Annotated in this window: 32 protein-coding genes, 1 tRNA gene and 1 riboswitch (1 of these 34 cut by a window edge); of the genes, 21 read left to right on the top strand and 12 right to left on the bottom strand. The window is 53.6% G+C overall.

Going from position 1 to position 57,671, the window contains the following annotated elements:
- The 6 genes from L215_RS0107290 to sov form a co-directional block, all read left to right on the top strand.
- Nucleotides 1-1,364 carry the end of a TonB-dependent receptor gene (locus tag L215_RS0107290; protein ID WP_027451565.1) on the top strand. The gene continues 1,456 nt to the left of window position 1, outside the view, so only the last 1,364 of its 2,820 coding nucleotides appear in the window; its start codon lies beyond the left edge, outside the window; the stop codon is at nucleotides 1,362-1,364.
- A 6-nt stretch (nucleotides 1,365-1,370) separates the two neighbouring features.
- Entirely contained in the window at nucleotides 1,371-3,047 is a 1,677-nt protein-coding gene (locus tag L215_RS0107285) for a DUF6850 family outer membrane beta-barrel protein (protein WP_025883642.1), read from the top strand.
- A gap of 8 nt (nucleotides 3,048-3,055) precedes the next feature.
- The gene (locus L215_RS0107280) at nucleotides 3,056-5,986 is read left to right on the top strand and encodes a leucine-rich repeat domain-containing protein (protein ID WP_025883643.1); all 2,931 of its coding nucleotides are present in this window, start codon (nucleotides 3,056-3,058) and stop codon (nucleotides 5,984-5,986) included.
- Nucleotides 5,987-6,035: 49 nt separating this feature from the next.
- Nucleotides 6,036-9,425: an InlB B-repeat-containing protein gene (locus L215_RS0107275; RefSeq protein WP_027451564.1), complete on the top strand. Its 3,390-nt coding sequence runs from the start codon at nucleotides 6,036-6,038 to the stop codon at nucleotides 9,423-9,425.
- A gap of 476 nt (nucleotides 9,426-9,901) precedes the next feature.
- Nucleotides 9,902-10,510, top strand: a complete 609-nt coding sequence (ruvA, locus tag L215_RS0107265; RefSeq protein ID WP_027451563.1) for a Holliday junction branch migration protein RuvA — start codon at nucleotides 9,902-9,904, stop codon at nucleotides 10,508-10,510.
- A gap of 190 nt (nucleotides 10,511-10,700) precedes the next feature.
- Complete coding sequence (gene sov, locus L215_RS0107260) at nucleotides 10,701-18,176, top strand: T9SS outer membrane translocon Sov/SprA (RefSeq protein WP_244869679.1); 7,476 nt, start codon at nucleotides 10,701-10,703, stop codon at nucleotides 18,174-18,176.
- A 269-nt stretch (nucleotides 18,177-18,445) separates the two neighbouring features.
- Here sov and L215_RS0107255 read toward each other — a convergent pair whose 3' ends face one another.
- Nucleotides 18,446-18,886 (bottom strand): DUF6078 family protein, encoded by a 441-nt coding sequence (locus tag L215_RS0107255; RefSeq protein ID WP_025884067.1) that lies wholly within the window; start codon nucleotides 18,884-18,886, stop codon nucleotides 18,446-18,448.
- Between the two features lie 538 nt (nucleotides 18,887-19,424).
- On the opposite strand from L215_RS0107255, the gene L215_RS0107250 reads away from it, so the two are divergent.
- The 6 genes from L215_RS0107250 to L215_RS0107220 all read left to right on the top strand — a co-directional run bounded on the left by L215_RS0107250 (nucleotide 19,425) and on the right by L215_RS0107220 (nucleotide 27,487).
- Entirely contained in the window at nucleotides 19,425-19,991 is a 567-nt protein-coding gene (locus tag L215_RS0107250; RefSeq protein ID WP_025884066.1) for a hypothetical protein, read from the top strand.
- A 597-nt stretch (nucleotides 19,992-20,588) separates the two neighbouring features.
- Nucleotides 20,589-23,003: an outer membrane beta-barrel family protein gene (locus L215_RS0107240; RefSeq protein WP_025884064.1), complete on the top strand. Its 2,415-nt coding sequence runs from the start codon at nucleotides 20,589-20,591 to the stop codon at nucleotides 23,001-23,003.
- Nucleotides 23,004-23,074: 71 nt separating this feature from the next.
- Nucleotides 23,075-25,576 carry a TonB-dependent receptor domain-containing protein gene (locus L215_RS0107235; RefSeq protein WP_027451560.1) on the top strand — a complete coding sequence of 834 codons (2,502 nt, stop codon included), beginning with the start codon at nucleotides 23,075-23,077 and terminating at the stop codon, nucleotides 25,574-25,576.
- A gap of 131 nt (nucleotides 25,577-25,707) precedes the next feature.
- Nucleotides 25,708-26,382, top strand: coding sequence for a phosphatidylserine decarboxylase family protein (locus L215_RS0107230; RefSeq protein ID WP_025884062.1), 675 nt, complete (start codon nucleotides 25,708-25,710; stop codon nucleotides 26,380-26,382).
- Between the two features lie 39 nt (nucleotides 26,383-26,421).
- A complete protein-coding gene (locus L215_RS0107225; RefSeq protein WP_027451559.1) occupies nucleotides 26,422-27,183 on the top strand; it encodes a CDP-alcohol phosphatidyltransferase family protein in 762 nt (253 codons plus the stop codon).
- Nucleotides 27,184-27,205: 22 nt separating this feature from the next.
- Entirely contained in the window at nucleotides 27,206-27,487 is a 282-nt protein-coding gene (locus L215_RS0107220) for a DUF4834 family protein (RefSeq protein ID WP_081780328.1), read from the top strand.
- A gap of 91 nt (nucleotides 27,488-27,578) precedes the next feature.
- Here L215_RS0107220 and dprA read toward each other — a convergent pair whose 3' ends face one another.
- The 4 genes from dprA to gcvT all read right to left on the bottom strand — a co-directional run bounded on the left by dprA (nucleotide 27,579) and on the right by gcvT (nucleotide 34,451).
- A complete protein-coding gene (gene dprA / locus L215_RS0107215; protein ID WP_027451558.1) occupies nucleotides 27,579-28,733 on the bottom strand; it encodes a DNA-processing protein DprA in 1,155 nt (384 codons plus the stop codon).
- 18 nt (nucleotides 28,734-28,751) lie between these two features.
- The gene (purL, locus tag L215_RS0107210; protein WP_027451557.1) at nucleotides 28,752-32,453 is read right to left on the bottom strand and encodes a phosphoribosylformylglycinamidine synthase; all 3,702 of its coding nucleotides are present in this window, start codon (nucleotides 32,451-32,453) and stop codon (nucleotides 28,752-28,754) included.
- A 73-nt stretch (nucleotides 32,454-32,526) separates the two neighbouring features.
- Complete coding sequence (locus tag L215_RS0107205) at nucleotides 32,527-33,249, bottom strand: 2-phosphosulfolactate phosphatase (protein WP_025884058.1); 723 nt, start codon at nucleotides 33,247-33,249, stop codon at nucleotides 32,527-32,529.
- Between the two features lie 110 nt (nucleotides 33,250-33,359).
- Entirely contained in the window at nucleotides 33,360-34,451 is a 1,092-nt protein-coding gene (gene gcvT / locus L215_RS0107200) for a glycine cleavage system aminomethyltransferase GcvT (protein ID WP_025884057.1), read from the bottom strand.
- A 257-nt stretch (nucleotides 34,452-34,708) separates the two neighbouring features.
- Here gcvT and L215_RS0107195 point away from each other — a divergent pair, with 257 nt between their 5' ends.
- The 9 genes from L215_RS0107195 (at nucleotide 34,709) to L215_RS0107150 (ending at nucleotide 44,549) form a co-directional block, all read left to right on the top strand.
- Nucleotides 34,709-37,129: a TonB-dependent receptor gene (locus L215_RS0107195; protein ID WP_027451556.1), complete on the top strand. Its 2,421-nt coding sequence runs from the start codon at nucleotides 34,709-34,711 to the stop codon at nucleotides 37,127-37,129.
- Nucleotides 37,130-37,632: 503 nt separating this feature from the next.
- Nucleotides 37,633-37,706, top strand: a tRNA-Ala gene (locus tag L215_RS0107190).
- An 806-nt stretch (nucleotides 37,707-38,512) separates the two neighbouring features.
- Nucleotides 38,513-38,683 carry a hypothetical protein gene (locus L215_RS10275; protein ID WP_211247123.1) on the top strand — a complete coding sequence of 57 codons (171 nt, stop codon included), beginning with the start codon at nucleotides 38,513-38,515 and terminating at the stop codon, nucleotides 38,681-38,683.
- Nucleotides 38,684-39,182: 499 nt separating this feature from the next.
- A riboswitch (cobalamin riboswitch) is annotated at nucleotides 39,183-39,375 on the bottom strand.
- A gap of 224 nt (nucleotides 39,376-39,599) precedes the next feature.
- Nucleotides 39,600-40,616, top strand: a complete 1,017-nt coding sequence (locus L215_RS0107175; protein ID WP_025882765.1) for an aspartate-semialdehyde dehydrogenase — start codon at nucleotides 39,600-39,602, stop codon at nucleotides 40,614-40,616.
- Nucleotides 40,617-40,639: 23 nt separating this feature from the next.
- The gene (locus tag L215_RS0107170; RefSeq protein ID WP_025882763.1) at nucleotides 40,640-41,203 is read left to right on the top strand and encodes a DUF5063 domain-containing protein; all 564 of its coding nucleotides are present in this window, start codon (nucleotides 40,640-40,642) and stop codon (nucleotides 41,201-41,203) included.
- 13 nt (nucleotides 41,204-41,216) lie between these two features.
- Nucleotides 41,217-41,837 (top strand): 3'-5' exonuclease, encoded by a 621-nt coding sequence (locus tag L215_RS0107165; protein ID WP_025882762.1) that lies wholly within the window; start codon nucleotides 41,217-41,219, stop codon nucleotides 41,835-41,837.
- A gap of 39 nt (nucleotides 41,838-41,876) precedes the next feature.
- Nucleotides 41,877-43,097 (top strand): class I SAM-dependent rRNA methyltransferase, encoded by a 1,221-nt coding sequence (locus tag L215_RS0107160; protein WP_025882760.1) that lies wholly within the window; start codon nucleotides 41,877-41,879, stop codon nucleotides 43,095-43,097.
- A gap of 3 nt (nucleotides 43,098-43,100) precedes the next feature.
- The gene (locus L215_RS0107155; protein ID WP_025882759.1) at nucleotides 43,101-44,111 is read left to right on the top strand and encodes a tetratricopeptide repeat protein; all 1,011 of its coding nucleotides are present in this window, start codon (nucleotides 43,101-43,103) and stop codon (nucleotides 44,109-44,111) included.
- Between the two features lie 39 nt (nucleotides 44,112-44,150).
- Nucleotides 44,151-44,549, top strand: coding sequence for an OsmC family protein (locus L215_RS0107150; RefSeq protein ID WP_025882758.1), 399 nt, complete (start codon nucleotides 44,151-44,153; stop codon nucleotides 44,547-44,549).
- Nucleotides 44,550-44,658: 109 nt separating this feature from the next.
- Here L215_RS0107150 and L215_RS0107145 read toward each other — a convergent pair whose 3' ends face one another.
- From L215_RS0107145 to L215_RS0107115, 7 genes are all read right to left on the bottom strand, one after another.
- Nucleotides 44,659-47,232, bottom strand: a complete 2,574-nt coding sequence (locus L215_RS0107145; RefSeq protein WP_025882756.1) for an adenosylcobalamin-dependent ribonucleoside-diphosphate reductase — start codon at nucleotides 47,230-47,232, stop codon at nucleotides 44,659-44,661.
- Between the two features lie 550 nt (nucleotides 47,233-47,782).
- The gene (locus tag L215_RS0107140) at nucleotides 47,783-50,419 is read right to left on the bottom strand and encodes a DUF5686 family protein (RefSeq protein WP_027451555.1); all 2,637 of its coding nucleotides are present in this window, start codon (nucleotides 50,417-50,419) and stop codon (nucleotides 47,783-47,785) included.
- A gap of 7 nt (nucleotides 50,420-50,426) precedes the next feature.
- Nucleotides 50,427-51,905, bottom strand: coding sequence for an RNA polymerase factor sigma-54 (gene rpoN / locus L215_RS0107135; RefSeq protein WP_027451554.1), 1,479 nt, complete (start codon nucleotides 51,903-51,905; stop codon nucleotides 50,427-50,429).
- Complete coding sequence (locus tag L215_RS0107130) at nucleotides 51,899-53,269, bottom strand: UDP-N-acetylmuramoyl-tripeptide--D-alanyl-D-alanine ligase (RefSeq protein ID WP_025882755.1); 1,371 nt, start codon at nucleotides 53,267-53,269, stop codon at nucleotides 51,899-51,901. The genes rpoN and L215_RS0107130 overlap by 7 nt, the downstream gene beginning before the upstream one ends.
- A gap of 24 nt (nucleotides 53,270-53,293) precedes the next feature.
- Nucleotides 53,294-53,758, bottom strand: a complete 465-nt coding sequence (gene coaD / locus L215_RS0107125; protein ID WP_027451553.1) for a pantetheine-phosphate adenylyltransferase — start codon at nucleotides 53,756-53,758, stop codon at nucleotides 53,294-53,296.
- Between the two features lie 28 nt (nucleotides 53,759-53,786).
- Nucleotides 53,787-55,808, bottom strand: a complete 2,022-nt coding sequence (locus tag L215_RS0107120) for a toprim domain-containing protein (protein ID WP_036871656.1) — start codon at nucleotides 55,806-55,808, stop codon at nucleotides 53,787-53,789.
- 27 nt (nucleotides 55,809-55,835) lie between these two features.
- Nucleotides 55,836-56,963, bottom strand: a complete 1,128-nt coding sequence (locus L215_RS0107115) for a protein-tyrosine phosphatase family protein (RefSeq protein WP_025882750.1) — start codon at nucleotides 56,961-56,963, stop codon at nucleotides 55,836-55,838.
- Between the last annotated feature and the right edge of the window lie 708 nt (nucleotides 56,964-57,671).

Raw genomic sequence — 57,671 nt, 5'->3', positions numbered from 1 at the left:
CCATTGCTAAAAACTGGGGACGAGGTGCCGTCATAGATCCTTCCCGCCCTCCTTATCCTGGTGACAATACGTTTATATGGGTTCGCCCTAACTATGCCATCCCAGCGCTCTCGAGTATAGCAGCCTTCCTAGAGGATCGGCTCTTCGTCTCATTAGGTAGTCACCGCATAGATGGCAACGTGGGACTACGTGCCACGCAGATGCTCAATCTACCGCACAACTATCGTCTAGCGCACGAGATACTACTCGACCCACGCATCAAGCTCTCGTGGACCTATACGGCACCCTCGGGCTTTGCCACGGCTGTGCGCCTAGGATATGGTGTGGCTCATAAGCTACCCACGCTAGACTATCTATATCCAGACAACGTCTACCGATACTTCTCCGCTCTTAACGCCTACTACAGCGACCCTAAGAGAGACCACTTGATGACTTACGCGATCAAGCACGACCCCTCCAACCCTAATCTAAGGGCTATGAGTAATGAGAAGAAGGAGATCGGCATAGATCTCTCTTATCAGCGCTATACGCTCGCTGTGACGCTCTTTCAGGAGGATATGAATAGCGGATACGCCTACGCTCCAGCCTATTATCCGATCACTTATCCTACCTACCGCCGTCCTATCGGAGGCTCGCTCCCTGCGGGTAAGAGACCTGTCAAGGAGGACTTCTATGAGGACCTTTACCAAGACTTTACCTCGCTCTCAACGGTGCAAAACTCTGAGCGAACGGTGAAGCGTGGCATCGAGTACCGTCTGCGGACTCCTTACTTTAAGGCTATCCGCACGCAGTTTGAGCTCAATGGAGCTTACTACCACACGCTATACGCCTCTGCCATACCCGTTATGTACCGTCCAGAGATTATTGAGTTCGACGTTAAGTACCCTTACGTAGGTATCTACGGCAAGGGGGATCATCGTCACTACCACCGTGTCAATACCAATCTATGGGCTACAACGCACATTCCCGAGTGGGGGGTGATACTAACCAACTTCTTTCAGGTGATATGGTTTAGCAAGTCTTATTATGGGCGTGAGCAGAGCCCTTATCCCTATGAACTGATGGATCTGAATGGTCGCAAGCTACCTGTCGGTGAGAAGGAGATCGCACAGATGAATGACCTCTCCTCTCCGATGCGCTACCTCAATAGATCTCTCGATGAACTCTACTATCGGGCGAATATAAAGCCGATATCTGTGCGTATGAGCTTCAAGGGTACGAAGCAACTAGGCGAGCACATCCGGCTCTCATTCTTTATCGACAACATTATAGACATTTCTCCGAAGTATCTGCAGAAAGATAAGACGACGGCTCGTGAGTGGGTCGTACCTTACTTTGGACTAGAGACCTCCGTAAAGTTTTAGCACACTATGTATCTACACGCCTTGACCCACGCCTCTCTATCTATCCGTAGCTTCGCCCTTTGCTTACTACTGCTCGGCTATGTAGCGGTAGCAAAGGCGCAGACGCTCGCTTCCCCCTTTATCATAGGGCAGGGAGAGGTCTATAGCTCTGCGCTCCAGAGGTACTATGAGGAGATCACACCACGAGTTGAGGATAAGCTTGCTAAGGTACGCTACACAATCCCAATGGAGATACCGCAAGACACGACCTATGCTCTCGTGGGACTACGGAGTAACTACCTCTCTCAGGACGGGGTCAGAGCTCCTTACGAGGGAGCTACGGAGACGGCTGGAGAGCTACTGGCGATGGGTGTGGCAAACTTTAAGCATCGAGGTCGTCTCAGTGGCTATGTCTCCGTAGGCTTAGGCTATCAGGGCGCGATAGGTTACTCAGCCATACGACAGCCTGAGTACTACCTACCATACCTTGTCGCTGACACTTCTGGCGGTGCCTATCGCTACGAGCATTATATCGCAGGCGCTCTCTATGCGCTCAGACGAGGTGCCTCAGAGCTGGGCGCTGGGCTACACTTCGCTGGGGAGATAGCCTATAAGTACGAAGACCCTCGTGTCTACAATACGACTGGTACTCTACAAGCGACCCTAGGTTACAAGCATCACTTTAGCTCGCTAGATCTATCGGCTACGCTACATGCGCTCTATCATCGTAAGTATATGAACTTATGGCTCTGGAGACCCTCACAGCAGGACAAGTTCCCGCTAACGTACGGCTTTGGAATGGTGGATGTGCAGAATACTAAAATCTTCTTTGGCACCTCTCGTATGCACTATATGGGTGGTGTGGCAGTAGACTTACTATTAAGGAGTAGACAGCGAGAGCTCGGAGCTCCTCACTATACGCTCTTACTCTCTGACCAACTCTACAAGATGCGGACGGAAGAGTCGTCCGCTGCTGGGCTCTTCGGACTCCTTAACAATAATGTGAGACTGCTCAGTAGTGCAGGGTGGGGGAGATGTACTTTGGCTCTAGAGAGTAGCATACTACATCGTCTAGGTACCGAGTATATCTATGCGACCCATCAGCCAGACCAAGAGCATCTCACCATCACAGATCTACGCCAGATCGGTCAGCGACAGACCTATCGGCAGGCAGACTACGACGCTCAGCTCAGAGGACGTTACCAGATCCCTCTCTCCTCTAGGCATCAGCTAGCTCTCTCCCTCGGCGGGGGCTATCACTATCATCAGGAGCTTTACAAGGGAAGTTCTAATCACATAGACTATAGTGTCGTGAGACCCTGGGCGGGTTGTGACTATCGGTACAGCGATCGTCTCTACACGGCTCTCTCCGTGGCGTATCGTTTACCGCTCTCATCGACCTATGTCGTGGAGCGTGGCTACAAGGATCAGCTCGACTACCAGCTGGCTTACCTGCCTCTACTGAGTAAGCTCAAGTCTGGTCTAGAGCTTAGATGGCACAGTCAGCTATCCATCTCACTGCCACGTAGCCAAGCGATGACCATAAGCGTGGATGCCTTCTACGCTCCTAGTCGACTAAGCACAAGACGACCTCTCTACGAGGGTAGGCCGACTACTACCTCGGGTATATTTAGCCATCCAGAGCTAATCGGGGAGCAGGCACGCTCCTACGGACTCTTCCTCTCCTTGACTTACCATATCTAATTCCTCTTATGAATATTCTCAAGCATTTATTCTTCCTTGCCTCTCTTGGCATAGCAACCTGCGCCACAGCTCAGAGCACTGCGGAGTCCATAACTATAACTCCCACGGGACAGTATAGCGAGCTCACTGGCTATATCTCTGGTGAACAACTGTGGATTGACTTAAATGGCAATAGAACTCTTGACTCTGGCGAAGCTGTCCAGTCAGGTAAGAAGATGGTCAAAGCATTGCAAAACAACCATCTCCCCTTGACAATCTATGGCAAGACGATAACAGAGTTGATACTACAAAACAGTGAGACTCCAGATCAAATCGAAGCCATAGATCTGACCGCAGCGCACTCACTCATTAAGCTAAACCTGAGAGGAAACCCCATCGTTGGTGAGCTTAGTCTCCAGTCTTGTCCAAGCATTGCTGAGGTCAATCTGAGAGAGACGATGCTAGAAGTTATCAATGCGACAGCTTGCTATTCGCTCACCCATCTATACGCCTCGGATAGTCCTAAGCTTCACAGTCTCCTCCTCTCAGATTGCAATAGATTATCGTGGCTCGAAGCTGATCGATGCGCTCTCCAGAACCCGATACTCAAGGGAGCCATATCGCTTTCCTCCATTCATCTAGATGACAATGAGCTGACGGAGCTAAATATCCCGATGGCTTGTACCAATCTCAAGGTCGTTAGTGTATCCAACAATCCGAATCTAAAGGAGCTGTCAATCCGTGCACTCGCTACCGTGACGGGGCTCTACGCCTCTCGTTGTGGGCTTACTGCTATAGATCTCTCTCGAGGTGCTCTGCTAGAGAGCGTAGATCTCTCTTGTAATGAGCTTCGCGAGCTTACCCTACATGTCAATCCGACACGCCTCAAGGAGCTTCGGATCTACCAAAACAAATTCTCGCTAGAGCGCATGAAGCAACTCGTGTCTACGCTTCCTGCAGATGATAAGTCTAGAGAGGAGAAGCGTCTCATAGCTATCAATACGCAGGGTATAACGCCTCGAGAAGCAAATGTCTGCTCTAAGAGTGTTGTCTCCCTGGCGAATAGTCTAGGATGGGATGTCTATGACTATCACGGTGGTGTAGAGCAACTCTACGCAGGCTCTAGTGACCCAACGATTGACCCGACCAAGGAAGGATTTATTATTACGACTCAGCAGCAACCTGGGGGAGAGCTCTCTCTTGACTTGAAGGGGAGCAATCTCTTTATAGATCTCAATGGTAACAATCTCTGTGACCCTGGTGAGAGTCTCCAGGTGGGACATAATCGCATCACTCTCTCGGAGCGAAACATCGTAACCATCTACGGATCTGACATAACAGAGGTGCGTATCCCCAATGGTCAGCTAAAGGGTGTCGATCTTGCTCAGGCTCCTCATATAGAGTCTTTAGATCTTAGTCATAACCTGCTGGAGTTTGTTGACCTATCTGCACAGCAACAGCTCAAAGAGCTAGACCTAAGTCACAACTACCTGAGAAGCCTCCTGCTACCATCGCGAGCCCCAATGAACAAGCTTACACTAGCTTTCAATCAAATCTCTTCGATAGAGCTACCCGCCTATCACGATCTGCGGGAGCTTTGGCTTAGCAACAATAGTTTTACCTCCTTTAACCCGCTAGCCCTTAAGTCGCTTCAAGAGCTACATGTCGAAGTCAATAAGATAGATCTCATAGCAATGCGAGAGCTAGTCTCACAGCTACCTACCAAGGCGACCTCAGAGACTAAGTGTAAGTTGTACGCAGTCGATACTACTGCTCCCGATGAGGCTAATCACATCTCCAAGAGTATGGTCACCACTGCACGCTCCAAAGGCTGGTCCGTCTACAATGGTCAGACAGCTAACTATGAGGGGGAGCCTGACCAAAAGCTCGGAGAGCATGCAGAGCGCATTGCCATAACTGTCAGCTCCGAGGATCCCACGCTACTCTCATTCTTCCCTAAAGGCGAGGATTGCTGGGTTGATCTCAATGGCAACGATAGCTATGACCCAGGTGAAGAGATTGACGCAAGCACAGGACGTAAGCATCAGATTAGGGTCGTCAGTAAGCAGACCTTCACACTCTATGGTCGGCAGATTACAGAGCTGCGGATCAATGACCAAGCACATGTTTCTAAGGTAGATGCCTCCGAGGCTCACTCGATAGAGCTACTATGGGTTCGAGACAACGACCTATCGGAGATTATACTGCCTAAAGGCAAGACACTCAAAAATCTAGATCTCTCCAATAATAAGCTCTCTGGAGATATAGACCTGCGTCCCTACACGGCTCTGGAGAAGCTATTTCTAGTCACCAATGCTTATCAGAGCGTTGCTGTGTCAGGGCTGCAACAACTAAAGGTCCTATCTCTGAGCGAGAACAAGCTCTCTACGATAGACCTTACAGGTTGTGACAATCTGCAGGAACTATACCTAGCGTCTAATCAGCTCACAAGCGTGGACTGTAGTCACCTCCACAAGCTGGAGACGCTTTCGGTCTTTAGAAATCAGATCAAGCGTCAAGCTATGCAGCAACTCATCGATGGACTAAACGACATCGCTCCATCGTTCAAGATACGAGGCAAAATCTTCAACGTCCTCTATGTCACCAGAGATGGTCAGCCATCTCTAGAGGAGCACAACGAGCTGACGCCAGAGCAGATCAAGCAGGCCGAGCAGAAGCAGTGGACCGTCAATGGCTGGAAGGAGGGTGGTGGCGTCACTGTCATCACAGCTCTTCAAGAGTGTGCCACTCCATCAGTGGATGCCTTGACTTGGTACCCGATAGAGAGTGGATGGGTCATTGCTCCACAGCATCTAGATGGTACGGCTATCCTCTCCGTCTTCTCACTTGAGGGGGCACTGATATATAGAGGTCTTGCTGATCAAATGCTTGAGATACACACGCCACTCCATAAGGCATTACTAGTCTATGGCAATCAGCGATATCTACTGATACGATGAGAGACTATAGACAGCTATATCATAACTTACATTTCAACAAATACAATCTATGACAAAACGAATACTTTACCCGATTGTCTTTGCCCTGCTGCTCCTCATGGGAGGATGGGGCAATAAGGCAAGCGGTCAGTCTAGCGGAGCGACTTATGCCGTCCGCTACACCCTACCCAAGGGTGTCTCTGACCTAAGATGTGTTACCTACTTCCCCCCAGAGGGCAAGGTGGTAGTGACCTCAGGACGCAAGATTCCTGCGGGCGTACAGCTCACCTTTACGGCAACTGTCGAGGCTGGCTATGAGATCGACCACTGGATGGTCAATGGTGAGCTCACCCAGCATGAGCCCGAGGCCTATGGAGGTGCCAAGATAATGGAGATGGAGATGCCCGGAGAGGACATCGATGTCGTCATCGTGATGAAGGAGCCTGAGACAGCTACAGATGAATGCACCGTTAGACTCACACCCTCTACGTCTGATGGAGGCATGCTCAGTGCATACTATCTTGAGCGTAATCCATTCACAGGAGATGAGGAGGAGACCTACATCAATGATGGCGATCGGGTTCCTAAACTCACAACACTCAAGGCTACAGCCGTGCCAAACTCGGGCTATACCATAGGGCAGTGGTACCAAGATGGTGTCGCAATAGAAGGCTCTAAGGGAAGGGAGAGTGTGTCCGTAATAGTTCGTGGCAATACTGAGATCAAGGTAGACTTTGAGTCTTCAGGACAGAGCTTTGAGGGGGTCGTCTTTACATTCCAAGAGGACACTCCCGAGGGCACCATTACTGCCTATTACGAGGATGACAACTTCAATCACAAAGCCTTCCACTCGGGAGATAAAGTCCCCATGGGTAAGATGGCTTACTTCACTGCTACCCCAAAAGCGGGTTACGAATTTGACTATTGGACCCTCAATGGAGAGAAAGGAAGTCCCTATCTGATGGTTGTCGACGAGCACACCTGTAAGCTTACTGCAGAAGAAGACGACAACATCGGTGCCGTCTTCAAGCAGACCACTCCAGCAGGGCACAAGATTACGCTTACAGCTGGCGAGGGGGGTACGCTCCAGTGCTTCCTGTCTACTGGTCCAGAGGTGCAGTCTGGTAGCACTGTCGATGACGGTGTCGCTCTACGGTTCAACGCTAAGCCTATGAACGGCTACAAGACAGATCAGTGGAAGATCAATGGTGAGCTATATACAAGGGGCAAGGGTAAGAACACCATCACCCAAAAAGCTGACAAGCCACTCAATGTCGAGGTCTCCTTCCTCAAGGACATAGAGCTTTACACGGTCGAGTATGTCGCAGAGGAGGGTGGTACTATCAAGAGTGCCACATACTATGATCGTACTACTTACAACTACGTAGACTTTCAGAGTGGCGAGAAGCTACCCAAGGACTCCGAGGTTGACATTGAGGTCGAGCCAAAGGCGGGCTATGTCGTAGACCTTTGGTATCTCAATGATAATCCTATTGACGCCTCCAAGGGCAAAACTAGCCAAACCATCAAGATCAGTGATAATAGCAAGATCCGCATCACCTTTGCTACTAAGCCCAAGCAGACCGTAACGTATACTGCTAGCACTGGTGGTACCATCCAAGGTACTCTGCTAGGCACCGCCTTTGACTCTGGATCTAAGCTTGACGAGGGCTCGTACATTATATTTACCGCTACTCCCGATGAGGGGTATGAGGTTGATCAGTGGCGTATAGATGATGAGGTCGTCACGCGCTATGCTGGCAAGAAGGAGATACAGGAGCGTCTTGGCAATAAGCCTCTCAAGGTGGAGGTCTCCTTCAAGAAGCTTCCAGTAACCTTCCCTGTTGTCTTCACCGCTGGTGAGGGTGGTACTATCGTAGCTACTGTAGCTGAGGGGTCGGCTCAGAAGACCATTACGAGTGGTGATGCCATCGTTCAGTACAGCCGAGTCACATTCACCGCAAAGCCAGAGAGTGGCTACCTTGTTGATCAGTGGACTGTCAATGATCAGACTCAGCAATTCTTCGCTGGTAAGCCAGAACTCACTCGCTCTGTTCGTGAAGCTCTCAAGGTACATGTAACCTTTAAGGAGGACAAGCCTGCTAAGCTCTGCACGATCAACTATACCAATGAGAATGAGTGGGGTACGCTCGTCGCTTATTATGACACGCAAGCCTCTGGACGTACCAATGTCAAGCCTGGAGATAAGGTAGAGGAGGGATATATGATCACCTTCCTAGCTACTCCTAAGGAGGGCTACACCATTGATCACTGGACATACAACGGTACCAAGACTTCTACTGTCAAGCCCGAGATGCTGACCGTTACGGCAAAGGAAGATATGACTGTCGCCGTGGTATGCAACAAGGCAAAGCTATGTACCGTAACCTTTGATGCTGTCAGTGAGGGTGGCAAGATGACTGCCTCTTACCTCAAGGACGAAGGGTTCAACGGCTACAAGGATGTTTACATCAACTCTGGCGAGCAGGTGCCTGCAGGTACCGAAGTGACTTTTGTCGTGACACTCACTGAGGGCTACACGCTGGAGCATTGGCTCGTCAACAATACGAAAAAGGCCTGCGACAAATACAGTCCGCTCCGCCTACGCGAGCTTGTGATCAACGAAGATACAGAGGTTAAGGCCGTCTATAAGGCTCCTCAGAAGCCTCAGCATGCCGTCACCTTTACCGCTGGTGAGGGTGGTACTATCGCAGCAACGGTTGGTACCGAGGCTAAGGCTATCGAGAGCAAGGATCAGGTAGAGCAGGGTGCTGTTATTACCTTTACCGCTACGCCTAAGGAGGGCTATGAGCTAGACCACTGGATGGTCGATGGCAAGCCTGCCGTCGCTGGTGCCGATACGAAGATCGAGGGCAATAAGCTCATCGTCACTCTAGGCGACCAGGACCTCAAGGTCGAGGCTACCTTCAAGAAGCTCATCGTCAAGCATGCCGTTACCTTTACCGCTGGTGAGGGTGGTACTATCGCTGCAACGGTTGGTGCCGAGGCTAAGGCTATCCAGAGCAAGGATCAGGTAGAGCAGGGTGCAGTCATCACCTTTACCGCTACGCCTAAGGAGGACTATGAGCTAGACCACTGGATGGTCAATGGCAAGCCTGCCGTCGCTGGTGCCGATACGAAGATCGAGGGCAATAAGCTCATCGTCACATTGGGCGACCAGGACCTCAAGGTCGAGGCTACCTTCCGCAAGGTGAATGCTATCTCTCAGATCTCTGAGGCAGAGCTAGCTGTCTATCCTAACCCCTTTGCAGAGCGTATCGTCATCACGATACCAGCAGAGTGTATCGGTCAGACAGCCTACCTAACCTCTACGCAGGGAGAGGTCGTCCTGCAGATGACTCTAGAGCAGACTGAGACCGTCCTCTACACAGACGCGCTCAGCCATGGCACCTACCTGCTACGAGTAGGTAGTCACTCACAGCTACTGATCAAAGAGTAATGATGCCAGACGGGTACCTTACCGTCTAAGCCTCTGAGACTGCTCTCATAGTAGTCTCTACAATGCGAGGGAGGAGATACCGTATTGGTGTATCTCCTCCCTTATTCTATATGTTCGTCGGTACAGGCGTAGCGCCCCTTCCCAGAGCCTGGATGTTTCCAATGGTGGAAAGCTTTTGGAAACTTGAGCTCGCGATCGCCTCCACGGAGGAATCTGCAGATAGCTGGCTGGAAAACGAACATTCTCCAGGGAGGCGCGAAATAAAAGTTCGGAAGAATGAAATGAAACTTCGGAAGAAGCAAATCAAAGTTCCGAAGAATTTGTTCGCTCCTCGGTGGAGATTTCCGATTTCCTTCGACGAAACTGGATTTTCATGGGCATGAAACTGAAGTTTCTTCCCGATGAAACTCTGATAGCTTCGTACCCTTTGGCCAATTACCACTAACTTTGCGGTGATTTACCTAGATACTAAGATTATGATTGCATACTTGCGTGGCACGATAGATACGCTCACACCGACCAATGCCTATGTGGACTGTAGCGGGGTGGGCTACGATGTCAATATATCGCTCTCTACTTATGATACGCTGCATGGGCTGGAGCGTGAGGCTCCTGTGCGGCTCTGGATCACGGAGGTGATGCGTCAGGGAGAGGTGTGTGACCTGTACGGCTTCTACACGAGGGAGGAGCAGGCGCTCTTTGCGAAGTTGATCACCGTGTCTGGTGTGGGGCCCGCTACGGCTCGGGTGATCCTATCTAGTCTGGCACCGCTGGAGCTGGCGGAGGTGATCGAGAGTGGCGATGACAAGCGCCTCAAGATGGTCAAGGGTATCGGACTCAAGACGGCACAGCGCATCATTGTGGATCTCAAGGGCAAGCTCCCTGAGACGCTGACGGATCGTGACGATGTGACGGCGGGTATCGGTTCGCGGGCTGCTCGTGAGGTGGCTGAGGAGGCGATCTCGGCGCTCAAGATGCTGGGCTTTGCGGAGGCCAATGTGCGCAAGGTGGTGAAGCAGATTATGACTGTCAAGCCCGACACACCTGTCGAGCAAGTGATCAAGCAGGCGCTGGCGCAGCTCTGATCTTAGAGGTTAGACTTTAGACTTTAGAGATTAGAGGGTTAGAGGCTTGGGTACAACAAAACGAGCGCCCGAACGTTACATAACTAACTCTATAATTATAGACAGACACTAGATGATCCCTAGGCGCAGGATACTATGTGCATGGCTGGCGTTGCTCTGCGCATTGGTAGGTGTGGTGAGATTGCTCGCTATGCCAGCCCTCTCCGTATCTGCTACGGAGCGTCCTGCACAGCCGGATAGTCTGCGCTACCCTGTGCAGCCGACAGCGCCTGAGTCGTATGAGTGGCTCGAGCAGGAGTCGGCCCTGGATCTGCGCACGCCGAGCGTGGTGACGCACGAATTCGTCTACAATCCCGCCACGGGGTTTTATCTACTGGTTACCAAGGTGGGCGGCAAGCAGGTGGGTACACCGATTCCCTACACGCTGGAGCAGTACATTGCCTATGTGGAGCGCAATGGCGTGCAGAGCTACTTCCTGGAGCGTGCAGAGCAAGATGAGAAGGAGCAGCAGGGTAAGGGGTTCAACCCGTTTGACTTTGGCTTCGAGCTAGGCCCTGCGGAGAAAATCTTTGGCCCAGGTGGCGTACGGGTGCGGACACAAGGCTCTGCGGAGGTGTCGATGGGTGTCAAGAGCAATGCTACGGACAATCCCTCGATCCCGATTCGCTCACGGAGACATACCTTCTTTGACTTCGATCAGAAGATCCAGGCTAATGTACAGGCGTCGGTGGGTACGAAGCTCAACTTTAACCTAAACTACAATACGCAGGCTACCTTTGACTTCGACAGTAAGAAGCTCAAGCTAGCCTACGAGGGCGAGGAGGATGACATAATCAAGGTGCTAGAGGCGGGCAATGTGTCGCTACAGTCGAAGAACTCGCTGATACAGGGCGGTGCGTCGCTCTTCGGTATTCACAGCAAACTGCAGTTTGGCAAGCTCGATGTGGACTTTGTCGTGAGCCAGCAGGAGGCGGAGACGAAGCGCGTCTCGACAGATCGTGGAGCGCAGACGACACCTTTTGAGTTTTCGGCCAATCAGTATGACGAGAATAGGCACTTTTACCTAGGGCACTACTTCCGAGACCACTACAACAAGGCGATGTCTACGCTGCCTTTTATCTCTTCGGGCGTTAAGATCAACCGCATCGAGGTGTGGGTGACCAATAAGCGGGGCAACTTCGACGAGGCGCGCAACATTGTCGCTTTTACCGACCTGGGTGAGGCGGAGCGTGTGGCGGCTCGTGGTGTCACGACGAATGGATCGACGCAGGGACTGCCTGCCAATCAGGCGAACTCGCTCTACAGTTGGCTACTCGGACAGCCAGCTCTGCGCCAGGTGGATCAGGTGAGCCAGGTGCTAGAGGGGCAGCTACGTGGCGGTGACGACTATGCGAAGATAGAGAGTGCTCGCCGTCTGAATGCCAATGAGTACCGCATCAACGACCAGCTCGGTACGCTCTCGCTGCAGGTGCGTCTCCAGCCGGATGAGGTGGTGGGTGTAGCCTTTGAGTACACTTATCAGGGCAAGGTCTATCAGGTGGGTGAGTTTAGCTCGGACCGCTCGGATCGCACGGCGGACAACCTTTTTGTCAAGCTGCTCAAGGGCGCATCGATGACCCCGACGGCTCCTTACTGGCAGTTTATGATGCGCAACGTCTACAGCCTTGGGAGCAGCGTCTACAATCTCAAAGCGGAGAACTTCAAGCTCGATGTCTTCTACCGCAACGATAGCACCGGCACGGCTGTACCTTATATCAATGAGGGCAAGGTGGCGGGGCAACTCCTCACACGGGTCCTAGGAATGGACCGCCTGGATTCGCGCAATGAGCCACACCCTGATGGGGTCTTTGACTTTGTCCCAGGCTATACGGTTGATGCGGAGCGTGGGCTCGTCATCTTTACCTCTACGGAGCCTTTTGGTAGTTACTTGGCGGAGCAGATAGGCGACCCCGCCATTGCCGAGCGCTACGTCTATCGTGAGATCTACGATACGACGATGGTCGCAGCGCAGCAGGTGGCCGAGCGCGATAAGTTTATCTTGCGAGGCGAGTACCAAGCGGCAAATAGCGGGCAGATCTCGCTCGGGGCGATGAATGTGACCCCAGGGTCGGTGCGTGTGACGGCTGGTGGGGCGACGCTCGTGGAGAATGTGGACTATACGGTCAACTACGCCATGGGTACCGTCACAATCCTCAACGAGGCAATCCTCAACAGTGGCACGCGTGTCGATGTCTCTCTGGAGAATAGGGGCTTCCTCAACTTGCAGCGCAAGACGGTGCTGGGACTGGACCTGAACTATCACTTTACGCCAAACTTAACGCTGGGCGGTACCTTTATGTATCTCAGCGAGATGCCACTGACTGCCAAGCCTGCCATGGGACGTGAGTCAATGCAAAACAGCCTTTGGGGACTCAATCTCTCATGGCGCACCGAGTCTCAGTGGCTGACGCGTATCCTAGACTACATCCCGCTCCTGGACTTGACCAAGCCGTCGGAGATTGCGCTCAACATGGAGTTTGCCCACCTGATCCCAGGGCACTACGAGGGGCGCTACACCAAGGGGCATAGCTATATTGACGACTTTGAGACTTCGCAGAGCAGCATTGACTTGCTCAATCCCTACGCCTGGATGCTGAGCTCTACGCCGTGGCACGACCCTGCGGACGGAGCGGCCGATCTCTTCCCCGAGGCTCGAATGGTCAATGATCTGCGCTACGGTAATCGGCGAGCTTTACTCAACTGGTTTTACATAGACCCGATGCTGAACCGTGCTGGCTCTTCGCTGACGCCCTCTTATCTGCGGAACAATCCCGACATGCTCTCGAACCATTACTCGCGAGAGGTGCGCATGGCGGAGCTATTCCCCTATAGAGATGAGAACTTTGCCCAGCAGTCTTACCTCCAGACGCTCTGCCTTGCTTACTATCCCAATGAGCGTGGTCCGTACAACCTCAACAGCGATCAGGTCGGTAGCGATGGCAAGCTCACCAACCCAACGGAGAACTGGGGCGGTATGATGCGCAAGATAGACCAAAGCGACTTTGAGGCAGCCAATATTGAGTACATCGAGTTCTGGATGATGGATCCCTTCATCTATCCTGAGACGGCACCGACGAGTGGCAAACTCTTCTTCAACCTGGGCGAAGTGTCGGAGGAGGTGCTGAAGGATGAGAAGAAGTTCTTTGAGAATGGTATGCCGCTCAATGATGACCCCTCGGCAACCATTGAGACGGTCTGGGGGCGCGTGCCTATTCGTCAGACGGCCGGCTACTCCTTTGACAATGCTGCTGGGGCGCGTAGCAAGCAGGATGTGGGCTTCAATGGACTAAGCTCTGATCAGGAGAAGGCTTTCCCGGCTTATGCCAACTATCTCTCTGCAATCCGTGGCAAGGTGTCGGGCGAAGTGCTCGAGCAGTGGCAGGGCGATCCGATGAGTCCGCTGAATGATCCGGCGGGTGATGGCTTCCGCCACTACCGTGATGAGCGATATGACCAGCTACAGGCTTCTATCCTCGAGCGATACAAGTACTACAACGGAGTCGAGGGCAATAGTGCTGAGGCAACCAATGAGACTGGCTCCTACAGCGTGGCGAGCCGTGTCGTGCCGGATGTGGAGGACATCAACCAAGACAACACGCTCAACGAGCAGGAGCGTTACTTCGAGTACGAGATAGCGCTCTCGCCTGCCGAGATGCAGGTGGGGCGCAACTACATCGTTGACGAGCGCTCGGTCAATGTGAAGCTGGCCAACGGCAAGCAAGAGACGGTCAAGTGGTATCAGTTCAAGATCCCCGTACGAGAGCCGACCCGCAGGGTAGGGGGCATAGCCGACCTCAAGAGTATTCGCTTCATGCGCCTTTACCTGACGCAGTGGGACAAGCCTGTGGTCTTGCGCTTCGGTACCTTCAAGATGGTGCGTGGCGAGTGGCGACAGTATGACCGCCCGCTACACGCTCCTGCCGTCACGCCTATATCTAATGGCACGATGGAGGTCAATACGGTCAACATCGAGGAGAACGGTGACCGCAAGCCGATCAACTATATCCTTCCGCCGGGCGTCTCTCGTAGCGTCAGCCCCAGTCAGGCGCAAGCCATTCGTCAGAACGAGCAGGCACTCAGCCTACGCATCAAGCGACTAGCTCCAGGCGATGCCCGAGCTGTCTACAAGAATACGGGGCTAGACCTACGTCGCTACAAGCGCATCGAGCTATTTGTCCATGCCGAGGAGCTCCCCGAGGAGGGAACGCCCACGGGCAATGGCGAGATGACCGCTTTCCTCCGCTTAGGCTCTGACTACACAAACAACTATTACGAGTACAGCGTCCCTCTCGAGCTGACTCCCTTCGGCACTTACAGTGACAATGCTAAGGATAGAGAGATGGTTTGGCCACGGGACAACAAGGTAGACTTCCGCTTTGACCTCCTCACGGGGCTCAAGATGCGACGCAACGCTGCGCAGGCTAATGGCGAGACCGACCTCTATACGCCTTATTCGGTGCCCGACGCTGAGCGTCCACGCAACACCGTCACTGTGATGGGTAATCCCTCGCTGAGCAATGTCAAGACCATCATGATCGGTGTGCGAAACAGCGCTGGCCAGATCAAGAGTGCCGAGATCTGGGTCAATGAGCTACGCCTGAGCGAGTACCAAGAGCAGGGCGGCTGGGCGACCAATGCCGATCTGCAGGTGCAGCTGAGCGATCTAGGTTCGTTTAGCGCACGAGGCTCTTACCGCACCGCGGGCTTTGGCGCACTCGATCAGTCGCTTGCGCAGAGACAGCTAGAGGATACCGGCTTCCTCAACCTCTCGACGCAGGTGGAGCTGGGTAAGTTCTTCCCCGAGAAAGCAAAGGTGCGCATACCGCTCTACTACAGCTACCAAGACGAAGTGATCCGTCCGCAGTACAACCCGCTAGACCAAGACCTCCTCCTCACGGAGGCACTCGACAATGCCGCCAACGAGTCGGTCCGTGACTCCATCAAGACGATGACGCTGACACGTACCCAGGCTCATGCGCTGTCGCTCTCCAATGTGGGGGTCAACATACAGAGCAAGACTCCGATGCCGTATGACCCAGCCAACTTTACGCTCGGCTACTCGATGTCTTGGGACGAGAAGAACAGCCCCGAGATTGTCTACGACCGCAATCGTACGTGGCAAGCTACGGCGCAGTATCAGTATACGCCTGTGGTGGCTCCGTGGAAGCCTTTTGACAAGCTACAGCAAGGGAAGAACGCCTCCGAAGCGATCCGCACGGTCACCTCGACGCTGAGAGGTTATCAGATCAACTACCTCCCCTCACGGATTGCTTTCAACAGCTCCATCCTGCGCAACTACAGCGAGCATCAGGTGCGCAACCTCATGCCTGGCGGAGGGGCTATGGCTGACTGGTCGCTACCAGCCACCTTCGTGCAGAACTTCGTCTGGCAGCGTGCCGCAAACGTTGTCTGGAACCCCACGACCAATCTCAAGCTCTCCTTTAACTCGGGCACCAACGCACGCATCGTAGAGCCACACGTACAGGTCAATCGTGAGCTAGCTCCCGACGACTACACGCTATGGCGCGACTCCGTCTGGCAGAGCATACGTAGCTGGGGGCTCCCGATGCAGTACAACCAGACTGCCAATGCCACCTACACGCTCCCGCTCGCCCTCATTCCCTTTATGGACTTCGTCTCAGCCACCGCCACTTATATGGCTTCGTACAATTGGGACCGTGGAGCCTTGACCCAGCAGGGAGCCTCCATGGGCAACGTGGTGCGCAACCAGATGAAGCTCGATGGACGGGTCAACATCCTCTTCCAGACACTTTACCGTAAGTTCGACTGGTACAAAGATTACGAGAAGCGACAGAACAAGAGCAACAACCGAAACAACCGCTCCGCCGCTCGCCGAGATGCTCGTGCCAGTCGCTCCGATGAGGAGTCTACGGACAAAGCTCCCGCAGCCTCACAGCGCAAGAAGCCTGCGCCTCTGCGCTTTACCAAAGAGGTGGTCCTACGCCCCGACACGACGATTACCATCAACCACCAGCTGGGCAGTGCTAAGCCCGAGGTGACCGCTAAGGATTCGCTCGGACACAACTACCCCGTCAAGTATGCCGTGGTCAATCCCAACAGCATCACCGTCACAGGCACCGACTCCGTCACGATACGGGTCAACGTCTACGCTGCCGACAAAGCTCGTGAGATGCGCATGGAGCGCATCTATCCTTACATTGATGCGGGTATCTCCTTGCTCACCTTCCTGCGTGACATCTCGCTCACCTATACCCGCACCTCGTCGCTGCACTTGCCCGGCTTCCTCCCCGACATCAAGGCTGCGGGCGGGCAGGGTTACCCGATGCAGGGTGTGATGGCTCCAGGCCTTGCCTTTGCCTTTGGCTTTACAGACAATGACTATGTTCGTGAGGCGGCACAGCGTGGCTGGCTCCTCAAGCAAGCGGAAAACATCAACCCCGCTATGTACTCCCTCTCCGAAGATGCCACGGCACGTCTCAACCTCGAGCCACTCAAAGACCTCAAAGTGACGCTCACTTGGGACTATCACACCAATAGAGCGGTGCAGACGCAGTATATGTTTGAGGGTGCTCCCGAGACTTACAGCGGTACCTTTACCGCTGGAACCATTGGACTCAAGGGCTTCTTCGCTAGTGCTAATGCCAGCAATGGCTACAAGACTGCCACCTTCGACAATCTCCTCAGCTACCAGCAGGAGATGGTGCAGCGACTGACCAACCAATACAACGCTATCGCTGGAGCAGACGCTCCCGAGGTGCGTCCCAACAGTCCCGACGTACTGATCCCCGCCTTCATCGCTGCCTATACGGCTCGTGGTCTAGACGGAGCGACGCCATTCCACTCGATCTGGCGCACCCTCCCCAACTGGAGCATCACCTACACGGGGCTAACTAAGATCCCCGTCTTAGCAGACCTCTTCCGCAACTTCTCCCTTTCCCACACCTATCGCAATAGTTATAGTGTGGCGAACTACAACTCCTTCATCTCCTGGAAACCGATTGAGCAGCAGTTACGCATGGGCTACATAGAGATGCCCGCCGACGGTGCCTCGGGTGGCGCAAATGGTATGCGTCGTGTCGCCTCCTCGCCTTACGACATCACGCAGGTCTCCATTCGTGAGTCCTTTGCACCGCTCATTGGCGTAGAGATGACCTTGCAAAGTGGATTGGGCCTCAACGCTCGCTGGAATAAGTCGCGAGACCTGATGCTCAACCTCACCTCCTTCCAGGTCATCGAAAACAGCCGCAACGAAATCTCCGTCGGGATCAATTACAAGATCGATGACTTCAGCAAGCTCATCGGCATCAAGCGTCGGGCACCTCAGCGCACGGGAGCACAGGCGCAGGGCGGTAAAAAGGAGAATCCGCTCTTTGCCTCGGGCGGTGCTATGACCCTGCGCTGCGAGTACTCGTACAATCACTCCTCGATGCTCATTCGCAAGATACAGGAAGCCTTCACACAGGCGACCAATGGCAATGTGGCGCACGTCATCAAGCTCAGTGCCGACTACGCACTCAGCCGTATGCTCACCATACGAGGCTACTTCGACTGGAATATGAATCACCCGCTCGTGAGCACCGCCTCCTTCCCCGTGAACAATACCTCCTTTGGCGTCGCCCTCCGCATCAGCCTCACGCAGCAGTAACGCCACAGCATACTAATCTGTAGCCCGCTGTAGGAACGCTATCCGTGCGTCTCACAGCGGGCTACTTACATTTGTCTGAGACTGTTGCAAAAGTCAACAGTCTCACAATCTTGCTTGCAAGATTGTCTAGACTTTGCAGAAAGGATGAAGCGCAAGGCGCTGAGGGTGAGGTCTGAAGGGAGCATACCTCCGTATGTGACCGAAGCCGAATCCCGAAAGCAACGCAGCGATTCGCCTTTATGCAACAGTCTCTTGTCTACGTCCTAGGATCAGTACCAAGTGTAGCGCATCTCATAGCGGTCAAAAGGCTCCTCGCCCGTACAACCATAAGTACGCAGTAACGCCTGTAGCTTCGCCTGCTCCGCTGGTGAGAGCGGGATGTCGCCACGCTTGATACGGTAGAATTGTGTCTTCGCGTGCTTTGCGATCAGGTAGTTAGTAAATGCCACATAGTTATTGTGGCTCATCTCACCCATCGCCTTGGTTAGCCCTCTAGCATAGCGCTCGGGGCTGTCTGAGCGGTACAGTTCGCAAGCCTTCCCCTCCTGATATTGGGGGTGGTGGCTATTGATCAGTGTGAAGGTACGCTCTCCACTTAGCACCTGAGATGCGAAGTGCGCATGCAAGCAATGCGTGCGCTCGCTACAGCTCTCGGAGGTGCAGATGGGATAGCCGAAGGGAACCTGTTCGTTTACAACTTCTCTCTTCATAGTCATCTGTAATTTTAAGAGATTTATAATTTAGTTATTGAGGAGGTTACGAGCGTAAGTGTGGCAGGTCGAGCTCTTCACTGGACGATTTTCCGCACTTACGTTGCTTTCCTCATGCCAAAGGTACAAAAGATCCAGCAAAGCGAGCTAACTATCAGTGCCACTAGGATGAAACAAAAGTTCCATACAGGGTGAAACTTTAGTTTCATAGGTAAGAAACTGGAGTTTCATAGGTAGGAAACTAGAGTTTCATAGGTAGGAAACTAGAGTTTCATACGAAGGAAACTAGAGATTGGTCGAAATCGAGTAGTCGGGAAGTATTGCTGTCCGATAAAAGTTCAGCGGAAGAAGAGTTTTTGCTCAAGAGGGGGGCAGGGAAGACTTAAATGGAATGTGCGGAACTCCCTGCGAAGTTTTTTCCTACATTTGTAATCGTGTTGCACTTGACACTGGAATGTGCTGTCATCAAAAACATCATTCTTGAGAAATTGCATTAGCGGGAGGAATGTACGCTTTATATATACTTAAATAACCACACATGATACTGTCTATAGTAATACTACAACTTGTTGTTTGCTCCACTATTTGGGGACAAACAATAAGTTTACCCATAGCCCCCTTGGATATCAACTTAAAACACATTAATCAATCGGACTCTTTAGGTAAAAAAACGGGGTATTGGTGTGAAGCTACTGATGACAATGTTTCACTATGCTTCTATGCTGATGGAGTTAAAGACGGCTTTGCTCAGATATACAGGAAGTTGGGACATGATAGATATTATCTCGCAGCCTCTGGATATTACCGCAATAATAGGCCAGTGCATCAATGGCTGTTTTTCTATGCTAATGGTATGGTTTCCTTCTCACAAACCAAAATCTCAAAGAATTCAGACTTTCTAAAAGAGGCGCGAAAGGCAGGATTTTATAACCCAAGCTCAACACTGCAATGCTATATGATAAATTATGATGTTGATGGCAAAATCACTTCAGAAGGATGGTGCATATTTCAAGATGATGTAGAAGCTGATGCAGAGGAAGTAGGGACATGGAAATACTACACTTCGCAAGGCGTAAAAACGGTAAACGAGTCCTTGAAATATTGAGAAGTGTGATGTTGTGCAGATCCAAGACGCATCCCGTATGCAGGGAATGAGAGTTACAATAGCAATCGTCTTGAATCTTGTAATGAGCCTAATCTATTTATTAGCCATGTGCCTGATAAATAGATTAGCTCCTATAGCCCATCCTAATGTCGCTTATGGATTGACTATGGTAGTGTGGACTATCATGCTGTTTACCACTCAATCCTTATTACTGCTATTGTTGTTTTGGAGCAAACGCAAATTTGTTTTCTTCATCCCGCTCATTATTCCGGCTGTATATGGACTAAGCTTATTGGACGTATACCCTAAGCGCTCCTTTGTTTGGTTATTCGTATTGCTTGTGTTGTATACTTTATACTACACGATCTTGATGAAAAACATATTCTCGGATGGGAAGCGTTCTTAGTTGCAGAAGATGCGTTGGGTAGTCGTCAAGCTATCTATACACAGATAGTTGCCACGGAATTTGGGCTAGAGCGATCCGTCTTGTAGTAGTGCGGTTCGTCGTCCGTCATGGCAAGTAGCCCTTTGTCGGGCGGTTTTCCCTATATTTGCCACTGCTTACTGCAGAACTACGACACATACACACGACACACTATGCGACATACACGAACGGTCAAGAGACTACTACACCTAGCCATCGGGCTACTCCTGTGGAGCGTCACCGCCTCCGCGCAGACGACGGGGGGCGCCATCACGGGAACCGTCCAAGATGCCAATGGGGTGCTCGAGGGTGCCTCCGTCTTTCTCGTGAAGGATCGGGAGACGCAGGAGATTGTGCAGTTTGCCGTGAGTGACGCTAAGGGGCACTTCACGATGAGTGTGCCTGCTGGGCAGTACATCTTTGGCGTGAGCTACCTTGGCTATGCGATGCACACGGAGGAGATTAACCTTTCGGGGAAGCCACTTGACCTAGGCACCATTACTCTGGAGACGAGTAGCGAGGAGCTCCAGACGGTGGTCGTGCGGGGGCAGATCGTCGGGGTGCGAACCCGTCCCGATGGCTTTACGGTCGATGTGCGCGAGATCAGAGAGCGCAGCAACGATGCCTTAGACTTGCTCAAGCATATACCGAAGGTGCAGGTGAAGGGCAATCAGCTCAGCATCCTAGGCAAGGAGCAGGTCTTGGTCAAGATAGGAAACGTCTTGCAGCGTGTCGACGCTTCGGAGATTGCCGGTCTCCTCAAGGGTTACGATGCGGGGCTGATAGACCGTGTGGAGGTGATCACGCAGCCACCACTCAGGTACGACCCGGACGGCAATACGGCTATGATTATCCTGCACACCTCCTCCCTCTTTAAGGAGTACATGGGCGGGGTGATTGGCACTGAGGGCATGTTTGTCAGCAAGGACAACTTCCGCTACGGGGGCTACGGGTCGCTACTTTACAATCGGCGAGGGCTCTTTGCCTCGATAGCTCCTTCGATCAATGCCAACGGAACGGACAATCTAGAGGATGTTACCTACGAGGCGAAAGATTATCGCTACCACACTTATACGCCCTCGGTGGGGCGCTATGACTATATGGGCGTGCGTGGCACGCTACAGTACGCCTATGGGGAGAAAAGTCTGCTGGGCGTGGCGCTCTCGTGGAATAGGACGAAGTACCGCAATCTCTTTGAGAGCCAAGAGACGACCACGCAGCCGAGCGCTCCAGAGCGGGTCGTGGAGAATAGCAACGCCTACCTAGCTACCGAGCCACGCATCACGGCGACCGCTTACTGGGAGGCAACCTTCGGGGAGCGGGGCGGACAGCTCTGGAGCGAGTTGTCGTACTTTAACCTAACCAACGGTTCGCAGACTACTTACGAAGGTCGGGCATTGGCTCAGAGCGATCCTTTCTTAGCCTATCGTGAGGAGAGCAATCTGCACACCTCGGGGGCACACCTAAGCAGCGACTATGCGATCTACTTAGATGGAGACAAGCGCTACCTCCTAGAGACAGGGCTCAAGGGGGCTTGGAGTGGTACTGCCAATCATCGGGCGCACAGCGATGCGGTGAGCCTGCATCCGCTCATACAGCAGAGCAATGACATAGTCTGGCAGGAGTGGAGTCTCTCGCCTTACGTTAGCGGTACGCTTCGCCTGAGCGAACAGTGGTGGATGCGCCTAGGTGTGCGCTACCTCGGGGTTAAGTCGCATCTGGCACAGCAGGGGCAAGCAACGACCACGATCCCAGACCTAGACCGCTATGATGACGCCTGGCTCCCGATGCTACATGCCAGCTACACCCCCTCGCCGAGGCATCAGCTGACGCTCACGGTCAATAGCTCCATCGTGGAGCCTAAGTTTAGAGACCTCAACCCCTTCGTCTGGCAGGTCAATGAGCGTTCCTTTTACAAGGGGAATGCGCAGCTTCGTCCTGAGCTGCGCTACCTGCTGGGTGTCGGCTACACTTTTGACCAAGCCCTCTCTATCCGAGGACGGCTGCGGAGAGGACTGCGACTGATGACTCCTATCTCAACTCTGCAAGGCGAGCGGGTCTATACGCAGATGGAGAATGCGCAAAACAGTCTCTTCCTAGGAGCTGAGGCGGGCTACTACTTTGACAAGCTCCGCTGGATGAGTGCCAACGTTGAGGCATACTACGGCCGAAGCCTTTACACCTCGACATTGCCACAGCTACCGCCTAAGATGACGGGCAGTGAGTGGGGCGTCAGCGGCTACCTGGACTTTACCTTCAATGAGAGCCGCACCTGGACTGGCTTCCTCTCGGGCGAGTTCACGGGACGGCAGAAGACGACGGTCGTCACGCTAGAGCCGCAGTACAATCTGGGACTCGGCATGAGCTACTTCCTCTTGAATAGACGGCTCGCGCTCTCCATCGCTGGACTAAATCTCCTAGTCTCGCACTACAAAGGGGAGAGTCGGTACGACGGCTACAGCGTCACCTTCGACAATAGCTACGACGACCCGACGCTCTACCTCTCGATCTCCTACAAGTTCTCCAACGGCAAGGATACCTCCTCCACCCGCAGCCAAGGCGCCCAAGACATCGAGCGCCGCTTCTAGCAATTATCCTTTTAGCTCTTGTGAAACAGGAAAAAGCTTCCGACCTTTGTCTCTGTAACAGTAATCGTCAAATGGAACGTCTATTATCAACCCTTATCCGCAAAGCCCTTCTAGTGATGGGGCTATTGCTTGTCGCACTATCCGTCTCGGCGCAGACATCTCCTTGTCAGATCAGTGGCATCGTTATGGACTCCGTACGTCACGAGGCGATAGCCTACGCTACGATTGAGTACAAACTATTAGACGAGCAGTTGACAGGCGGAGCTGTGAGCAATGAGCAGGGACACTTCGAGATGACATTGCCCCGTACGGGTAGCTACCAGCTGACGATTAGGTCGGTTGGCTTTCAGACTAAAGAGATGCGGGTCACGACGCAGGCGGGACAGAACAGTCTCGACACGATCTACCTAGCACCCGATGCTCAGACTCTAGACGAAGTGCAGGTGGTAGCGCGTCGCAAGCTCATCAAGCTTTCTCCCAAAGGCTTGACCTATGATATGAAAAACGACGTCTTGGCTCAGACCGACAATCTCCTCTTTGCCCTGCGCAAGGTGCCCCTCGTCACTGTAGATGGAGAGGGAAATATACGTGTCAAGGGGTCGTCAAACTTCTCCGTCTACATAAACGGCTCGCCCTCTCGTGTTGCCTCGATGAACCCCACGGAGGTCTTGCGAGGCATCCCCGCCAGTAGCGTCAAGGGTATAGAGGTGATCACACAGGTAGATGCTCGCTACGACGCCTCTGCTGGAGATGCTATCATCAATATCATCACTGAGAGCAAGAGCCTAGATGGGTACAGCGGCCTAGTCTCTCTGATGGGCTCTACAATCCCCAATATCAATGGCACCTCAAGTCTGACTCTCACTAAGGGTAAGCTTAGCGTAGCGCTCAACTACAACTATGACTATACGCGTCATAAGGATCAGCCTGTGGATGTGTCTAGACGTACATTCCAAGGGGATAAGACGACCAGCCTCTTCAAGTCCTCCGAGGTAGCTGGTAGTAACAACGATGGTGTCTTCCAAAACCATGTCGGTAGCTTGATGGGAGAGTACGCCATAGATAGCCTGAATAGTCTCTATGCTGATGGGCACCTCTTCGTCTCATCGGTCTACACCGCAGGGCTCTCTCAGCAGACTTTCGATCGTCCTAATGAGCCTACACGATATGCCACGTCGCTCAATCAGATGCGCTTGACCTCTGGCTCTGTAGAGGGTAACCTTATTTATCGCAATCTCTATGCTGCGGACAAGCAGCCCCGCTTCTCGATAGGTTATCGCTACGCTTACAACCCAGACCAGAGGTACAAGAAGTGGACTGAGCGTCAGTACCGAGATGGCTTCACCAGCTGGGAGAGTTCTCCCTATGATGAGACACGACGTATGGAGCGTTCACGCGGAGGTCTGAGCGAGCATGCTCTACAGAGCGACTATCAGTTTATCTGGAGCGGAGGACACGCTCTGCAGGTAGGTGTCAAGGAGGTGCTACGACTGGGTAGCTCTCGCCCTGAGTACCATCTCTGGAACGAAGGCAAGGGCGACTGGCAAGAGGTGAATAACCCGCTCTACCGTCAGGGAGACATGAGTCAGCTGCAGAGCCTTACGTCAGCTTATGCCAACTACGCTTGGCAGGGTGAACGCTTCAGTCTCTCTGCTGGGGCACGAGGCACGCTGGTCTATGACAAGATAACTTTCTCGCAAAACAGTGAGGGAGACTTTCACAAGACAGGCGTAGACCTGATCCCTACGGCTACGCTCTCCTATATGCTGACTGAGCGCCAGCAACTTTCCCTCTCTTACAAGATGAACCCTATCCGTCCCTCCATTTGGCGTCTCAATCCTTATCGAAGTCAGCTGACAACATACGACATCTCTTTTGGCAATCCTTACTTGCAGTCGGAGCTACATCACAATGTAGACCTCTCCTATACATTCTTTTCGAACCAACTCTACCTCAGTCTAACGACAGGATATGAGCAAACCAACAATGCGATTATGCCCGTAAGGTATAGAGACCCCAAGAGTCCAGAGATGCTGTATCATACCTTTGCTAATGCAGGCTTGCACCGTGTGCCGAACGCTTCGCTTTGGTTAAACTGGCGTCCTATCATGCCCCTCTCGCTTACGTTCTTTGGAAGTTCTAGGTATCACCTCTTCGACTATCCTAGTGAAGGACTCACTCAGCGGAACTGGGAGAACATGCTGTCCGCCAATGTGGATGTCACGCTTCCCAAGTCGTGGTACCTAGGAGCTTCGTGGTACTACTATGCCAATCCGCCGACACTCCGCACGATCTACTCATACAATCACGGGTATAGCTTCTACCTGAAGAAGAGCTTCTGGGACGACAAGCTGGATTTAACCTTGACGGCTCAGCACCCCTTCTCGCAATACATACGCTTCGAGACGAAGCAGTGGGGCGATGACTTCGAGTATAACCAAAGGAATATGATCCAAGCGCGTGCTATCGGTCTAAAGATCACGTACAACTTCAACTCGGGCAAGAGTCGCAAGGTGACGCGCAACGAATCTCTCGCCACCTCCGACCTAGACCAGAGGACTGGTGTGCAGTAGCCTGTACTCCGCAACTCTTGCGAGTAGCCCGATGTAGGGTTGTGGATTGAGGAGTGGGGTAGAGCTTTGGGGGCTATTTTGTATCTTTGCCTATCATAATTACTGCCGATTCCTATTCTACTTAATCCATAATGAAAAAGGTACGACTACATCGCGAGGGGGTGGGACTCCTTGTCTCTTTCTTCATCATACTGACGTTGGCTTGCTGGGCAACCTTTGTCTTTGTGCCCTTTAAGGGGGTATTTATCTTGACCCTGCTGGTGTCGCTCACGGTAATGGGGCTAGCGCTAAACTTCTTTCGCTTCCCCAGGCGAAGCAACAGCGAGGCGGCCAATAGACGCCTCATCGTAGCGCCAGCCGATGGCAAGGTGGTGGTCATGGAGGAGGTCGAGGAGCCTGAACTGCTGGGACGTCGCTGCCTCAAGCTCTCAATTTTTATGTCGCTCTACAATGTGCATGCTAACTGGGTCGCCTGCAATGGTACGATCACTCATGTGGAGCATCAGAGCGGTGCTTACTACAAGGCTTTTCTTCCTAAGAGTAGCGTGCTCAATGAGCGGTCGGCGGTGATCATCCGTACAGATGGTGGCCATGAGGTGCTAGAGCGTCAGATCGCTGGCGCTGTGGCACGACGTATTGTCACCTACCCGAAGGTGGGTGACGAGGTGACGGTCGAGGACTTCCTCGGCTTCATCAAGTTTGGCTCACGCATCGACCTTTACCTGCCACTGGGTACGGAGATAGCGATCAAGATAGGCGACGAAGTGGTGGGCGGTGAGACAACGCTGGGCTATCTGCCCCAGTAGGCACGCTTCTTGCTGTATGAAGATCAAAACCTCGTTGTCATGATAAAACGACTAATTCCCAATCTCCTAACGCTGTGCAATATCCTCTCGGGTGCGGCAGCGATCATTTCGATCCTATATTATAAGGAGTACCAGATGGGCGCCATCTGGATTGCTGTGGGTGCTTTCTTTGACCTGCTCGATGGTATGGTAGCTCGTCTCCTGCATGCGACCTCTCCGATAGGCGCTGATCTAGACTCGCTCTCAGATGTGGTTACCTTTGGCCTAGCACCTGCACTGCTAGCTCTCTGCACGATGGAGGGGAGACTCTTGGCGAGTGGCTACGCAGCGTCTACGGCTCTGATGATGTCGCTACCTTTTCTCCTGATCCTGCCGTTTGCAGCCTACCGCTTGGCACTCTTTAATAATGATACGGGGACGAGCAACTACTTCCGTGGGCTACCGGTGCCCGCCTCTGCGCTTTTGTGGATCGGCATCTCGCTCTCCTCTTGCGCCTGTGCGGTGGATACGCTTTCGCTGGTGACTAGCTATGGGCTACTCCTCCTCTCCTGTATCCTGATGGTGAGCCGTGTGCCGATGCTCTCGCTGAAGCATCTAGGTGCACAGATGAAAGCGCCTCACGGGACGGTCATCCTCATCGCATGGGGCGCGATCCTAGTTCCTGCGGGCTGTATCTATATGTGGCTGGGCTCCGTGGCGAGTACGCTACGCCTAGCGATGCTGCTCTATATCATCGTTTCGCTGGCCATTGGTCGGCAGATCAGGAGCAATTCGGACGCTATCGATGCCGCTCAACAATAACACCTTAATCTACACCTGATACATGGAATTCATACTTGGTCTGATCCTCGTCATAGGACTTACGTACCTGCTCATTAGATACTTTGCGCCTCGCATATTGTACTGGATGGTGAGACGCTACATACAGCAAGCTGACCCGCACACTAAGTCACGAAAAGCGCCACGCAAGGGGTGGCACTCGGCCGCCTCACAGCAAAGCTCAGAGGACGCGCAGTCACAGCAGGGCAAGCTCGACATGAAGGATATAGCGAAGAAGAAGTTTGAGAAGGACCAAGGCGAGTACGTAGACTTTGAGGAGGAGTAAGCACTCTATTCAGCTATTACAAGGAAGTCTTGATTAGAACTTTGGGTTCTAGTCAAGACTTCTGATTTTGTTTATGGGCGGGGACGTGTGGCTAGATCTGTAGCTTGTAGCGCCCATCGGGCTGGAGCGAGACGGCGCCTTCGCTCTCGAGGAGGAAGAGTCGGAAGCTCACTTCGTCGACGCCCATGAGCGTTTGGTCACAGATAGCATCGATCGAGAGGCCATCACCGCTCTCTATGAGTAGCTCGAGGAGGGGACGTGTCTCCGGCTCTAGGCGAGCACGCAGAGCATTGAGCTTGCTCTCGTGAGACATGGAGCTGACGGCACTGCGCGCCTCATGGTCGGGCTTCTTCCACTCGAGGTCTTCGCAGAGGTGAGTGGCTGAGGTGATGAGCTTGGCGATATTGTTGTAGATAAGGTTGTTGCACCCTTCGTTTTCTCGATCTGAGGGGCGTCCAGGGAGTGCGTAGACGGCACGGTCGTAGTCGAAGGCTTGGTGCGCCGTGATGAGCGAACCGCCACGCTCGGCAGACTGACCGACGAGGGTCGCCTGCGTGAGCCCCGCCACGATACGATTCCGCAAGACGAACTGATGTCTCTGAGGCTTGACACCCGCAGGGTACTCGGAGAGCAGAGCGCCACCGTGGGATACGATGCTGCGAGCAAGGTTGCGGTGATTGCTCGGATAGATCATGTGGAGCCCGTGCGCCAGCACAGCAACGGTGGGCAAGCCCGCCTGAAGCGCCGCCTTGTGTGCAACAGCGTCTAGCCCGAGAGCCAGTCCGCTGACGATGGTCACGCTGTCGGTCACGTTGGGCAGGTGGCTGATGATCGCCTGCAGATCTTCGACACCATGCTGCGAAGGCTTGCGCGTGCCGACGACACTGAGCGTCTGCTCCGCATGGAGTGGCGCTAGGTCGCCTAGATAAAAGAGTATCAGTGGTGCATCGGCACACTGTAGGAGTAGAGGAGGGTAGTCGGCATCGTAGATGCTGACCATTCGAATGCCTAGGTCGGCGGTGCGCTGTAGTAGCGCTTGCGTTTCCTCAAGCTTAGCCTGATCCCGTAGGAGCGGGTAGAGATGGGTGTAGATGTGGCCGTTGAGCCTTGCTAGAGCTTGTGGATCAGCCCATAATGCTGTGGCTGATCCGGCAAACTCTATCAGATGGCGAGCGAGCTGTAGCGATACGCCCTTGAGCTGTGTCAAGGCGTAGATACAGACATGCTCACGGCTTATCTCAGGCATAAGATTAGGCGGAGTGGACTACTGCTGGGCGAGCCACTCGTAACCGTTGCGGAAGAACTGTATCCACGGAGAGACTTGATCCTCCTGGCGACGCTCCTCGGGATAGAAGCCACACTGCCAGGTGAGCGTAGCACGCTCTGGGTGAGGCATCATAGCTAGGTGACGGCCATCGCTACTGCAAAGCGCTGCGATGCCACGCTCAGAACCATTAGGATTGCCGGGGTAGGTGTCGTAATGGTAGCGCGCTGCGATCTGCCCATCGGGTATCGTGGGGCAGACGAAGCGTCCCTCGCCGTGAGCCACCCAGACACCGAGCTGACAGCCCTCGAGACCTTGTGTCAAGATAGCGCCCGTGTCGGCGATGTCTACGGTTAGGAAGTTGGACTCAAACTTGTGCGAAGCGTTGTGCTCTAGCTTGAAGAGGCTTTCGCCCTGAGCATCCTTGCCGAGGAGCCCGAGCTGAGCCATGAGCTGACAGCCGTTGCAGATGCCTAGTGAGAGCGTGTCGGGACGAGCGTAGAAAGCTTCGATAGCCTTGCGAGCCCGCTCATTGTAAAGGATACCCGCAGCCCAGCCCTTGGCAGAGCCTAAGACATCGGAGTGCGAGAAGCCTCCGCAGTAGACGAGCATACGAACGTCGGATAGGTCGGTGCGCCCCTCAATGAGGTCGGTCAGATGGATGTCCTCCACGTCAAAGCCTGCGAGGTGCAGTGCGTAAGCCATCTCACGCTCACCGTTGGTTCCGTTGTCTCGTAGGATAGCTGCCTTGATGCCTGATGCCTTCGTGCGATGAGGCTCTAGGCCGAGACCCGCATAAGTGCCAGCGAAAGCGTGCGGGAAGCGCCACTGTACGGGCTGCTTGCCTAGGTTCTCGTAGCGACTCGTTGCTGGAGCTTCGCCACTCTGGAAGCAGTCCAGCAGGTAAGATTTGTTTGCCCAGCACTTGCGCGCAGCATCGATGTCGATCTCGTACGTTTTGCCTTCTTGATGGATCATCAGCAGACGAGACTCGGTGGGTGCGCCGAGGTCGGCATAAGCGATCTCATACTCCTCGAGGATACGCTTCGCCTGCTCTGCCTTAGAAACCTGTAGGATGACGCCCGGGTTCTCGCTATAGAGCGCCGTGACAAGGTCCACATTGGCGAGCTCATCGAGGCTAATCTCAGCGCCACCCTGCGTATTGGCAAAGCACATCTCCAAGAGCGTTGTGACCATACCGCCCGCCGAGATGTCGTGACCAGCTAGGACTAAGCCCTTGTGGATCAACTCCTGAACGGCCTCAAAGGCGGTAGCGAAGTAGTCGGTGTCGCCGACTGTGGGGAAGCTGTCGCCCAGCTGTCCCAATGCTTGTGCCAAAGCTGAGCCACCGAGTGCCATCGGAGCAAAGCTAAAGTCGATGTAAAGTAGACGGCTCTGCTTAGCCACCTTGAGCTCAGGCGTCACGATGCCCCTGACGTTGCTTACGGGAGCTGCAGCGGTGATGATCAGTGTGCCTGGGCTCATCACCTGCTTTCCGTCGGGATACTTCTGCGTCATGGAGAGCGAGTCCTTGCCCGTCGGGATGTTGATCCCTAGATCTATGGCAAACTCACTACAAGCCTGCACCGCCTGATAGAGGCGTGCGTCCTCGCCCTTGTTGCGACAAGGCCACATCCAGTTAGCGCTGAGCGAGATGCCACGTATGCCGCCCTCGATGGGTGCAAAGACAATGTTCGTCAGAGCCTCTGCGATAGCCATCCGAGAGCCAGCCCCAGCATCGATAAGTGCCACCTGAGGAGCATGTCCTACGGCAGTAGCCATACCGCTCTTACCGTCGTAGTCTAGTGCCATAGCACCGAGGTCGGAGAGCGGTAGCTGGAGCGCACCGACGCACTGCTGCTGTGCCACACGACCCGTCACGGAGCGGTCCACTTTGTTGGTCAACCAATCCTTAGAGGCGACCGCTTCGAGGGTCAATACTTTGTCTAGATATTCGCGCCACAGCTCTTTGTCATAGCTTACTGGGGCAAACTGATGAGCGACCGTCTCGTCCTCCATAACCGTCTTGGGCGATTGCCCCAGAAGGTCGGATACGGCTAGGTCGATGGCAGCGCGTCCCTCCCGCTCTGTGCTAAAGAGGAGGCGCTCATCGTCGGTCGTCTCGCCTACCTTATATATAGGACTGCCCTCACGACGTGCTATCTGCTCCATCTGCGCATACTCACGCTCCTGGATGAGCAGACCGACACGCTCTTGGCTCTCATTGCCGATGATCTCTCTAGCGGAGAGCGTCGGGTCGCCGACGGGAAGTGCGTCAATGTCGATGCGTCCTCCCGTCTCCTCGATCAGCTCGGTGAGACAGTTCAGGTGCCCGCCAGCACCGTGGTCGTGGATACTCACGATCGGGTTGTCGCCCTGCTCGCTGATGGCGCGGACCACGTTGAGGACACGCTTCTGCATCTCAGGGTTGGCACGCTGTACCGCATTAAGCTCGATACCGCTACTGTACTCGCCTGTAGCGACAGAGCTGACGGCACCGCCACCCATACCGATGCGGTAGTTGTCGCCACCGAGTAGCACGACCGTCTCGCCAGGCTGTGGCGTCTCCTTCTTAGCATCCTCCTGGGGAGCGTAGCCCATACCGCCCGCCAGCATGATCACCTTATCGTAGCCGTAGAGCGTGCTGTCGGCACCCTCCTGATGCTCGAAGGTGAGTAGCGAACCGTTGATCAGTGGCTGTCCAAACTTATTGCCAAAGTCACTAGCGCCGTCGCTCGCTTTCGTCAGAATCTCTTGCGGAGACTGGTAAAGCCACGGGCGTGGGTCTAGCTTGGCGGGGCTAAGCTTCTGATCCTTCTCTAGACGTGGGTAGGAGGTGATGTAGACGGCACTACCAGAGAGTGGTAGCGACCCCTTGCCGCCGCACATACGGTCGCGTATCTCACCGCCCGAGCCAGTAGCCGCCCCGTTGAAGGGCTCGACCGTCGTGGGGAAGTTGTGCGTCTCAGCCTTTAGAGCCAAGACCGTATTGCGCTCCCGTAGTGTAAAGAGCGAGGGCTCCGTCGCGCTCGTTGGCGCAAACTGCCAGACGCGGGGACCCTTGACAAAAGCCACATTGTCCTTGTAAGCCGATACGATGCCGTTGGGGTTCTCCTTGGAGGTTTGCTTGATCATCGCAAAGAGCGAATCGTTTTGTCGCAAACCATCGATGACGAAAGTGCCGTTGAATATCTTATGGCGGCAGTGCTCTGAGTTGACCTGGGAGAAGCCGAAGACCTCAGAGTCAGTCAGCGGGCGACCTATGCGTGCCGAGACGCCCTGTAGGTAGGCTATCTCCTCCTCGCTTAGAGCTAGTCCCTCCTCCTCGTTGTACGCCGCTAGATCCGTGATCTCACGAATCGGCTGTGGTTCAGCGGTCATGGCGAAGCTCTCCTGACCTAGCCCCTTGTAGATCGCTTGGAGCATCGGGTCGTAGTGCGGCTTCGCCTCGTGAGTACGTGTGAGCTGCTCGATACGATCGATGCCAGCGATGCGCATGTTTTGCGTTATCTCCACAGCGTTGGTGCTCCATGGAGTCACCTGCGTAGGACGAGGTCCCACAAAGGTGCCCTCGAGATGAGACTCGGGAGCTAGCTGCGCTCCGCCAAAGAGCCACGAGAGACGCTCGCAGGTCTCCTTGCTGAGAGCTGTGGTGTGTGAGACGGCATAAATCGTATCACCAAGGACAAAGTAACTAATCATAGCGGGTTGTGTATAATGGGTCTGAAACTACTTGCGTTGCAAATGTACGGAAATTAGCGCTGAGGGCAGCGGTTTAGACATATAGCTGTCCAGCTTCGTTGAGCGTGGGAATGTGTATCGAGCTGTCTTGCTTGAGGCAGAGGCGTAAGCTCTCGGGATAGCCACGCTGTATCAGACGCTGGTTGTGATCGCAATTGTAGAGGTAGTCGTAGAGGTGGGCACGATGCTGACGGTACAGCTCTAGTGCCGTGCGGCTGCTGTCGGTGAGTCGGTAGGTAGTGCCCAGCTCCTCTAGTTTGTCTAGGAGCGCTGCGCCGTAGAGCGTGTCCTCGATGCAGAAGCTGTTTTGCCAGCCAGAAGCGAGTACCGTCACGGCACGCCCCGAAGCTTGGCAATGACGCGCTACGGCGGTGAGATTGCTAAAAGCGCCTACGATGATTTCCGCTGCGCCAGCCTCCCGAGCTGCGTGAATGGCTTGGGTACCGTTGGTCGTCGTGAATACGATGCTGCGTCCGCCGATCCGCTCAGCGGTAAATTCGGAGGGGTCGTTGCCTAGGTCAGCCCACGGACAACGCATCGCATTACGCTCGGCAGCTACCACGTAGCCCTTGCCGAGAAAGCTCTCCGCCTCCTCGGTCGTCGCCACGGGAATGATCTCCTTAGCGCCATGGTCAAAGGCTGCCACCATCGAGGTGCCAGCACGCAGTATGTCCACCACGACCACCACGCTGTCCTCCTGATGGTAGTAAGGGTAGAGCGCTGGGCAAGGACAAATGTCAAAAGTTAGATGTGCCATAAGGAAGGAAAATTTGTTGAGCCGATGTCAAAGCCCTCCACGAGTGAGGATGAGTTGCTCAGTGGAGGGCTTTGCTTAGCGTGCTGCTTGTCGCTTAGCGCAGCATGTGATTACTTGCGGAAGGGGGGCTTGACCACCTTAGCCTCGAGGTTGCGCTTGCGGACGGAGATGTAGATCTTGCTGTCTATCTTGCTGTACTCCGTAGAGACGTAGCCCATACCGATGCCCACCTTGAGTGCGGGAGACATGGTACCAGAGGTGACGACGCCGATCTTCTCGCCAGCCTCGTTGACTATGTCGTAGTGCTGACGGGGGATGCCCTTGTCGACCATCTCGAAGGCTACGAGCTTGCGCGTTACGCCCTCGGCCTTCTGCTTGAGTAGAGCCTCACGGCCTACGAGCTCAGGCTTATTGTCCGTGAGCTTGGTGATCCAGCCTAGGCCACTCTCTAGTGATGTGTGCTGATCGTCGATATCGTTGCCATAGAGGCAGAAACCAGCCTCCAGACGGAGCGTATCACGAGCACCTAGACCAGCTGGCATGATTCCCTCGGGCTTGCCAGCCTCAAAGATAGCGTCCCAGATCTTGTCGGCATACTGGGGGAAGAAGTAAAGCTCGAAGCCTCCGCAGCCCGTGTAGCCCGTATTGGAGATGATCACGTTGGGGCAGTCTGCGAAGATGCCTACCGTAAAGTGGTAGTAGGGGATGTCGAGTAGATTGATGTCCGTCAGGCGCTGCAGGACTTGTGTCGCCTTCGGGCCCTGTACGGCTAGCTGTCCGACCTTGGCGGAGCCATCCTCTAGGTCAGCGCCCATATCGTTTTGCTTGAGGCACCATGCCCAGTCCTTAACCACGTTGGCAGCGTTGGGTACGAGCATGTACTTGTTCTCCTCGTAGCGATATACGAGGAAGTCGTCTAGTAGTGTGCCTTGCTCCGTCGTGAAGCAGCTGTACTGTATCTGACCAACCTCCAGCTTGGAGGCATCGTTGCTCGATACTTTCTGTAGGAATTCGAGAGCCTTCGGTCCCTTGACCCAAAACTCTCCCATGTGTGACACGTCAAAGACGCCGACGCCGTTGATCACATTCATATGCTCCTCAAGGATTCCGGTAGGATACTCGATAGGCATATTGTAGCCTGCGAAGTCGTGCATCTTAGCACCCAGTGCTATGTGTCGCTCTGTAAATGGAGTAGTCTTCATAATGGTATGATGTTATTGATTGATCTGTATTGAATTAGTTGAGCTAAGTTCGTTCACTCCCCAAAGATAGTGAAAATGGAGATACTAACCTTTTAGGAACAAGTCCATATAGCGAAATGTATATGCAACGATGATCTGTGTCATGCTTTTTGTGCAATGAAGACCTTTTAGGATAGAAACTGCCGAAGTGTATGTGTCACACATCGTTAACATCTTTGGAGTACCTTTGCGAGTGAAATCAATCTTCTCAAACTCGTATGAAACATCTTACTAAGCTCGTCTTACTTATCATTACCCTTGAATTTACCGCTTATCTAAATGCTCGGTTGAATGCTCAGGAGCCATTTACACAAGAGGTGCGCGGAGAGGTCATCTCCGCAGTACCTGATGACACGATCGTTGGAGCTTCGATCGTATTAGTCGGTAGTGATCCACTCGTAGGGACAACGACAGGCTCAGATCAGAAGTTCTCTCTACGGCTACCTGTAGGTCGCTGCTCCCTGCAGATTAGTTGTGTAGGTTATGAGTCTCAGGAGGTAGATCTCCTCGTTGTCGCAGGCAAGCAGAGCGTGCTGCATATAACCTTGACTCCGTCAGATACCAAGCTTGATGCTGTGGTTGTGACCGCTCCGTATGACAAGAGTACTCCTACGAATAGGCTTAGCCTAGCTGGAGCGCGTAGCTTTAGCGTTGATGAGGCGTATCGCTTTGCTGCTTCTTTAGGCGACCCTGCTCGTATGGTGCGTAGCTTCGCTGGTATCATGCCTGTCAACGACTCTCGCAACGATATCATCATACGAGGTAATTCACCCGCTGGGGTGCAGTGGATCCTAGATGGTATCGAGATCAGCAACCCCAACCACTTCAATACAGGTGTCGGTATGACTGGAGGACAGGTAAGCTATCTAAATACCAATCTGCTGACCAACTCGGACTTTCACCTGAGTGCTTGGCCAGCTCCTTATGGCAATGCGCTCTCGGGTATCTTTGACTTGCGTCTACGCCGTGGCAATCTTGAGCGACATGAGTTTTGGCTACAGTCAGGCTTTACTGGACTAGAGCTAGGGGCTGAGGGGTACCTGCGTAAGGGGAGTCAATCGTCTTACCTTGCTTCTTATCGCTACTCAGTCCCTGATATAGTGCATGCTCTAGGCTTTAAGATGCCAGTGGTACCACGCTATCAAGACTTCACGACGAAGCTCCACTTCGACCTAGGGCATGGGCATACGCTCTCTTTCGTCGGACTATTTAGTAAGAGTCACATACACTTTGCCACAAATGAGCTGGGAGACAATTTTGAATATGCCGATTACGACTTTAGTAAGCTCTCCTTCGCACAGCGCTTGGCAATCAACTCTACAGTCTATATTGCAGGGCTGACACACAGCGTACAGTTTTCCTCCCGTACGTCACTCCGTACGCAGCTCTCCTTCGTGCGCTCTGATACCAGTATGCCTGTTGATACGATGAACCTCCGAGGAGGCAAGCAGGATCCTCAGTGGCATCTCATGTGGTCGGAGGCTGCACAGGAGAATAGGTGGACCCTACACTCAGACCTTACGTGGCATCCTACTCGGGAGGGCTTACTCGTGGCGGGAGTCAGAGGTGATCTCTTTGATGCACGCTACTTGGAGCAGACGGCTGATAGTACGTTTACTCAAGGCGTACGGACGATTGCTGAGGAGAGCCCGCTCTATGGCATGATCCGAGCCTATGGACAGTATCGTCATCGCCTAGGAGACTATTGGACAGCCACATTGGGACTACATAGTATGTACCTTACGATCAATGATCGCTATGCTATCGAGCCCCGTATGGGCTTCCAGTATCAGCCAACTCGCTCTCATACCATCGGTCTTGCTGCGGGACTGTATAGTCAGATGCTCCCTCGCTCCTTCTACTTCATCCGTTACTATGCACCGCAGGGTATCGAATATCGCAATAAGCGGGTTGACTTTACGCGTAGTGCGCAAGTGGATCTCTACTATGACTGGGCTTTTGCACCCAACTGGCATGCTAAGATAGAGGGATACTATCAAGAGCTATACAAAGTGCCTGTGGTCAATGACCCGAACTCTATATGGACGCTCCTAGAGATAGGAGGCGCTGGGCAAAACTACATAGAGCGTCAGAGCGATCTAGTCAATAAGGGACGTGGTAGAAACTACGGTGTAGAGCTTACGGTGGAGAAGTTTTATAGCAATAACTACTACCTCCTCTTCAACGCTTCACTCTACAGTTCGACCTATACGACAGGATTTCAGAAAGAGTGGTGGAGTACGGTCTTCGATGGTCGATACCTTGTCAATCTAACGGGTGGATATGAGTGGAAGTTGCCGAAGCACTGGGCGCTCTTTACCGATCTCAAGGCCTCCTATGCGGGGGGCATCCGCTACACACCAATACGAGAGGATCTGTATAAGCAGAGTGGTCAGATAGAGCTTGACAAGACACAAGTCAATGCTCTTCAAGCTAAGGATTACCTCCGAGCAGACTTAAAGATAGGTGCTCGCCAGATAGGTCAGCGTATCACTCAAGAGTGGGCGGTAGACCTGCAGAATGTGACGAACCGTAAGAACGTTATGTCTATCCTCTTCGATAATGGTGAGTACTCGACGATGTACACGCAGGGCTTTATGCCGATGGCTACTTACAAACTCTTTTTCTCTGTGAAATAACGAGGAAGAGGCAGTCGGCCTTGTCGTGTGCAGAACAGGGGTGACGCATTGTAAAAATGAGCTAGTCTCAATTCCTACCTAGGAATTTCCCAAATTCCTCCGTAGATATTTCTGATTTGCTACCTAGGAAATGGCAAATTCTTCGGACTTATTTTTTGATTCCTCCGAAGTTTCATTTGATTCCTCCGAAGAATTTTTTATTTCCTAGGTAGGAATTGGGCAAATTCCTAGGTAGCTATTCGACAAATTCCTAGGTAGGAATTTAATTCTTCGGGAGGAAGGTCTAATCAGAGAGGTGCCATAGCTACTTTGTAGCGATAGTCGAACCGTGTATCCCTAGTTATCGTCATGTGTAGCTTCTAGACGGCTGATTATAATGCGTCAGCCTTGTCGCTGACTTGCTAAAATTGAGTAGCCTGGGTTAAGTGGAAAGTTTTCATTACCTTTGCCACAGTTCGTTAGATATCCCGAGTGGGAAAGGTCTTACTTTCTTTGGGACTTTTGGGGCATTAGCTCATCTGGCTAGAGCGCGACACTGGCAGTGTCGAGGTGATCGGTTCAAGTCCGATATGCTCCACTACGGGAGGATGGTACTGGTTTGCGGTATTATCCTCTTTTTTTGTTGTGGTAGAGGGCTCCGTGCAGATGCAGTCGTTCGTTGTAGTACCGCAATACGAGTAGCCCTGTGTAGGGATGCACGGTGAGTGTCTAGTCGGAGGGCGTCCGTTGTCGTCTGTTGCATCAAAGGTTCCAGCATCGTAGTTTTAACGGGGATGGACGCACGACCGTGCGTCCCTACAAATCGTTACTCGTTTTGGCTGGCTCGACACTTGCCGTGCGTCCCTACATGTCGCTACACGTCAGTATTAAAAAGAGAAGTCCACACGACAAGTACTCATAGTACTGCGTGTGGACTTCAACCATTCGAAAGCTCTGGTTCGCTATACCGTCACATGGCGTGTGGCATAGCTTCTTCTAGAGTCCGTTGAGCTGGTCAACGGGACTCTCCTAGAGCGGAACAGTGACCACGATGCTCATCTGAAGAGGGGTGTGGGCTACGGTGAGACTCTCTTTGAGGGAGAGTAGGGTGGTAGTGGCTGGTCTTTTTCAACACACACTTAACCTGTGACCAGTGGTACGCACCATACCTGTCTCTTAGTAGCGGATCCTCTCAGCTTTACGGAGTGAGGTTGTGGCCTCACCCTGAGACTGTTGCATAAAGGCGAATCGCTGTGTTGCTTTCGGGATTCGGCTTCGGTCACATACGGAGGTATGCTCCCTTCAGCTCTCACCCTCAGCGCCTTGCGCTTCATCCTTTCTGCAAAGTCTAGACAATCTTGCAAGCAAGATTGTGAGACTGTTGACTTTTGCAACAGTCTCCTTATGACTCGCATCATGATTTGCTCGGGGTGGCAAGAGGATCTATTGGTCTATCACCTAGTCTTGGGTAGACTGACTAGAACCTACAGCTGCTCCTCAAGTGATAAGTATGTACAGTGGTCGCTCTGCACAGATTCCGTGGTGACACAGATTGGTCTAGGTCGCACGCACTAGCATAGTATAATATAGGGACAGTGGCATAGACGAGAGCCTGCTGTATGCTTCCCCTTGTAGTGACGATCAGACACCTAATAGATCTCGTATGGCACGGGTGCTAGGGTAGCACGCATACCTTTATGGTACTCAGGGAGATCGTAGTAGCAAGACATTGCTCAATCACTTTATCGAAAACGTTCCCCTATTTTTAAAGTAAATGTCCTCCTATCTAGTCTCGTATGAGCATCCAAAGAGTCTCCTAGGTGCATTACTGTGATCAAAGCTTTTTTGACTCGGAAGGTTGTGTCACAGCTACTTCTCGCCGAGAAAGCTGGTAGGCACTCAAGATGTCCCATTCACTACTCATCGTGGTGTGATGCCTAGATGCATCGCTCGCATTGTAACATACATCTCCCGTCGCGCTCGACTAGGAGTAGCGAGGAGCGTACAGCTGGGGGAATAGAAGTCTCAGACTAGGATCTGAAGGTTGACGGTTATTTCCTTATGCTATACCTCGTAGCGCTTCAAGCCTTGCAGGTCTTCTGACTTACCTCATACAGACATCCCTTCCCACACCAACTTATACGAGGTGCAGTGGTTATGATGCCTGCTTTGCGAGGATTACAGCAGCGGGACTGTTCAGGAGTTTCACCTGATTCCCTTTTAAGCCTTGAGGACTCCGAGTCCCTACTCGAGGGATGAAAGTACTCTCAGCACAAAGCCACCACAAAGGTACGATAACTTTCGAATATATCAAAGCGTCTACCCGCCTTTTTTGCGAAAAATGAAACCCTATCCTCGAGGTGATGTGTGGTGCGGTGGAAACTTTTTGCCGATTGGCGCAGATTGGGTACTTTTGCATTGGAGCTGGAGATGACTCTCTGAGCTTACAATCGTATAGACCTTAATTCTAACTCTACAGAACGAGAATAATATGAAGATAGCTATAGTAGGTGCCAGTGGTGCCGTGGGGCGTGAGTTCCTACGTCTCTTAGAGCATCGGGACTTCCCAATTGAAGAGCTGAGACTCTTTGGCTCGTCTCGCAGTGCGGGCAGTGAGATAACCTTCCGTGGTAAGGAGTACAAGATAAAGCTCCTGGCCCAAAACGATGACTTCAAGGATATTGACATCGCCTTCGTCTCTGCTGGGGGACAGACGGCGCTAGACTTCGCCAGCACGATCACGAAGCATGGCGCTCTGATGATCGACAATTCGAGTGCCTTCCGTATGGATCCCGAGGTGCCGCTCGTTGTGCCTGAGGTCAACGGTGCTGATGCGCTACATCCAGCCAAGAGGATCATCGCTAACCCGAACTGCAGCACGATCCAGATGATCGTGGCGCTGGCTCCGATCCATGCGCTGAGCCCGATAGAGCGGGTGCATGTGGCTACCTACCAAGCTGCGAGCGGTGCGGGTCACGATGCAATGCTCGAGCTGGAGGGGCAGGTGCGTGACCAAGCGATGGGCAAACCTCTGCAGACGAAGGCTTTCGGCAATCAACTCCTATATAATCTCATTCCGCAGATTGACATCTTTACGGACAATGACTATACGAAGGAGGAGATGAAGATGTACAATGAGACCTGCAAGATCCTGCACGACGATGAGATACGTGTCAGTGCCACCTGCGTGCGTGTCCCGGTACTGCGTGCCCACAGCGAGGCTATCTGGGTGAAGTGTGCTGAGCCACTCACGGTCGAGGCGGTGCGCGAGGCGATGTCTCATCAGAAGGGGCTACTCCTGATGGACGATCCTGCGAAGCGTAGCTACCCGATGCCTCTACACTGCTCTATGCAAGAGCCAGTCTATGTGGGACGTCTGAGAGCTGATCTCGCTGAGCCAGGCTGTGTCACCTTCTGGTGCGTGGCTGACCAGATTATGAAGGGGGCTGCGCTCAATGCCATTCAGATTGCGGAGTACCTGATCCAGGAAGGTGCTTTTGCTAAGTAAAGTCTTGATCCGTTAGAGTGCATATGGAGCAAACGAGCGAGAGCAATCCGCAGGAGCTAGTCGCCTTCCTCACGCTGTGCAAGGACTACTGTGCGCTCATAGAGCATGCGTCTGAGTATAGTCGTTCGGACTTCGTAAAGCGTACCTACGGCTATCTGCCAGAGATCTTTAGCTACTTATCGCAGATGCCGACTACCTCTACGGAGGAGCTGGAGGAGTGGCTCACGGGCTACACGCAGATGATCTCGGATGAGACGGTGAGCTACTACGAGGAGCAGGTGCGTGCGCTACTGGGGGAGGAGCTGGATCTCTTCCTCCACTACCCTGTGGGTGTGACGCAGGATGGCGAACTACAGCCTGAGCGTCTCTCACGGCTCTTGGTACTGATCTACCGTGAGCTGGGTACGCCTTTGCTGGTGCTTAGAGAGGATGCTGGCGAGCTGCTCGTCGCGACGCTCGCGATACTGCAATACGCTTTTGACACATACCTAGGCGATGCGCTCCTGTCGGCCCTGCGTGTGCTACACTATCACAAGCATGCCGAGGAGCTAGAGGAGGATGAGCCTCAAGAAGCATACAATATATAAAGAGTAAACAATCGTGCTGTCATCAATTACTAAAGAGGATATAGGCAAACTAGCCAAAGCGACCTTCACAGGTGAAATCGTTGTCGTGGACTCGCTCCCGCAAGTGGAGCCCGCCGTAGCAGCTCTAGAGCAATGTGCTATAATCGGTATGGACACAGAGTCTAAGCCTGTCTTTAAGAAGTATGAGCGTCAGTCGGTAGCGCTTATTCAGCTGTCGAGCGAGAGTTGCTGCTACCTCTTTAGGATTAACAAGATAGGCATCCCGCCACGCCTGCAGGGGCTACTGGAGCGTGAGGATATACTCAAGGTGGGACTAGACCTTTGCGGAGATCGGAGACAGCTGAGGAGGTTTTCAAAAGAGCTACAGCCACAAGGCTTTGTAGACCTGCAGCGTCTTACACCTGCTTACGGCATCCACGACTTGGGCCTGCAAAAGATCTATGCGATACTCTTCGGTGAGAAGATTAGCAAGCGTGCTCAGCTAAGCAACTGGGAGGCGGCTACGCTAACGCCTGCACAGCAAAGCTACGCTGCGCTAGACGCATACGCTTGTCTCCGCATTTATCATCGTCTCGAGTCGGAGCCAATGCCACTACTGCACCACTTCGGGCTCTGCCCCGAGCAACCATCCTAGGACTTTACCACAAGAGCTACACAATCTACCACCACTCCTATGTATCAGTTATACCTCAAGCCCCACCGTGAGGAGCCTCTCCTCAGACACCATCCATGGGTCTTCTCGGGCGCACTGCAGCGCAGCAAGGAGAGCATACCGCTAGGCGCGACAGTGACTATCCTCAACCACGATGGCTCGCAGCGACTGGGGCAAGGCGTTTACGAGGGCGGGACGATAGCCGTCCGCATGCTGACCTTTGGCGAGGAGGAGATAGGGGAGTGGCGTGCCTTCTTTACTACACGTCTGAGCCAAGCGCTTCAGCTTCGCAAGACGCTCTTCCAGAGCCAAGACGGGCGACCGACAAACTGCTGGCGCCTATGCTATGGTGAGAGCGACTTCATACCAGGGCTGGTCATCGACATCTACCGAGAGGTGGCTGTGATACAGATACATGCGCTGAGCCTCTACCCGCTACGTCAGTTGATCGCTGAGGTGCTGTGCGAGCTCCCAGAGCTAGGCGTGCACTACGTCTACGACAAGTCTGTCGAGACGCTCCCAGCGCAGACACCTAGCGACTGGATTATGCCAAATGGCTACCTAGGCAAGGCGCCCTCGGCAGACTATGATCGGACGGTGCGGGAGTACGGCTACAGCTTCCTGCCAGACTGGGAGCGGGGACAGAAGACTGGTTTCTTCGTGGACCAGCGTGACAACAGACGTCTTGTCGAGTCGTACGCTCGGGGGCGCAATGTCCTCAACATCTGCTGCTACTCGGGGGGCTTCTCCGTCTATGCTCTCGGAGGGGGCGCCCAGCGCGTCGTCTCGATAGACAGCTCTGCACGAGCTATCTCACTTTGCGAGGAGAGTGTGGCGATCAACTTCTCTTCTGACTCCGAAACGCTCCAGAGGCACGAGGCGGTCGTGGCTGATGCTTTCGACTATCTTTCTGCGATCGAGCCAGGAGCCTACGATCTGATCGTCTTAGATCCACCAGCTTTTGTCAAGCAGCGCAACCATAAGCAACAAGGTTTGGGAGGGTACCGCCGATTGAACGAGTCAGCACTTAGAGCGATCGCCCATGGCGGACTGCTCTTCACCTTTAGCTGCTCGCAAGCCGTCACGATGGAGGAGTTTACCCTAGCGGTGATGACGGCCGCCACGCTTGCGGGACGAGAGGTGCGTATCCTCAAACGTTTGGGGCAAAGTCCCTGTCATCCGATCAACATCTTTTACCCAGAGGGGGAGTATCTCAAGGGATTGCTCCTCTACGTCTCTTGATCCATGCCCTCTAAGCCCAAAGAGTCTAGCTCAGACCTACTCTCGCCACAGACGACCAGTGCCGTGGCTGGCGGTATCGACTGCGAGCAGCTCTTTGCCTTGATGACGCAACAGCTCGACCTTGTCGTTGATACGAGAAGATCGGGCAAGCTGTACAGTCTTCTGCAGAAAGAGCTAGAGGATCCGACCGATCATCTTGAGTATCTGCAAACAGAGGGGCTACACTGGCTACATCGTGCGGCTCGTCACGACTCGCTCCCGGCGATTGACTACTTAGTTAAGCTCTATCAGCCACACGCTGACAGGACTGCGCAAAACTGTCTGAGACGCTACCTGCGCCAGAGGGTAGCCCTGCGGGGAAATGTGGAGGATCTGTACGCTCTGGCACTACACTTGACGAGCCCGCAGATGGGACTAAGGAAGAACTACCGAGAGGCGAGCGACTACTTGCGTATGGCGATTCAGCTGGGGCATCCGAAGTCTCATCTCCTCTTAGCGCAAATGTATCAGAGAGGCTTGGGCGTAGTGCGTAGTCACGAGCAGTATCTCTATCACTTAGAGACGGCTGCCGAAGCGGGGCTCGTGGAGGCTCAGATAGCACTTGCGAGAGCTTACGCACAGGATGGGCTCTTCGCTCAGATGGAGCGGGTGGAGTACTGGCTCACGGTAGCCTTGAGGCAAGATGCACCCGAAGCGTGCTATCTGCTCGGTAAGCTGTGGTATCACCAAGATGGAGACTGCTACAGCTCTCGTGTCGTCTCCTTGTGGGAGCGAGCCGCCGAGGCGGGCATCCCCGAGGCGTGCTACGAGGTAGGGCGGATGCTCCTGATAGATCCGCTGCAACCCGCTCGTCGCACGGAGGCTATCCGCTATCTGTGCCAGGCAGCGCAGAGCGGAGTCTTCCTAGCCACCCAGCTACTCTATCGACATCATTATGACGCTAGTGGACGATACATCGGGATGCTTCGTGAGTCCCTCTCGGAGTATGTCGCTGAGGAGCAGATGCTCTTTTGAGTCCTAAGGAAGTCTCACTTTAATAACACTGTAAACGATATGAAAACGCACTTAGTCAAGCAGGGAGCTTACCTCTCGCAAATTGATAATCAACGAGGAAACAGCGTAACCGTCGACCTCCCCGTCGCTTCTGGCGGTACAGGTCAGGGACCTACCGCCTTCGAGCTCCTCGCCATGTCGCTCAATGGCTGCATCGCGACGATCTTCACCACGATGGCCGAGAAGAAGCGCCTGACCATCGAGCATCTAGAGATAGATCTTGAGGCACAGACCACGGAGGGCGAGATGGAAGCGATCGACTACACGCTACGGGTCAAGACGACCGCCACGGATCAGGAACTAGAGAAGTGTCTCGAGCTAACCGAAAAGGTCTGTCCCGTGGGACGACTCTTCCACCGTGCTGGTGTCCCCTTCACCCATCGCATCGAGCGAATGTAAGGAGCGCGCGTTTTCCCTCTGCCAGCAAAAGCTGTAAGAACCCAAAACAAAACCCCACCATTGTGTCGTACAATGGTGGGGTTTTCCGATGTTTAGCGCTTATCTGTGACTAGCCACACTTTGAGGAGCCACAGTTGGTGCAGATGAGGCAACCCTCCTGATAGACTAGCGTATGCTGTCCGCAGTTAGAGCAGGCGGCAGATACGGCTGTACCGCTCGGGAGATAAGTCTTGAGAGCACGAGCCACACCGTTCTTCCAGGTGTTGATACTCTCATCGTTGAGCTCCATGCCTTGGACCAAGTTGATCACCTGATCTATCGGCATCTGGTAGCGCAGGACGCCTGAGATGAGCTTCGCATAGTTCCAGTACTCGGGGTTGAACTTCGTGTCCAGACCCTCTACCGTAGTCTTGAAGCCACGCTTGTTGTGGAATTGGAAGTCGTAGTGCTTCGTGCCATCCTCGTCGTAGCTACGGATGATCTTACCTTTCGTCACGCTCTTTGGAAGCATGATACCCTCGTCATCGTCAGCGATACCAGTGAAGACCTCGTAAGGCTTACCGTCCAGTAGACCGACGAAGGCGATCCACTTCTCCTTATTGTTCTGAAAGCGCACGATATCCGCCTCTAGTACCTTGGGGCGCTTGTGTACAGCCTGAGACATAGGCGTGGGCTCTACGGGAATCTCTGCAGCTGCCTCTTGCTCAGCCTTGGCTTGCTTCTCTTTCTTCTGCTGCTCCTCCGAGATGAGCACACCTGAGCGAGAGCCCTCACGGTACACGGTACAGCCCTTGCAACCAGCCTTCCACGCCTCAATGTAAAGCGTAGCCACCATCTCCTGAGAGATGTCGGACGGGAGGTTGATTGTCACGCTAATGCTGTGATCCACCCATTGCTGTATGCGTCCCTGCATCTTGACCTTAGCTACCCAGTCCACATCGTTGGCAGTAGCCTTGTGGTAGGGAGACTTAGCGACCAGCTCCTGTAGCTCCTCGTGCGAATAGTTCTTCTCGGAGTCGTAGCCGTTGGCTTTCATCCAGGTGAGGAAGTTGTGGTGGTAGACCGTGTACTCCTCAAAGGTATCGCCCGTCTCGTCCGTGTAGTCCACCTTGACGTTCTTATCATTGGGGTTGACCTTGCGTCTGCGCTTGTAGACAGGCATAAAGACTGGCTCGATACCTGACGAAGTCTGCGTCATAAGGCTCGTCGACCCTGTAGGAGCGATGGTCAGCAACGCTATATTACGACGGCCGAACTTCTTCATCTCCTCATAGAGCTTCGGATCAGCCTTGGCAATGCGCTGGATAAAAGGATTGTCTTTCTCACGCTCTGTGTCATAGAGGTCAAAGGCTCCGCGCTCCTTAGCCAACTCTACTGAGCTAGCGTAAGCTGATAGGCAAAGCGTCTTCTGCACCTCCTCTGCAAAGCTGATAGCCTCGTCCGAGCCGTAGCGCATGCCCATCGCAGCGAGCATATCGCCCTCGGCTGTGATGCCGACGCCCGTACGACGTCCGAGGAGGGTCTTGCGCTTGATCTTGCGCCACAACTCACGCTCAGCCGCTTTGACCTCTTCGGTCTCCGTATCTGCGGCGATCTTCATGAGGATCGCATCGATCTTCTCCGCCTCTAGGTCAATGATGTCGTCCATGATGCGGAGCGCCTTGGCAACATGCTCACGGAAGAGATCAAAGTCAAACGAAGCTTTTGCCGTAAAGGGATTGCGCACATAGCTGTAGAGATTGATCGCCAGCAGACGGCAACTATCGTACGGACAGAGAGGTATCTCCCCGCAAGGATTGGTCGAGATAGTCTTAAAGCCTAGATCGGCGTAGCAGTCGGGCACAGACTCACGGATGATCGTGTCCCAAAAGAGCACCCCAGGCTCAGCGCTCCGCCAAGCGTTGTAGATGATCTTGTCCCATAGCTGGCGCGCCTGAATGGTGCGGGTAAACTTAGGCTCCTTCGAGTGGACGGGGTAGGTCTGCACATACTCTTTGTCATCCACGACCGCCTGCATGAAGGCGTCGTCGATGCGTACCGATACATTGGCACCCGTCACCTTGCCCTCGGTCATCTTAGCATCGATAAAGGACTCGCTGTCTGGGTGATTGATCGAGACTGTGAGCATGAGCGCACCACGACGACCATCTTGCGCCACCTCGCGAGTGGAGTTGGAGTAGCGCTCCATAAAGGGAACCAAGCCCGTAGAGGTGAGGGCAGAGTTCTTGACGGGCGAACCCTTAGGACGTATGTGCGAGAGATCGTGCCCCACGCCACCACGGCGCTTCATCAGCTGGACCTGCTCCTCATCGATACGGATGATGCCACCGTACGAGTCGGGCTCACCATCTAGACCGATGACAAAGCAGTTTGAGAGCGATGCGATCTGGTAGTTGTTGCCGATTCCGGTCATCGGGCTGCCCTGAGGCACGATGTAGCGGAAGTGATCCATCAGATCCATCAGCTCACTCTCAGAGAGCGGGTTGGGGTAGTTGTGCTCTATGCGGACCAGCTCCCGAGCTATGCGCTGATGCATGTCGCGAGGGGTCTGCTCATAGATGTTGCCGTAGCTGTCCTTGAGGGCGTACTTGGTCACCCACACCTTGGCGGCCAGCTCATCACCGCCGAAGTAGTCCAATGTGGCTTGATAAGCCTCATCAAAGGAATATGTCTTTTGCTTCACTTGAATAGATATATGAAGGGTTACAAGATTAAGTCTGCTAGAGAGGTTTCGTTATAAGAACGTCACGACCCTGAGCTTCTCGGATTTCGTTTGCAATATTACAACCAATAATTGACGTGGGCAAATAAATCAACTAGAAAACATTCAATTGTTGATAAGTTGTCCGATAGAAAATCGTAACTCGCTTATAGTTAGTGCTATCTATTTTGGTGGTATAATCGAAAGTTGACCGTTTTGAAAACTATCTCTAGAGGAATATGGTCCGATGCTCGTCTATTTGGTTGATTAGATGGGCGGAAGACGCCTATTCGTTGCGCTTTTCGTGTTTTTCTTCTAGAGGTTTCTCACTTCAGTTCAGGCATAAAACGACATATCTTCGAAGGAGTCCAAAGTTTCTCCTGTATAAAACTCTAGTTTAACCCAGATGAAATTGGAACGACGCTGGGAAAAAACGACCTGAACGAGGAAGATTGCTGAGCTATTCAACAGCCTCATTTAGCGGTTGCTTAAGGGAAACTTAGCGGTCGTTTAAGCGGCGCTGAGCGGAGAGTCAGAAGGAGACAGAGATGCCGAGGCGGACGGAGTGGCGCTGACGTGTGGGGAGCCCACGGCCTGTGACGCGGTAGAAGTATTGGACGGAGAGCACCTTAAAGATGTTGCTCAGCCCGGCCGATAGCTCTAGGTGTAGGTCATTGCGCATAGGCTCGGCGTAGGTGGGGAGGAGGATTTGCCCAGGACGCGGGGTGATGTGCCGTGGCGATGTGTCGCCCCAGTAGCCGTGGATGCCGACGAGCTCTCGCAGTCCGAGTCGTTTGACGAGCGGGATACGGTTGAAGAGCAAGCCCTCCATACGATAGAGGAGCTTGAAGTCAAGGTATTTGTCGGCGATGAACTCTAGTGGCTGTATGGTCTGGAAGGCGTCGGGGACGAGTAGCCAAGCGCGATTGCCATAGGGCGTGAAGAGCTGTGACTGCGGGGTATTGCCTAGAGCGATTCCACTCTGGAGGGTTATGTCGAGTGCGCCAAATATGCTGAGATACAGTCTCTGGCTGTAGGCTAGATGGAGCGCGCCGTGGGTCTGGTCGTTGCCCCATAGGCCTCGTGGGTAGACCGATCCAGTGATTGTGAAGGAGGGCTTGTAGATGTCTGCCGATACGATGCTGCCGGGCTTGCGGCCTGAGTAGGGCGTGCGTCCAGGCGTCCAGCTGAGTGAGGCTCCGATCTCGGTCTGTCGTAGTTCGTGGACTTCGTACTGCTTGCCCTCGTCATCGATCGTATAGTAGTGGAGCGTGCCTGTGGGTCGCTGGCGCTGGTAGTCGACCCATATATTGGAGTAGAGGCTAGGCGACCAGTCTATCTCGTGCGAGGCCTTTATATCTAGTCCATAGTAGCGCCGTGTGATGGTGTAGGTGCCAAAGATGGAGGCGATGCCATCTTTGTAAAGTCCGTAACTCTCTTCTCCTGGGAAGAAGAGGTCGTTGCGTATGGAGAGCGCAAAGTTGTTTCGTGGGTAGTTGTGGGGATGTAGTTCCTTAGGCTTAGTAGCATAGATGAGTCGGGCGTAGTACTTCCACTTTTTGTCCTTAAAGCCATAGGTGACATATCCCTCGGCAAAGAGCTGGTTGTGCAGTCTGGCCGTGGTCATACCCCCGAGGCGCAGCCGTACGCCCTCGATCAGGTTGGCACTGATGAGGGTCTCTAGGGGACCGAGATCTACATAGACACGCTCACGGTGTAGTGGCTCAGCGGGTATCGGGATAAAGCCTACGGAAGCCATCCTGGCGCATAGCGAAAAGAACTTGTACCCAGGGTCGTGGAGGATATAGTCGACAAGCCGTGTGGCGCGCTGCTCGGTGGAGTCGATCGGCTCGGGGCGAATGACCAGACCGTAGTCGTCGATGACGCGTGTCATGAGTTGCTGGAGCGTGTCGGCGGGGAGGAGGAGACGAGGGTCGAGTACCTCCGGTCGTAGCGCTGTGGCGCCTGTATTGTAGTGGCTGTAGATGGAGGTGACGCGAGCTAAGGCTGAGATGTCTAGTCGCTTGGATACGCGAAAGAGTGCATCAAGGCGCTGTCGCTCGGGGAGCCATAGGGTGTCGGGCCGTCCGTCTGATCGTGTGATGCTCTGCGGGGCGTAGTCGATGGTAATCTCTAGGCGGTCTACCCAGTTGACGTTGGCTGTGGTGGGGAGGCGCATCTCTACTCGGTGGATGCTGTAGTCCACGGTGTCTACCAGTAGCGTACCCGAAAAGCCTGCGTCACGCATCTCGATCGGTACGAACTGTATCTGATAGCAGGGATTGCCCGAGGCGTCTGGGATGGTGTCTAGGAGATAGTACTTGTAGAAGGTGATGCCGAGCTGAGAGTGCAGGGGACCGATGATCTCTTTGGAGAGAAGTGGCAGATCGTTGTCGTAGATGTCTACGGGAGCGAGGAGGGCATCTATATTGCTTGATAGCAGTCCCTCGTCGACAATCTGTTCGACCCCACTGTGTCGTGTGCCGAGGAGTAGCGGGTTCTCTGGGTGCCCGCCTTGCTGTGCGTAGACGATGTGTCGCTCACGTAGGGAGAAGGGGAGGATGGGTGTCCTGGCGAGAGCAGAGCTGTCGACGAAGCTCTTCATACGCCACTTGGGGATGCCCCAGTAGCCTTTGCCTCGTGTGATGTCGCCCTGAGCGAGGAGGGTCTTCTGGTAGAGCTGGTAGGAGTAGTCTGGTAGGGCGGATAGATGGTTGCGCTCTTTGTGCTGCATCACCTGTCGCATGATGGTTACGGCGGGATTGCCCTTGCGTCGGTAACGCTCTTTCTTGGGCTTGACGACGACCGTCTCCATGACCGTTTCTTTTCGGAAGAGGGGGATGCGACCTAGTTCGTGATCTTGGTATTTGTCCAAGAGCAGTGTGCAACCTTCGTAGCCCAAACAATTGATCTGTAGTGCGATGGAGTCTGTGGCGATGAGCTCTTGCTGTAGCTTGATGGTGAAGGCGCCCTTGTCATTACTGGCGGTTCCGGTGACGCTCTGGCGTGTCTCGGTGGAGATGGTGGCGTAGGGGATCGGCTCTCCGGTCTCTCGGTCGTATAGAATGCCCGAGATGGTGGTGGTGCTGATGATCTGTGCGGGGAGCAGGGTGGGGAGGAGGCACAGGAAGCTCCAGAGCAGGAGACGGTAGCTACGCTTGACTGGCATGATTGAGTTACTTAGTCAGCTTGCGACGCAAGCGAGCTGTGGGGAGCCCGAGTTGCTGTCGATACTTAGCCGTGGTGCGGCGCGCTATGTCATAGCCCTGGCGTGAGAGCTCCTCTGTGAGTTGGTCGTCTGTGAGTGGCTGGCGTGGATCTTCCCCATCAATGATTTGCTTGAGGCAATCTTTGATCACTTTGGTGGAGACATCGCTACCGTCCTTTGCCTGCATGCTTTCGCTAAAGAAGAACTTGACGGGGTAGATGCCCCACTGGCACTGCACGTACTTGCTATTGCTGACACGTGAGATGGTGCTGATGTCTAGTCGGGCTAGCTCGGCAACGTCCTTGAGGATCATGGGGCGCAAGTCTACGATGTCGCCTGAGAGGAAGAAGTCTCGCTGCAATGTCATGATGATGGTCATGGTCGTGCGGAGGGTGTCGTAACGCTGCTGCAGAGCGGAGATGAACCACTCGGCGTCCTTGACTCGGTCGCGGGTGTACTGGATTGTCTCCTTGAGCTTGGCTCGCTCGCTGGTTGAGGCATCACGGTAGTCGGCGATCATCTGCTTGTAGCTTGGCGACACGGTGAGGGCGGGTATCTCGCGCTGGTCGGTGAGGGTCAGGGTGAGCTCGCCTTCATGCTCGGTGATAATGAAGTCGGGTGTGACTTTCGAAAGGAGGGTCTCTGCAGAGGAGTCAAAGCCGTTGCCGGGTTTGGGCGAGAGCTGGTGAATGAGCGACGACACGGCCTCGAGCTGCTTTTGATCAAAGCCTCGCTTGGTGAGTCGCTCGAACCGTTTGTAAGCAAAGTCATCGAAGTAGCTAGAGACGATCTTCTCCGCATTGACCACGGTCTCGCTCTGCTCCATGCGGTGCAGCTGCAGTAGTAAGCACTCTTGTAGCGTCCTAGCTCCTACGCCTGGAGGGTCTAAGCTCTGAATGATCTGGAGTAGCTCGGCGAGCTCCTGCTCGGAGGCGTCGATGCCCTCTTTGAGGAGTAGATCCTGAGCGATGAGCGGGAGCGAGCGGTCTAGGTAACCGTCCTCACGGAGGTTGCCTACTATATAAGGTACGAGCAACTGCTGCCGCTCGGTGAGCTCTAGGGTGGAGAGTTGGTTGTCGAGGTAGTCCGTGAGGGAGAGTCCGTGAGCGGCAAAGGGTATCTCCTCGCGCTGCTGCTCTCTCTCGGCGATCATCCTCAGCCGATAAGCTGGGATCTCGTCGTCATTGCCGAACTCGTTGCGCGCTTCGAGCCGATCTTGGTCAGATTGGCTTAGGGAAGAGTCGACTTGCTCGTTGGTTGCGTTGCTTTCATTGGAATCGTCACGAGCGGTGTAAGCCTCTTCGAGGGCGGGGTTGCGCTCGATCTCAGCACTGATGCGCTGCTCCAGCTCGGTGACAGGTAGTTCCAGCAGTTGTATCTGCTGTATCTGCCGGGCGGTGAGGGTCTGGCGCTGCTCTAGTTGCTGTTGCTGCCGATTCTTTAGCATAGCTCCGCAATAGACGAGAGATGGTGCGAGTTAGAGCCTTTGATCAGGATAAAGCTGTGCTGCGGTTGGTGTCTGGTGAAGTATTGCTTGAGAGCGGTTGCTGAGGGGAAGAAGATGAAGTGCTCGCTCCCGTAGCGAGCCTGCAGAGCAAAGAAGTTGGGCCCGCAGAAGTAAGTGACCATCTTAGGATAGCGCAGGAGATAGCTCTGTATCTGTCTGATGACGGTGATATGCTCGCTCTCGGCAGCGTCTCCGAGCTCGTTCATGTCGCCGAGGATGAGCATGCGGTTGAGCCCCTGCGAGTCCATCGTGAAGTAGCTGCTGAGCGCCACCTCCATGCTGGAGGGATTGGCGTTGTAGCAGTCGAGGATGACGCGGTTGCCTTGCGCTGTCGGGGGAAGGACTTGTGACCGCTCATTGTGTGGCTGGTAATTGGTCACAGCCTCATTGATCGTCTTCGGATCTAAGCCGAAGTGTAGTCCCACGGTGATGGCTGCGAGTATGTTGTTGAGGTTGTAGTCGCCGACTAACTTTGTCGCTAGCTGATAGCTCTCACCAGTCTCCTGGTCACGCCACTCTATCTTTAGCAGTCCGGACTCATCGGTGGGGAGTACGGAGCCCGTGATGCGTGGGGAAGAGGTGCCGTTGTAGTAGACCGTGGGCAGTCCATTGAGGTTGCTGATGAGCGTCTTGTCCTCGCCATTGCAGAAGGCTTGTCCGCCGTGCTCTCGCAGATAAGCGTACAGCTCGCTCTTAGCCTTGACCACTCCCTCGGGCGTGCCAAAGCCTGAGAGATGAGCCCGCCCTACATTCGTAATGATGCCGTACTGCGGCTGAGCCAGCTTGCAGAGCGAAGCTATGTCTCCGATGTGCGAAGCGCCGAGCTCGACGATGACAAACTGATGCTCGGGGCGAACTTGTAGCAGGGTAAGCGGGACGCCTATCTCGTTGTTGTAGTTCCCCTGCGTAGCATGCACCCGATACTTGGCGGACAAGACCGCAGCGACCAGCTCCTTGGTGGTCGTCTTGCCATTGGTCCCCGTGATCGCTATGAAGGTCGCCTCGGACTTCGCCCTATGAAGGAGCGCCAGCTCGTGGAGCGCCTCAAAGCCTCCGTCCTTGTAGTAGATGAGCCTCTCCCGAAGGTCGGCTTCCTCGACCTCATCTATATAGCTAAGGTCGTCAACGAGAGCATACTTGCAGCCCTGCTTGAGGGCATCTGCAGCGAAGCGATTGCCATCGAAGTGGGCTCCTCGTAGCGATACGAAGAGCGAGTCGGGACGCAGATGTCTCGTGTCAGTGCAGATACCGTCGCTCTGGAGGAGTAGGTCGTAGATATGATTGATGTCAGCTGATTGTCGCATAGTGAGAGGATAGGAGATAGCTAATTAGTCAAAAGTCAAAGGCATGCCACTGGGTACGTAGTCAGACACATCTAGATTCCAGCTCAGGAGCTCCCGTACCATAGAGCTAGAGATGTGGAGCAGCCCTTGCGCTCCAAAGAGGAGTACGGTCATAGGTCCGTTCAGATGGTCATTGATCTGAGAGATACTCTGCTCGTACTCGAAGTCGCTCGTGGAGCGTACGCCACGTATGAGAAACTGTGCGCCACACTGCTTCGCCGCCTCGATAGTCATACCGCTATAGCTCACGACACGGACACGAGGCTCCTGCGCATAGACGGTCTCTATCTGTAGAGCGCGCTGCTCAGAGCTGAAGAACGGCTTTTTCGTTGGGTGCGTGCCGATACCTATGACCACCTCGTCGAAGATCTTGAGAGCACGTGCCACAATGTCCGCATGCCCTAGTGTAAAGGGGTCAAAGGAACCCGCAAAGAATCCGATACGCTTCATATCTGTCTGCTAAGCTAGCTGGGGAGACTTAGACGATCTCCTCGTCGATGACTAGGTTGTCTATGATAAAGTCTTGACGGTCGGGCGTGTTCTTGCCCATGTAGAAGTGGAGCATTCGCTTGAGATTGTCCTCCTTGCGGAGCGACACCTGACGGAGCTTGATGTTTTCCTCCGTGATCAGCTCCTTAAACTCATTGGCGCTGATCTCTCCCAAACCCTTGAAGCGGGTGATCTGAGCCGAAGCTCCCATCCGCTCGACAGCCGCATTGAGCTCCTGGTCACTGTAGCAGTAGGCTGAGGTCTCCGCCTCAGACGCTGGCTCGATGGCCGCTTTCTTGCCGCCCTTCTTCTTACCCGCTGAGGCAACACGTGCCGTGATACTCTTCTTACGCTTGGCTGGGAGCGAGACACGGTAGAGCGGTGTCTCCAATATGTAGACGTGCCCACGCCGCACCAGCTCGGGAAAGAACTGCAAGAAGAAGGTCAGCGTCAGGAGTCGTATGTGCATACCGTCATCATCGGCATCGGTAGCGATGATCACACGGTTATAGCGCAAGCCGTCGAGGCCGTCCTCGATGTTGAGCGCAGCCTGAAGGAGGTTAAACTCTTCGTTCTCATAGACCACCTTCTTGCTCAGCCCGTAGCTGTTGAGCGGTTTGCCTCGCAAGCTAAAGACCGCTTGGTAGCGCGCATCTCGGCTCTGCGTGATCGATCCACTAGCCGAGTTACCCTCCGTGATAAAGATACTGGTCAGCTCGGGGTTCTTAGCCTTCGGATCGTTGTAGTGCTCGGTGCAGTCACGTAGCTTCTTATTGTGCAGGCTAGCCTTCTTAGCACGCTCACGCGCCAGCTTGGTCACGCCACTCATCGCTTTGCGCTCACGCTCGTTGGCTTGGATCGTCTGGAGCATCACTTCGGAGATCTCGGGGTGCATGTGGAGGTAGTTGTCGAGCTTCTCCTTGAGGAAGTCGCCGACAAACTTCTGTACCGTCACGCCCCGCAACGGTTCATGCTCAAACATCGGGTCTTGGGGCACCATCTCCTTGGAGCCAAGCTTGATCTTCGTCTGACTCTCGAACTCAGGCTCGATGATGCGAATGCTGATCGCCGCCGCCATGCCAGAGCGAATGTCCCCGTACTCAAAGCCCTTGCCCGAAAACTCCTTGATCACACGAGCCACCTGCTCGCGAAAGGCTGTCAAGTGGGTACCTCCTTGTGTGGTGTACTGACCATTGACAAAGCTGTAAAACTCCTCCCCGTACTGCTCAATGTGTGTGATAGCGACCTCTATGTCGGGTCCCGTGAGACGTATGATTGGGTAGAGCGGATCGCCCGTGATGGTGTCTGAGAGGAAGTCCTGTAGCCCGTGACGGCTTACATATTTCTTATCGTTGAGGTAGAGTGTCAGCCCCGTGTTGAGGTAGCAGTAGTTGCGCACGAGCGCCTCCACATGGCGGAGGTCGTAGTGTGAGTTGCGAAAGACCTCAGCGTCTGGCGTAAAGGAGACCAATGTGCCGTGCTCCTCCTTGTCCTCCCATGGCTCCGCTGGTGTATGAGCGACCATCTCAGCCCGCTCGTAGGTGACTGAAGAGGTCTCCCCCTCGCGCCAGCTCTGGACGGTAAAGGTCGAGGAGAGCGCATTGACCGCTTTGAGACCGACACCGTTTAGACCGACCGACTTCTTGAAGGCTTGCGAGTCGATCTTGGCGCCCGTATTCATCTTAGAGGTCGCATCAACGAGCTTACCGAGCGGGATGCCTCGACCGTAGTCTCGTATCTGCACCTCGTTTGTCTCGCTCTCTATCGTGATGCGTATCTCACTACCCACACCCATGACAAACTCATCGATGGAGTTGTCTATCACCTCCTTGATGAGGATGTAGATACCGTCGTCCGCCTGCGTACCATCACCGAGCTTACCGATATACATACCAGGACGCTTGCGGATATGCTCGCTCCAGGAGAGCGTCCGAAAGTCCTCCTCGGTGTACCCCGCTACTGCGCTGGGGGATAGCAGGTCTGGGTTATTTAGTGGTTCTTGTGTCGGCATGAAGGTGAGGGTAAGTAAAGGAAGAGATTAGAGCTCCTTGATGAAGACACGGCGCGTCTTGTGGTGCTTACGCTCGAAGTAGCTCCACTGCAGCTGTACCGCCATATTAGTCTCCAGTTCAGGATTGCTCTCAGCGGTTTCGACACCTAGCTTGTTGTAGATCGGTATCAGGTCAGCAAAGATCAGCGCATTGATTCCCTTGTTTTGATACTCAGGGAGTATACCTATGAGGTAGAGGTCGACCACCTTGGGCGGGGTCTTGAGCGCATTCAGTAGAGGTATGAAGCCAAAGGGGTAGAGCCGTCCTTTGGCAGCGCGCATCGCCTTGCTCAGGTTGGGCATCGTGATAGCGAAGGCAATCATCTGCTGGTCACGCTCTCGGACGATAGCGGTAAAGAAGTCTAGACGTAGTAATGGTAGGTAGGCTTTGGCATAGTACTCCATCTGTGCGGACGACAACTCGCTAAAGCCGTAGAGCGGTGCGTAAGCCTTATTGAGCGTGGTAAAGATTTCTTCAGCGTGAGACATAATCTCCTTGCGGCTCTTGTACTTAACCACCTTGAGACCATACTTCTCCTTCACCAGATTAGCAATGCGCTGATGCTTCTCAGGGATCTCCTTAGGGATCTTGATCAGGTACTCCTTCCAGTCTGTACTCTTGGCATAGCCTAGTCGCTCCAGCTGCTTGGGGTAGTAAGCGTAGTTGTATAGTCCTACGGTCGTACCCATCTGGTCAAAGCCCTCCACGAGCATCGCCTCCTGATCCATATCGGTGAAGGACATCGGCCCGTGTATGTAGTCCATGCCCTTGTTACGACCCCACTGCTCGACAGTCTCAAAGAGCTTGTCGACCACCTCGTCATCATTGATGAAGTCAACGAAACCAAAGCGTGCGTAGTTTTGATTCCACGTCTCGTTTGCCTTATGGTTGATGATACCCGCGATGCGCCCTACGATCTTGCCATCCTTGTAGGCCAGAAAGTAGGCAGCCTCACATACATCGAAGGAGGGATTCTTGTCCTTATCCAGTAGGTCTATCTCATCCTTGATGATGCCAGGGACGTGATAGGGATTGTTTTTGTACAGCTCAAGGTTGAACTCAACAAACTTCTTCAGCTCCTTGCGTCCATCTATTTGTCTGATTTCTACTGCCATGATTTAAGCTTATGGTTTGATTGCTGCTGTTACTGCTCTGGCGACAAAGTTAGCAAAATAAGCGATACAAATAGGCTCCCCGACTAAGTTAGCCAGGGCTGATGCCTGATAACCTGCCGTCTAGAAGCTGCGCATGACGATAACTAGAGATACGCAGTTCGAGCATCACTATAGAGTGGCTACGGATCCTCTCTGATTACATCTTTCTCCCGAAGAATTGAATTCCTACCTAGGAATTTGCCAAATAGCTACCTAGGAATTCCCCCAATTCCTACCTAGGAAATAAAAAATTCTTCGGAGGAATCAAATGAAACTTCGGAGGAATCAAAAAATAAGTCCGAAGAATTTTTTATTCCCTAGGTAGCAAATCAAAAATATCTACGGAGGAATTTGGGCAATTCCTAGGTAGGAATTGAAACGAGCTCATTTTTTACAATGCATCAGCCCTGCCATCGACTAAGTCAGCCCGCTCTCCGATGAGGGTTAACTGTTATCTTGAGGCTTCAAAAAAGCGTGCGTGGAGAGAACTGACGCTTTGCTACCTATGAGACTGTTGCAAAAGTCAACAGTCTCACAATCTTGCTTACAAGATTGTCCTGACTTTGCAGAAAGAATGAAGCGCAAGGCGCTGAGGGTGAGGTCTGAAGGGAGCATACCTCCGTATGTGACCGAAGCCGAATCCCGAAAGCAACACAGCGATTCGCCTTT

Source organism: Porphyromonas uenonis DSM 23387 = JCM 13868 (assembly GCF_000482365.1).
Taxonomy (GTDB): domain Bacteria; phylum Bacteroidota; class Bacteroidia; order Bacteroidales; family Porphyromonadaceae; genus Porphyromonas; species Porphyromonas uenonis.
This window is presented reverse-complemented; position numbering and strand designations above follow the sequence as displayed.

What these genes read in the sequence shown, in the direction of transcription:
- L215_RS0107285 (WP_025883642.1), top strand. Translation starts at nt 1,371, where the DNA reads ATGTATCTACACGCCTTGACCCACGCCTCTCTATCTATCCGTAGCTTC.
- L215_RS0107280 (WP_025883643.1), top strand. Translation starts at nt 3,056, where the DNA reads ATGAATATTCTCAAGCATTTATTCTTCCTTGCCTCTCTTGGCATAGCA.
- L215_RS0107275 (WP_027451564.1), top strand. Translation starts at nt 6,036, where the DNA reads ATGACAAAACGAATACTTTACCCGATTGTCTTTGCCCTGCTGCTCCTC.
- ruvA (WP_027451563.1), top strand. Translation starts at nt 9,902, where the DNA reads ATGATTGCATACTTGCGTGGCACGATAGATACGCTCACACCGACCAAT.
- sov (WP_244869679.1), top strand. Translation starts at nt 10,701, where the DNA reads ATGCCAGCCCTCTCCGTATCTGCTACGGAGCGTCCTGCACAGCCGGAT.
- L215_RS0107255 (WP_025884067.1), bottom strand. Translation starts at nt 18,886, where the DNA reads ATGAAGAGAGAAGTTGTAAACGAACAGGTTCCCTTCGGCTATCCCATC.
- L215_RS0107250 (WP_025884066.1), top strand. Translation starts at nt 19,425, where the DNA reads ATGATACTGTCTATAGTAATACTACAACTTGTTGTTTGCTCCACTATT.
- L215_RS0107240 (WP_025884064.1), top strand. Translation starts at nt 20,589, where the DNA reads ATGCGACATACACGAACGGTCAAGAGACTACTACACCTAGCCATCGGG.
- L215_RS0107235 (WP_027451560.1), top strand. Translation starts at nt 23,075, where the DNA reads ATGGAACGTCTATTATCAACCCTTATCCGCAAAGCCCTTCTAGTGATG.
- L215_RS0107230 (WP_025884062.1), top strand. Translation starts at nt 25,708, where the DNA reads ATGAAAAAGGTACGACTACATCGCGAGGGGGTGGGACTCCTTGTCTCT.
- L215_RS0107225 (WP_027451559.1), top strand. Translation starts at nt 26,422, where the DNA reads ATGATAAAACGACTAATTCCCAATCTCCTAACGCTGTGCAATATCCTC.
- L215_RS0107220 (WP_081780328.1), top strand. Translation starts at nt 27,206, where the DNA reads ATGGAATTCATACTTGGTCTGATCCTCGTCATAGGACTTACGTACCTG.
- dprA (WP_027451558.1), bottom strand. Translation starts at nt 28,733, where the DNA reads ATGCCTGAGATAAGCCGTGAGCATGTCTGTATCTACGCCTTGACACAG.
- purL (WP_027451557.1), bottom strand. Translation starts at nt 32,453, where the DNA reads ATGATTAGTTACTTTGTCCTTGGTGATACGATTTATGCCGTCTCACAC.
- L215_RS0107205 (WP_025884058.1), bottom strand. Translation starts at nt 33,249, where the DNA reads ATGGCACATCTAACTTTTGACATTTGTCCTTGCCCAGCGCTCTACCCT.
- gcvT (WP_025884057.1), bottom strand. Translation starts at nt 34,451, where the DNA reads ATGAAGACTACTCCATTTACAGAGCGACACATAGCACTGGGTGCTAAG.
- L215_RS0107195 (WP_027451556.1), top strand. Translation starts at nt 34,709, where the DNA reads ATGAAACATCTTACTAAGCTCGTCTTACTTATCATTACCCTTGAATTT.
- L215_RS10275 (WP_211247123.1), top strand. Translation starts at nt 38,513, where the DNA reads ATGACTCGCATCATGATTTGCTCGGGGTGGCAAGAGGATCTATTGGTC.
- L215_RS0107175 (WP_025882765.1), top strand. Translation starts at nt 39,600, where the DNA reads ATGAAGATAGCTATAGTAGGTGCCAGTGGTGCCGTGGGGCGTGAGTTC.
- L215_RS0107170 (WP_025882763.1), top strand. Translation starts at nt 40,640, where the DNA reads ATGGAGCAAACGAGCGAGAGCAATCCGCAGGAGCTAGTCGCCTTCCTC.
- L215_RS0107160 (WP_025882760.1), top strand. Translation starts at nt 41,877, where the DNA reads ATGTATCAGTTATACCTCAAGCCCCACCGTGAGGAGCCTCTCCTCAGA.
- L215_RS0107155 (WP_025882759.1), top strand. Translation starts at nt 43,101, where the DNA reads ATGCCCTCTAAGCCCAAAGAGTCTAGCTCAGACCTACTCTCGCCACAG.
- L215_RS0107150 (WP_025882758.1), top strand. Translation starts at nt 44,151, where the DNA reads ATGAAAACGCACTTAGTCAAGCAGGGAGCTTACCTCTCGCAAATTGAT.
- L215_RS0107140 (WP_027451555.1), bottom strand. Translation starts at nt 50,419, where the DNA reads ATGCCAGTCAAGCGTAGCTACCGTCTCCTGCTCTGGAGCTTCCTGTGC.
- rpoN (WP_027451554.1), bottom strand. Translation starts at nt 51,905, where the DNA reads ATGCTAAAGAATCGGCAGCAACAGCAACTAGAGCAGCGCCAGACCCTC.
- L215_RS0107130 (WP_025882755.1), bottom strand. Translation starts at nt 53,269, where the DNA reads ATGCGACAATCAGCTGACATCAATCATATCTACGACCTACTCCTCCAG.
- coaD (WP_027451553.1), bottom strand. Translation starts at nt 53,758, where the DNA reads ATGAAGCGTATCGGATTCTTTGCGGGTTCCTTTGACCCCTTTACACTA.
- L215_RS0107120 (WP_036871656.1), bottom strand. Translation starts at nt 55,808, where the DNA reads ATGCCGACACAAGAACCACTAAATAACCCAGACCTGCTATCCCCCAGC.
- L215_RS0107115 (WP_025882750.1), bottom strand. Translation starts at nt 56,963, where the DNA reads ATGGCAGTAGAAATCAGACAAATAGATGGACGCAAGGAGCTGAAGAAG.